Below are 57,671 nucleotides of genomic sequence, written 5' to 3'. Positions count from 1 at the left end.
CCCTCGGTAATGGCACCGTTGTTCTCCACCGTGCCCTTGTAGAAGCGGGCAGACTGGATCTGGGCCGTGCCCATGCCGTCGCCGATGAAGAGGAAAACATATTTGGGCTTGCCGCCGAAGATGCCCAGCAGGCCGTTCTCCTCCTCTGCTGCCTTGTCCACGTTGGGTGCAGCGGCATGGGCGGCTGCGGGAGCAGCAGCCAGCATACCGGCGGCAGACGCAAAAGCACCAGCCTTCAAAAAGCTGCGGCGGGACATTTTATTCTCTTTCATACCTGAAAGTCCTCTCTTTCCATGAGCCTCACAGGCTCGCTCTCTCTTTTTTGATCCTTGGGAACGGCCTTATTTTACCGCCCACGCCCCCGGCCCGAAACCATGCCGGCGCAAAATCGGTGTAAAACCCCGGCGGCGGCTGGGGGCTTTGTGTAAAAAAGAGGACTGTCCGGAGCAAAAAGCGCCCCTCCGCTTTACCGGAGAGGCGCTTTTGTATATCACAGGTCAATTATGCGTTGAACTTTTCCTCGTTCAGCAGGCCCTCGCTCTTGGCCACACAGATGCTGGCGACTGCGTCGCCCACCACGTTCAGGGAGGTGACGAGCATCTCGATGGGGCGGTTGATGGCAAGGATGAGGGAGTAGGCCAGCAGGGCGCTGTCGTTGACGAAGCCCGCGCCGGACAGGATGGTAAAGAGGATGACGGCACCTGCGCCGGGAGCGGCAGGGGTGCCCACCGAGGCCAGCAGAGCCAGCAGGGCCACCACGACCAGCTGGGCGGGCGTGACGGTGTATCCGGCGCAGCCCGCGATAAAGACGGTGGCGACCACCTGCATGATGGCAGTGCCGTCCATGTTGATGGTCATGCCCAGCGGCAGGACGAAGGAGGCGATGGACTCATCGACGCCGAAGTCCTCGGTGCAGACCTTGATGTTCAGGGGCAGGGTCGCCGCGCTGGAGGAGGTGGAGAAGCCAAAAACGGCCACATTGGCGATCTTTTTGATGAAGGTGATGGGGTTCTGCTTCGCGCCCAGCGCCACCACCAAAGGGTAGGCCACCAGCAGGAAGACCAAGAGCAGAGCCACCGTGACTACCACGTACACCAGCGCAGGCTTGAGGTAGTCGATGCCGTAGATGGCGAAGGTGCGGGTCAGCAGCACGAAGACAGCGAAGGGGGCGAAGGTCGTGACCACGAAGTTGAGGAAGACCACCACCACATCGTTCACCTCGCCCAGCAGGCGGCGGAGGGTGGCCGTGCGGCTCTCACCCAGCACATTCATGCTCAGACCCACGGCCACGGCGAGGAAGACGGAGGAGAGCACCGCGTTGTTGCTGCCGAACGCCGTGACGATGTTGGAGGGGATGACGTTCAGCACCACGTTCAGGGGGTTGGAGCCGGTGGAGCCGGCGGCCTCGGTCAGGCCCTCGATGTGGGTGTTGAACAGGCTCATGGAATAGGTGGCATAGCCCACGCAGCCGGCCAGTGCCAGCGCCATAAAGGAGCACAGCAGGAACCAGAAGAGGGTCTTGGCCGAGATGCGGCCCATGGTGCGGGTGTCGGCGATGCTGCCGATGGCCAGCGCGATGGAGGTGAACACCATCGGGATGATGACCAGCTGCAGTGCCTTGATGAAGAGCTGGCCAATGATATAGAACAGGCCCAGTGCACGTTCTGCGCCCTCGGTGGTGATGTCCTGAAAGAGCAGGTCGTTGATGGTCTGCCAGATGCCGCTGTTGCCGGAAGCAACGAGCTTCTCACGCAGCATCATAAAGGCAAAGCCTGCCGCAAGGCCGCAGACCAGAGATACTGCCATCCTTTTCGCTAGGAGCGAGCCGCTGTTTTTATTTTTTTCCATACGATTTTCCTCACTTTTTTCCGTTTCCCAGTGTGTTTCGGTCGCATTCGGCCTATCTTACCACGACACACTGTTGGATGCAAGGGAAAAATCGTCTTTTCAGGCGATTTTTTTGGAAAAGTATGACGTATGAAAAATCAGTGTAAAAATTACGTTCAGGATAAAGAAAACCTCTCCGTCACGCCTACGGCGTGACGGAGAGGTTGTTTCTTATGTAAGGTCTTCCCCCAGCTCCACGGCCTCCAGCACCCGGATGCCTTCGGCCTCGAAAGCGGCGCGCAGGGCCTCGGCAAAGCCGGGGCGGGGCACCTTGTTCTTGATGCAGAGGGTGATGACCCCGTGCAGGCTGGTGGCTTCCAGACCGATGGATGCGCCGTCCGCGGGCACCCACGTCTGGAAATCTTCGATGTACCGGGTCAACTCCGGGCTGGACGGCCTGAAGGGGTCGCCCAGATAGCTCACCCAGAAGTCGACCGGAAAGCCGCTGATGTATTCGCCCATCTGGAAGATGCGCTTCTTGATGCTGAGGCTGGCCTTCTGCTGGTAGACCCGGTAGACCCAGCCCATCTGCTCGGCGATGCGGAAGATCTTCTTCTCCGGGGCGAGGTTCGCCTTCAGGTCCGTGTCCACACCCACGGCCACCTCGGCCAGCGGGGCATCTGCTGTCAGCGGGAGTCTGCGCTGGAAGGAGGCCACACAGTTGTAGAGGGCGTTCGGCGCACCCAGCGCGTCGCGGGCGTCTGTCGAGTAGCTGTAGAGCACCTCGTCCTTGTCCAGATACGCCCGCACCGCCTTACAGAGCAGAGCCGTCAGGGCGCTGAAGGGCTTGACGCCGCAGCGGAGGGCGGCGTCCACAAGCCCCGCCTTTTCCAGCCGGACGCGGCAGCAGGTGGGCGTCTCTTCAAAGGTCTGCACCACGGGGCGCTGCATATCGTTGGCCACCTGACTCTCGGGATATTTTGCAAGGATGTCCTCGATGTCGTAGGCAGGGTCGGTCACGAGGGCACGGCCCTCAAAGGCCGTGCCGTACCGCAGGTTGCAGTAAAACTGCAGCACCATCGTCATAAAGGGTGCTATGCCCCGGCCATCGGCCATGAAGTGGAACCAGTCAAAGCAGACGACTTTCCCCTCATAGCTCAGGGCAACAGTAAAGCCGTTCTCGTCCGGAAATTCGGGTTTTGCACTGCCCTGCCGCACCGGGCAGGGGGCGTCCGACGGTTCGAGGTGGAGCAGCTTTTTCTCCCACACCGGCTTCTGGAAATAGTAGGGTGCCTTTGCTCGGGCCGCATCCAGAGCCTGCTGCAAAAGCGCACCGTCCACGGCGTCTTTCAGCGTGACCTGATAGCGGCAGTTGACCATGTTTTCGCGGTAGTAGTAGACGATGCCCTGAAAAACAGAGCGCTGTTCGGCATCCATCCCTTATTCCCCCGCGTGCGCAGCCAGATAGTCGGCCAGATCGCTGACGGTGACGAAGTTGCGCAGCTCCTTTTCGGGGATGCGCAGGCCAAAGGTCTCCTCAAGGTCAGCCACAACGGTCAGGATCTCCATCGAAGACAGGTCGAGGTCATCCATGAGGACGCTGTTCTCGTTCACATCATCGGGGGAAATCTCCGCAACATCTTCCAGAATTGCAAGGATCTGGGACACGATCTCGGTTCTTTCCATAGTTTGAATCTTCCTTTCGTAGTTCCATTAAAGGCGGCTGCGGCTCTTTTCCAGTATTCCGCAGCCTGCCCGGTTTATTCTTACTTGCGCAGCAGCTTGCCGGTGCCGGTGCGGGGCAGAGGCTCAGTGCTGAACTCCACGGCGCTCATCCGCTTGTAGAGCGGCAGGGTGCGGTTGGTCTCAGTGATGAAGTCGCGGACGGTCTGCTGGTCGGCCTCGCCGCAGTAGATGACGGCACAGATCTTCTTGCCCTTCTCCCTGACGATGCATTCCTTGACGGCCTCGCACTTGGACAGCAGATTTTCCAGTTCTTCGGGGCTGACGTTCTCACCGTTGTCGAGGATGATGATATTCTTCTTGCGTCCGGTGATGTAATAGAAGCCGTCCTCATCCACACGGGCCAGGTCTCCGGTGTGGAACCAGCCGTCGGCGTCGAGAACTTCTGCGGTGGCCTCGGGGTCCTTGTAATAACCCAGCATGACGCAGCCGCCGCGGATGCAAATTTCGCCCGTCTCGTCCAGCTTGTACTCGGCGTGGTCGTCGGGCTTGCCCACGGCGCGGATGTGCTTTTCGTCCTGCTCGTAGTTGATGATGCCGTCGCCGCAGGTCTCGGTCATGCCGTACACCTGAGTGATCATCATGCCCTGCTGTGCCAGCTCGGCCAGCATGGCGCCGTCAAACATGGCAGAGGAGCCGCAGGGGTTCCAGATGCCGTTCAGGCGGGCGCGGCGGCCCCGCTTGACGTCTTTGTAGATGGCCTCCATCAGCATGGGAGCCACAGCGATGGCATCGCTGTGCATCAGGCCGAGGTCGCGATAGAAGTCGCGGATGTCGGCGGAGAGGTTCAGCGCCCAGCCCTTGCAGGCCCAAACGAAGAGGCAGATGAACGTACCCAGATGGAACAGGGGCAGGATGGCGAAGTTGCTCAGGACGTCGTTTTTGTCCTCGGGCATATGCTCGTGCTTATAGCCCAGCATGGCGTCGCCGAATTTGACCTGGCACTCCACAGTGGTAAAAAAGTTGCGCTCCGAGAGCATGACGGCCTTGCTGCGGCCGGTGGTGCCGGAAGTGAACATCAGCACCATCAAATCATCATGGCCCACGCAGTCAACAAGCTCTGCAGGCGCGCTGTCCTTGAAGGCGTCCATCGGGCGGAGTTTATCGCCGTAGGCGGCCTCGATGTCGGGGCGGCAGCCATAGTCGATGCCGTCGTTGACGATGAGGGAAGGCTCGACAAGGCCCAGCTCATATTCCAGCTCGGGCCAGGTCTTTTTCTGGTTGATGGTCACGACGACGGCCCCGGCGAGGATCGCGCCGAAGCTGTTGACACCGTACTCATAGCAGTTGCGGCTCATGATGCCGACACGCTTGCCCTTGATGTCGGGGATATTCTCCTTAAAATAAGTAACGGCCCTGCGGATGTCCTGCACATACTGGGCGTAGGTCTTTTCCACCACAGTCTTGCCATCGGCGGCCACATAGCGGAAAGCCACCCGGTCGGGGTACTGCTTCGCCATGACGTCCGTGATGAGCTCATATACAGTATTTATCATTTTTGTCGCTCCTTGCTGTTTTTCTTTATTGCAGCGAAACGCCGGCAGCTGACATTTTCTGCCTCAACGTAATAATACCTGTTTCGGCAGAGAAATGCAACTACGCGGCGTGTCCTTTTTCGCTGTTTTATTGTTTACTTCCGCAGCAGCTTGCCCAGAGCGTTGCGGGGCAGGGGCTCAGCGGTGAATTCCACCGCGCTGATGCGCTTATAGAGCGGCAGGGTGCGGTTCACCTCGGTGACGAAGGCTTTGACCTCTTCCTGCTTATCCTCAGGGCAGAAGACGACGGCACAGATCTTCTGGCCCTTCTCCTTCACGATGCACTCGATAATGGCCGGGCAGAGGGCCAGCTTCTTTTCCAGCTCTTCGGGGCTGACGTTCTCGCCGCTGGCGAGGATGATGAGGTTCTTCTTGCGGCCGGTGATGTAGTAGTAGCCCTCCTCGTCCACCCGGGCGAGGTCGCCGGTGTGGAACCAGCCGTCGGCGTCGATGACCTCTGCCGTGGCCTCGGGGTCCTTGTAGTAGCCCAGCATCACGCAGTCGCCCTTGATGCAGATCTCGCCGGTCTCGTCCAGCTTATACTGAACGTGGTCGTCGGGCTTGCCCACGGCGCTCATGTGGTCGGCCGTCTGGGTGAAGTTCAGGATGCCGTCACCGAAGGTCTCGGTCATGCCGTAGCACTGGTTGATGACGAAGCCGTTCTGGGCCAGCTCCAGCAGCATCTTGGGGTCGAGGGCCGCAGAGGAGCAGCACAGGTCCCACAGGCCGTTGAGGCGGCTGACGCGGCCCCGCTTGAAGTCGTTGTAGACCGTCTCCACCAGCATGGGGGCCGAGGCCATGATGTCGCTGTGCATCAGGCCGAGGTCGCGGTAGAAGTCGCGGATGTCGCTGCAGAGGTTCAGTGCCCAGCCGGCGGGCGGGTAGGACATGACGCAGACGAAGCAGGCCATATGGAAGAGGGGCAGCAGCGTCATGTGGCTCAGCGGCAGCTTCTGACCCTCCGGCAGACGGGACGTGATCCAGTTCTCGGCCCGGGCACCGTAGGTGCAGAGGCTGGCGCACATATTCCGCTCCGAGAGCATGACGCCCTTGCTGCGGCCGGTGGTGCCGGAGGTGAACATCAGCATCATCAGGTCATCGTGGCCGATGCAGTTGGTCAGCTCACCGGGGGCGGTGTCCCGATAGCAGTCCATCGGACGGCACTTCGGGCCGTAGGCGGCTTCCAGCTCGGCACGGCAGCCGTAGTCGATGCCGTCGTTCAGGATGAGGGCCGGTTCCACAAGATCCAGCTCATATTCCAGCTCCTCCCACGTCTTTTTCTGGTTGAGGGTCACGAGGACGCCCCCTGCAAGGATGATGCCGAAGGATGCCACACAGTACTCGTAGCTGTTCCGGCTCAGCAGCGCAACACGCTGGCCCTTGATGCCGGGCACTTCTGCCTTGAGGTAGGCAGTCATCCGGCGGATGTCCTGCGCGTACTCGCGGTACTTCTTTTCCACGACGGTCTTGCCGTCGGCGGCCACATAGCGGATCGCCACATTGTCGGGGAATTCCTGCTCCATGCAGCGGGTCACCATATCATATACGCCTGCGGGGACTTTGATCTCTTCAGCCATTGGTCTTACTCCTTTTTTGTTCGCAAGAAAAATAAACAGCACCATTTCGTTCCAGAATCTCCGCATTTCTGGCAGACAGAGGAAAGTTCTGGTTCGATTCCTCTCGGCAACAGTATACCGCATATGCGCCGCAAACGCAAGATTTCATTGCACAAATATGCAATTTAAACTTGCGCTCAACTTGTGCAACCGGATGTAAATCCTTCCTTTTGTTGCGACGGGACAAAAGCTGTGATACACTTTTTTTCGTCAGGACGAAACTTTGCCCGGAAGCTTCGTCCCCTGCAAATTGACAGAAGACCCAAAAAGCATTATACTGTTTATATCATTTGGCAAAAAAGCTCCCCATCGGGCTTCATATTTTTATCTATCGCGCCCAAAACACGGCCTTTCAGGGCCTCCGGGACAGGCGGCGCACTACAAGGAGGATCCCCTTTATGGAAGGCACCAAGCCCCGCACCGTAAGCAGCCTTGGCATGTTCGACCTGCTGAAAGGCATCGGAATGCTGGCCATCGTCTTTGCCCACACGGCAGAGCTTTACCCCCTCGGCACCGACGACGTCACCCCCTTCGCCTTTGCACTCTTCGCCTACCGCGAAGCGCTGATGGCCGCCTTCTTCATCGCCAGCGGCTACGGCTTCCGCAAGCGCTCCATCCACAAATGCATCGAGCAGCAGGTCAAGACCCTGCTCAAGCCTTACCTTTATACGGCAGCGGCCACCACCGTGCTCCACTGCCTCATCCACCACGCGGCCTTCGGCTCGTGGCCCAACGCCATCACCCAGTCGGGCAAGGTGCTGGGCGGCTTCCTGCTGGGGCTGCCCCACACGGCCTCTTACTTCGGGCAGGAGTTCTTCTCCTGTGGGCCGATGTGGTATCTGGTGGCCCTGATGCTGGCGTGGATCCTTCTCGATGTCCTTCTCGACATCTTCCCCGAGCGGTACATAACCCCGGCCGTCATCGGCGTCACCCTGCTGGGCTGGGGCATCACGCTGGTGTGGGAGGCCCCCTTCTGCATCGCGCAGGGCATGGTATCGCTGCCCTACCTCTACATCGGCTATCTGGCCAAGAAGCGCCGCCTGTTTGAGACGCCCCTTTCCGGCCGGGCCAGAGCCGGGCTGATCGCGGCGGCGCTGGGCGTCGTGGCAGGCGTCCTGCTGACCCAGAGCACCGACTGCGTCTCGCTGGGCGAGTGGACGATGGGGCCTGTGAGCATCTTTCTGGACGGCGCAGTGGGCTACGGCATCATCCGGCTCTTCCTGAAATTGCAGCGCCGGGTGGACGGCCCCATCTCCCACGCCATCGAGTGGGTGGGGCGGCGCTCGCTCTTCATCTTCTGCATCCACACTGTGGAGCTGACGGCTATCCCGTGGTATCTGATGGCGGCGAAATACGCCGACCGTCCGGTGCAGGGGATGCTATTGCAGTTCGTGCTCTCGCTGGCGTCCATCTTCGCCATCACCGAGCTTCTGATGCGGCGGAAAGAGCTGGGCCGGAAGCTTCGGGGCGGCAAGACTGCGGACAAGCCCCGGCGGCGGGACAAGAGCCGTCATTATGCGGCAAAACACTAAAGATACAGCGCTTTGGTATCCGGCCCTTTTTCAGGGCAGACTATATTAGTTCGATGCATGGGCTTGCAGCGAGGGTTGTACGCCTTGCGATAAATTTGAGGAGGCCCCGGTAATGATGAACGATACTCCTGAAGCGGCTCTGCGCAGCCGCATTGCGGATCTGGAACAGCAGCTCAGGCTTGCGGATGAGGGTACCTCGCGGCTGGCCCAGCGCTGCCTTGAGCTGGAAAAGCAGCTGCAGACCTTCTACGCCACCCACCCCCAGAAAGAGATGCAGGCCGACTCACCTGCGCTGGTGCAGCCGCTGCTCTACTTCGATGCCGGCTTCGGCTTCTCCCAGAGGGACACCGTCAAAGCCCCGGACTACGAATACGACGAGATGAACGGGATGGTGACGGCCACCTTCGAGCTGCCCGAGGCCGCCGTCAATCTCCGCTTCGACCCGGGCGAGCTGCCCTGCTGCATCACCAATTTCGTCTTTTCGGATGACCGCATCCTCTGCCGCCCGGTGAACGGCGTACCGCTCCACGGCGACGGCATCCTTTTCCTGAACGACGACCCCAACCTCATGCTGGAAGGGATGAACCGCTTCCCCGCCGGGATGAAGCTGGGCGTGAGCTACGGCTATTTCCCGCTGGAGGCGCTGGCAGGCGACCCGCTCTTCGCCGCAGTGCTGGAGGGCGTGCAGTATTTCCAGAAGACCCGCGTCTGTGAGCAGAAGCATCTGGACCAGTTGGAAAAGACCTCTTCCGACCAGAAGCAGACCATCGACGCCTTGCAGAAGAACATCTCCGAGCTGCATCAGGCCAACGCCGAGCTGACCGCCCGGAGCCGTGCCTACGAAAACTCGCTGGAAAATGTCCTTTCGTCCAGCAGCTGGAAGCTCACGCTGCCCCTCCGCCGTCTGGTGAGCCTGTTCCATCGTGGCAGCTGAGAGGAGGACCGGGATGTACAGCCGTTATACCACCCTGCAGCGGGCACAGCTCGCCAAGCAGGAATATCTTGATACACAGGACGTCTTTCTCGCCGTCTACGCACCGGGGCGGAGGGCCTCCCTGGAAGCCTCCCTGCGCGACCAGCTCCACCGCAAGTTCCTGCTAGCGGAGGACCTTTCCAGCGGGAGTCTGGGCAGCGCCCGCGGCGTGCTGCTGGCGAAAGAAGACCTGAGCCTAATGCCCACGGCCCTGTCCTGCTTTGCGGATGCGCTGCGCAGCGGCGCAGACTACGTCACCAGTGACGCCGTCTTCGGCTATGCAGGCGCCACCGCCCTCTACCACAGCCCCAGCTTTGCGGCCTGCCCCGGCTGCGCCCTCGTCTCCCGGGAGCTGCTGCTGCGCTGTCTGGCCGAGGCCCGTGACCCCGGGAACCCCGCCGAGCTGCTGATGCTGGCGGCAAAGCTCAACCGGAACCACGTCTGTCTCCCGCTGGCGCTGGCCCACTACGAGCGGGACATCTGTGCCGAGGATGTCTGGTCGATGAAGGGGAAGCGGGTGTTCATCATGAGCCACCTGCTGGACATGACCGGCGCGCCCATCGTGCTGGTGAGCGCCGTGCCGGTGCTGCGCAGCATGGGCTACGAGGTGGTCGTCCTCGGCCCGGAGGACAGCGGCTCGATGCCGCTCTTCCTTGAGGCCGGGGCTGTCGTCATCACCCGGCGCGGCTGCGTCCAGTCTCCCCTGCTATGGGGGCTGGCCCTCTGCGCCGACTTCGTCCTCGCCAACACTGTCGTCGAGGCCCGGGCTGTCCGTGCCTTGAGCGGGGCACGGGTGCCGGTGCTCTGGTGGCTCCACGACGCCTTCGCGGGCTACCCCCATATCGCCCACCAGATCCCCAAAGAGCTGGGAGAGAACATCCGGGTCTATTCCGTCGGCAGCCACGCTGCCAACGCCATGCACTCGGTGCGGCCGGAGTTCAACATCCGGCCTCTCATCTACGGCCTGCCGGACTATGCCTCCGAGAAATTCGCCCACTATGACCTGAGCTATGCGGGCGGGCGTCCCCTTTTCGCCACCGTCGGCTCATTCGAGAACCGGAAGGGGCAGGACATCTTCTGCAAGGCCATCCGGCTGCTGCCGCCGGAGACGATGAAAAAAGCCTCCTTCCTCTTTGTGGGCAAGGCCGCCGAGCCGGAGATGATGGACGCCGTGCGCAGCCTGACGGCGGACTGCCCCGACAACGTCTTCTACGTCAAGCGGTTGACCCGGGACGAGATCAAGAGCCTGATGGCTCAGTGCACCTGCCTCGTCTGCGCCTCCCGCGACGACCCCATGCCCACCTTCGTCACCGAGGGCCTCATCTTCGGCAAGCCCGCCATCGTGTCGGAGCACACCGGCACCGCCGGACTCATCACCGAGGGGGTGGACGGCTTCGTCTACGAGGACGACGACCCCGAAAAACTGGCGGAGCGTCTGGCATGGGCCATCGACCACCCGGAAAAACTGGCCGCCATGCGGCAGGCCTGCCGCGACCTGTATGAACGCCACTACTCGAAGCAGGCCTTTGCCGACGGCCTGAAGCAGGCGGTCCGGGAGCTTACCGGCGAATCCACTTTATCACTCTGCCAAAATTGAGGCAAAAAATTTGGCATCTCTTCACAAATGCACCTCCGGACTGTGGTATACTCTTCCCAGAGTTTATCCCAGTCCGTTTTTGTTGAAAGGAGTTTCCCCCATGAGTTCGTCCGCCTCCCCCGCCCCTTCCCGCCGGAAGACCCTGCTCTCGCTGGGCGTTCTGGCCCTGCTGACCGGCATCGTGGTGTTCATTTTCCGGGAGCACTGGGCCGAGATCTCCGCTGCACTGGGCCAGCTCACCTTCTGGCAGGGGTTTCTGGCGCTGGCCGTGGGCCTGAGCTATCCGCTGCTGGAGGGCGTCGTCAGCTGGCTCATCGTCCGCAGCCGCCTGCCCCGGTTCTCTCTGCGCCACGGCATCGACAACGCATGGATGGGCACCTTCGGCAATGTAGTGGGCCTCGGCGCGGGGTCTGTCCCCTTCCAGACGTGGTATCTCCACCGCCGGGGTCTGGACGTCGGCCCGGGCGTAGGCCTCATGACCCTGCAATATGTCTTTCACAAAACGGCCGTTCTGCTTTACACCACCCTGCTGCTTCTGGCAGGCCGCCCTTGGCTGGCGGCCCACTCGGACGGCGTGCTGCGGTATCTGCCCGCAGCCTACGCCGTGGTAGCGGGGGTCATCGTGGGGCTGATCGCCCTCTGCGCCCTGCCGGTGGTGCAGCGTCTGGCCCGGTGGCTGCTGCATTTCCTGCCCGACACAGGCCGCTGGGCCGAGCGCCGGGCCGACTGGCTCCGGCAGCTGGACACCCTGAGCACCGAGAGCCGCCACCTGCTGGCGGACAAAGCCCGCTGCGCCGCCATTCTGGGCGTCCATCTGCTCAAACTCTTTCTGCTCTTCTGCCTGCCGTGGATGGGGCTTCGCTTCATGGGGCTGGACGCCGGGCTGCGCTTCTGGCAGGTGCAGCTCCTCGCCGCGCTGACCCTCTTCGTCTCCAACGCTCTGCCCAACGTGGCGGGCATGGGGTCGGTGGAGACGGCCTTTCTGCTGGTGTACGGCAGCTTCCTCCCCGATGCTGCGTCCATGAGCCTGCTGATGTTCTACCGGCTGGCCAGCTATTACGCCACCTTCGCAGCCAGCGCCGTCGGCTTCGGGCTGGCGCAGCGGAGGCTGAACCGCAGCTGACGGTGTGAAGGTTTTATTTCATTTTAGCAACAGTTATCACCTTATTGTGCATTCTGCGCATAAATTTCTTGATTTTTTCAACAAAATGAGGACGGCAGCACCCAGAGCTTCGAGACCCTGCACTACGAGACCACTCCCATCTCCCTGAAGAGCGTGGACGCAGCCGCAGGCGCTACCCCCATCGCATTCGCTGCTCCTGAGCAGTAAAGATCATCCCATAACAAAGAAAACGGCAGGTGCAACGCACCTGCCGTTTTGTTATTTTATCAAATATCAGCCCTTCAGAGGGACGAAGCCCACGAGGTCCTTCACGACCTCGCCGCCGATGATGAGGCCCGCGACCGACGGCACAAAGGCGTTGGAGCCGGGGACGGAGCGGCGGATGGTACACTTGCGCTGGGTGCCCGGAGGGCAGATGCAGTGTTGCTTGCAGCTGATGGAATCGTCCTCGATGGGGGTCATGGCAGGCTCTTTGGAGTAGACGACCTTCAGGTGCTTGATGCGCCGCTTGCGGCACTCGGTGCGCATGACCTTGGCCAGCGGACAGACGGAGGTCTTGTAGATGTCCGTGACCTCGAAGCGGGTGGGGTCCATCTTGTTGCCTGCACCCATGGAGCAGATGATGGGCACACCGGCCTCCTTGCACTTCATGACCAGCGCGAGCTTGCCGGTGACGGTGTCGATTGCGTCCACAACGTAGTCGAACTGGGTGAAGTCGAAGCTGTCCTGCGTCTCGGGGCCGAAGAAGGTCTTGTAGGTCGTGACCTTGATGTCGGGGTCGATGTCGTGGACCCGCTCTTCCGCCACATCCACTTTATATTTGCCCACAGTCTTGCGGGTGGCGATGATCTGGCGGTTCAGGTTGGTCAGACAGACCTTGTCGTCGTCGATGAGGTCGAGGGCACCCACGCCGCTGCGGGCCAGCGCCTCCACGGTATAGCCGCCCACGCCGCCCACGCCGAATACGGCCACACGGGAGTTGTGCAGCTTGGTCATTGCCTCCGCGCCCAGCAGCATCTGGGTGCGGGAATACTGGTCTTGCATATTGTTTCTCCTTACTTTTCCACTCTCATGATCGTCCCTCCGCCGAGGACGATATCCCCCTGATACAGCACAACGGCCTGCCCGGGGGTGGGGGCGCGCTGGGGCTGGTCAAATTCCAGCCGGAAGCCGTCCGGCCCCGCCGGGTAGACGGTGGCGGGCTGCTCGACCTGATGGTAGCGGGTGCGGGCCGTCACCCGCAGCGGCCCGGTCAGCTCCGGGATGGCGATCCAGTTCACCTCGTCGGCGTAGACGATGGTATCGAACAGCTCCGCCTCCGGGCCGACGGTGACGGTGTTGGCCTGCATATCCTTGGCGCAGACGTAGACCGGCGCGCCCATGGCAAGGCCCAGCCCCTTCCGCTGGCCGATGGTGTACCGCACCGCGCCGCTGTGGGTACCCACCTTTTTTCCGCTGACGTCGAGGAAATCGCCCGCCGGATAGTGTTTGCCGGTGAAGTCCTCCATGAAGCGGGCGTAGTCGCCATCGGGCACGAAGCAGATGTCCTGACTGTCATGCTTGCGGGCGTTGACGAATCCCTGCTCCTCGGCGATGGCGCGCACCTCGCTCTTGTGCAGCCCGCCCAGCGGCAGACGGACGTGAGCCAGCTGCGCCTGCGTGAGGTTGTAGAGCACATAGCTCTGGTCCTTGCCCTCGTCCAGCCCCTTTTTCAGCAGCCAGCGGCCGGTGGCCTCGTCCTGCTCCACCCGGGCGTAGTGGCCCGTGACCACATAGTCCAGCCCGTGGGCCTCGGCCCAGCGGAGCAGGTGGTCGAACTTCATATACTTGTTGCAGTCGATGCAGGGGTTGGGCGTGCCGCCGGCCTCGTAGACCCGGATGAACTTGTCGATGATCTTTTCCTGAAAATCGGCGGTGAAGTCCAGCACCTCGTAGGGGATGTCCATCGCATAGGCCACCTCGGCGGCGTCCTCGATGTCCCGCTCGGAGCAGCAGGTGTGCAGCCCCTCGGTGTCCACGGCCTCGTTGCGGGTGAGGCGCATGGTGATGCCGGTGCAGTCGAAGCCGTCCCGCTGCATGAGCCATGCTGCCACCGAGCTATCCACACCGCCGCTCATGGCGATGAGGGCACCGGGGCGGCAGGAAGTGTTCTGTGTCTCTGTCATTCTGTTCCTCTTTTTGTTATAACACACTAAAACAGTAGATATATACTACCGCAGCTTCTTTCTCTTGTCAAGACGCAGAAAATCCGGCCGCGAAGGCCAGAAGCTCCGTCTTCTCGTTGGGCAGACGGCCCGTGATGACCTCCTCCAGCAGCGCTTCCAGCACCCGCCGCAGGCCCGGCCCGGGCGCAGCGCCCGCCGCCATCAGGTCGCGGCCATTCACGGCCAGCTGGGAGATGCGGCAGCAGACCCCCTGCGCCGTCAGCGCTTCGGCCTCGGCCCGCAGGGCATCGAACGACGCTTTTTCTTCCGGCGCAAGGGCCGTCCAGAGGGCCGTCAGCTGCCGCACGGTATGGAGGTCATATCTTCCCAGCAGACGTTTGGCTTGCAGGCACAGATCACACTTATCCGGGGTGTCGGGAGTTTTCTCTCCACACTCACGCACCAGCGCCGCCGCTCCGTCTATCCTGGCGTTCGAGCACTTCAGGCGTTTGAGCGCTTTCCTCGCCCCCGTCTCACCCAGCGGCAGCAGCAGCGCCGCCCAGCGGGCAGACACCTGCTCCGTCCCCGCCGGAAGGGCATCGATCCGCCTCCGGGCTTTTGTCAGTTCCTCCGGCAGCAGCTCGGGCAGGACGAAGGCCAGCACCTCCGGCTCAAGGTATGCCCCCGGCTGTGGTGCGGCCAGAAGCTTGTTCAGCTCCTCCTCGATGCGCTCTGCCGATACACAGTCGAGGTGGGAGGCCAGCTGCTTTGCCGCCGCCTCGGTGGCTTCGTCGATGGCAAAGCCGAACCGGGCCGCAAAGCGGTAGAGCCGCAGGATGCGCAGGGCGTCCTCCCCAAAGCGGCGCAGCGGCTCACCGACCGCCCGCACCACGCCCCGGGCAAGGTCTTCCCGCCCGCCGAAGGGGTCACACAAGCCCTCCTCGGCGCTGTAGGCCATCGCGTTGATGGTGAAGTCCCGCCGGGCCAGATCCTCCCGGAGGTCGGGCACAAAGGCCACGCTGTCGGGGTGGCGGCCATCGGAATAGCGGCCCTCGGTGCGAAAGGTGGTGATCTCATACAGCTTTCCATCCCGCTTGACGGTGACGGTGCCGTGCTGCAGGCCGGTGGGGATGCACCGGTCTTCTCCGAACAGCTCCATCACCTGCCCGGGGCGGGCAGCAGTGCAGAGGTCCCAGTCGTGGGGCGCAAGGCCCAGCAGGCTGTCCCGGACACAGCCGCCCACGGCGTAGGCCCCAAAGCCTGCCCGGTGCAGCTCATCCAGAAGGGCGGCGGCACCGGGTTCCAGAACGATGTTCATTCGCCTTCCTCCTCATACTGAAGCGCAATGCTCTTGCCGTCGAAGCCGCACTCCGCCGCCGGGAAGAGGCTCTGGGCCTGCGCAAGCTCCTCTTCCGGGTCGGTGATCATGGGTGAATAGTGGACGAGCCAGAGCCGTTTTGCACCGGCCTTTGCAGCGAGGGCCGCGCTCTGGCCGAAGGTGCTGTGGCCGTACTGCTTCGCCTGTGCGGCCTGTTCGGGCAGGGCGTAGGTGGCGTCGCAGAGCAGAAGGTCCACCCCCGCTGCGGCCTGTTCCAGTGCGGCGCAGGGAGCCGTGTCCCCCGAAAAGAGGAAGCTCAGACCCTGCCGGGCCGGGCCGAGGACCGATTCCGGTGCTGCTCTGCTGCCGTCGGCCAGTACGACGCTCTGGCCCTGCTGAAGCGTCTTCCACTGCTGCACCGGCACCCCCAGCGCCCGGGCCTTCTCGGGCGAAAAGCGCCCGGCCCGGGGCAGATCGAGTCGGTAGCCCTGACTCGTGACCCGGTGGCGGGTAGGGACAGGCGTCAGCTTTGCCCCCTGCGGCCAGCCGCCGAAGCGCTCCCGGAGCGCCGCCGGGGCGTCCAGCACCTCGGGGCAGACCGGATAGGGCAGCGGCCCGGTCAGCACCCGCAGCGCGGCCCAGACCTCGCCGAGGCCTTTCGGGCCATACAGCGCCAGCGGGCGGGTACGGCCCTGACAGCCCAGCGTCTGCAGAAGCCCCGGCAGGCCGAAGATGTGGTCGCCGTGGTAGTGGGTCAGGCAGATGGCGTCCAGCTTCATCAGGTTGACCCCGGCCCGGCGGGCGGCGGTCTGGGTGCCCTCGCCGCAGTCGAGCAAAAGGCTGTGCCCCCCGCATTCGGCCACCGCCGCCGTAAGTGCGCGGTCGGGCAGGGGCATGGTGGCCGCCGTGCCCAGCAGTGTAATGGTCAGCATAAGTCTCTCCGTATCACAAAAATCTTGATGGCTATAGTGTACCACACTCTTCGTCCCGGCACAATCGCACACCGCCGCTCCAGCGGGCATAGGATGGGCCAAACGAGAAAGGGAGGGGTCTTGTATGCGGCGTCAGCGGCCCGGGCATCGTGTTCTATCGTTCCACCATCGGGGGCTTCTGCTCCTTCTGGCAGCAGCCGCGGCGGCCCTCTTTCTGCTCTACAGCTGCTCTCCCGGAGTGGTGTACAGCCCCCCGGGGCGGCTGGTGTTCATCCCCCTCGCACAGGTTTCAGGTAGTAGTACGACTTCGCTTTCCGCCTCTCAAAATTTTTTCAGAAAAGGTATTGACTTCACTTTCGTGAGGTGATAAAATCCCACCAAACCAGTGAGAAAGCATAAGTACCACCGCAAAACTCACCAGTACAGAGAGCACCGGGGCAGCTGAGACCGGGCAGTGTGGGCGCGGATGAGAATGGGCTTTTGAGGGCAAACCGAACCGCATTTTTATGCGCAGTAGGGGCGACGGAGAGCGCCTCCGTGAACAAAGCCGGTATGTGTTGGCATATCACGAGTGGGCAGGGTCATTCCTGTCAAGATTGGGTGGCACCGCAGGAGTATTTTATCCGCTCTTGTCCCAATTCACGCAATGTGTTTTGGGACAGGAGCGGTTTTTATTTTTCCCTCTTGTCCCGCAAGCAAGGGCCGGCATGTGCATCCGGCCCGGAAAGGACAAGCCTTATGAAGACCGAAGCGAACATCCCGTACAAGTTTTATCTGGAAGAATCGGAGCTGCCCACCGCATGGTACAATGTGCGGGCCGATATGAAAAACAAGCCCGCTCCCCTGCTGAACCCCGGCACCCTCAAGCCCATGACGGCCAAGGAGCTGGACGGCGTTTTCTGCGATGAGCTGGTACAGCAGGAACTGGACGACACCACGGCCTACATCCCCATCCCGGACGAGATCCGGGAATACTACCGGATGTACCGTCCGAGTCCTCTGTGCCGCGCCTACCGACTGGAAGAGGCCCTCGGCACCCCGGCGAAGATCTACTATAAATTCGAAGGCAACAACACCAGCGGCAGCCACAAGCTGAACAGCGCCATCGCGCAGGCTTACTACGCCAAGAAACAGGGCCTCAAGGGCGTGACCACCGAAACGGGCGCGGGCCAGTGGGGTACCGCCCTCTCCATGGCCTGCAGCTACTTCGGGCTGGACTGCAAGGTCTACATGGTCAAGGTGAGCTATGAGCAGAAACCCTTCCGCCGCGAGGTCATGCGCACCTACGGCGCATCGGTCACTCCCAGCCCCAGCATGACCACCAATGTGGGCCGCAAGATCCTTGCCAAGCACCCCGACACCACCGGCAGTCTCGGCTGTGCCATCAGCGAGGCCGTGGAAGTCGCCACCTCCACCCCCGGCTACCGCTATGTGCTGGGCAGTGTACTGAATCAGGTACTGCTCCACCAGAGCGTCATCGGCCTCGAGACCAAGACCGCCCTCGACAAGCTGGGCGTCAAGCCTGACATCATCATCGGCTGCGCCGGCGGCGGCAGCAACCTCGGCGGCCTCATCAGCCCCTTCATGGGCGAGAAGCTGCGGGGCGAGGCCGACTACCGCTTCATCGCCGTCGAGCCGGCCAGCTGTCCCAGCTTCACCCGCGGCAAATTTGTCTACGACTTCTGCGATACCGGCATGGTCTGCCCGCTGGCCAAGATGTACACCCTCGGCTCCGGCTTCATCCCCAGCCCCAACCACGCGGGCGGCCTGCGCTACCACGGCATGAGCAGCATCCTCAGCCAGCTCTACCACGACGGCCTGATGGAGGCCACCAGCGTGGAGCAGACCAGCGTCTTTGAGGCAGCAGAGCAGTTTGCCCGCATCGAGGGCATCCTGCCCGCCCCGGAGAGCAGCCACGCCATCCGCGTCGCCATCGACGAAGCTCTCAAGTGCAAGGAGACGGGCGAGGCAAAAACTATCGTCTTCGGCCTTACCGGCACCGGCTACTTCGACATGGTGGCCTACGAGAAGTTCCACGACGGCAAGATGACCGACTGCATCCCCACCGACGCCGACCTACAGAAGGGCTTTGACGGCATCCCCCACTTCCCCGGCAACGAATAATTCCTGAAACATCCTCTCCCCTCACACCCCCGCGCGGCGCAAGCTGTGCGGGGGTGGTTTTATATAAAACGGAATGACTGCCTGCACACTGAGCCAGACGGTCATTCCGCAAACAGCAAGCCAGCCGCCCTGCAAGACACAGGGCGGCTGGCCGCTTCTATTATGCAATTCAGGAGAATGGAGGAGAAAATAGCGTTTTCAGGGGGCTTGCTTCCGGGGGACGGAAGGAACGCCGGAGTTATTCGCCGCGGACGGCTGCGAAGCCTGCCTCGAGGTCGGCGATGATGTCGTCGATATGCTCGGTGCCGATGGACAGACGGATGGTGTTCTGGTAGATCTGCTGCTCGGCCAGCTCCGCGTCGGTCAGCTGGCTGTGGGTAGTGGAGGCCGGGTGGATGACGAGGCTCTTGACGTCCGCCACGTTTGCCAGCAGGGAGAAGATCTTCAGGTTGTCGATGAACTTGAAGGCTTCCTCACGGCCGCCCTTGATGTTGAAGGTGAAGATGGAAGCGCCGCCGTTGGGGAAATACTTCTCATACAGGGCGTGGTCGGGGTGATCCGGCAGCGAGGGGTGGTTGACCTTCTCGACCTGCGGATGGTTGGCAAGGAATTCCACGACCTTCTTGGTGTTCTCCACATGGCGCTCGATGCGCAGGCTCAGGGTCTCGGTGCCCTGCAGCAGCAGGAAGGCGTTGAAGGGAGAGATGGTAGCGCCGGTATCACGCAGCAGGATGGCGCGGATGTAGGTAACAAAGGCGGCAGGGCCGGCGGCGTCCGCAAAGGACACGCCGTGGTAGCTGGGGTTGGGGGCAGCGATGTTGCCGTACTTGCCGCTGGCCTTCCAGTCAAACTTGCCGCTGTCCACGATGATGCCGCCCAGCGTGGTGCCGTGGCCGCCGATGAACTTGGTGGCCGAGTGGACGACGATGTCCGCGCCGTGCTCGATGGGACGGATGAGGTACGGGGTGCCGAAGGTGTTATCAATGACCAGCGGCAGGCCGTGCTTGTGGGCGATGGCCGCGATGGCGTCGATGTCGGGGATGTCACTGTTGGGGTTGCCCAGAGTCTCGAGGTAGACGGCCTTGGTGTTGGGCTGGATCGCATTCTCGACCTCTTTCAGGTCATGTGCGTCCACAAAGGTGGTGGTGACGCCGAACTGGGTCAGGGTGTGCTCCAGCAGGTTGTAGCTGCCGCCGTAGATGGTCTTCTGGGCCACGATGTGGTCGCCGGCCTGCGCCAGCGCCTCGATGGTGTAGGTGATGGCCGCCGCGCCGGAAGCGGTGGCCAGAGCAGCGACGCCGCCCTCGAGCGCCGCGATGCGCTTCTCGAACACGTCCTGCGTGGAGTTGGTCAGACGGCCATAGATGTTTCCGGCGTCGGCCAGACCGAAGCGGTCAGCGGCGTGCTGGCTGTTGCGGAAGACGTAGGAGGTGGTCTGGTAGATGGGAACGGCGCGGGAATCGGTGGCGGGGTCGGCCTGCTCCTGACCAACATGGAGCTGCAGAGTCTCAAACTTATAATCAGACATAGTATTTTCCCTCTATATTTGTACTCAAAGTATTATTTTGCTCACAAAAATACCCGGCAGCGTGGGAGTTCTCACCTTTCGTCTGCCGGGCAAAGAAATCGTTCTCCACTCAGAACCTTTTGTCTGTCTTGGGCGTCACATTCGCTCGCGCATTCGCGGCATAGAGGGCACCGTACAGCTTTGGCTCAGAGTTTCTTTCTCAGCCCGGGCGCTGTACATTCGCCCACAGCGGAAGTTGGCGTACAGAAGATTTTTCCAAATCAGCGTCATTTGAGTACCCTCCTTTCTGAATCCTCACTCAACCTACAAGGCGTGTGGTTTTGTTGCTTGCATTATATCTTCCTATACCCACATTGTCAATAGGTTTTATCCGATTCCCTTTCAAAAAGTTTTAAGAAGTCATTCTTTTGCGAAAAATGCAAAAAGATTGCATTTTGGTCTTGCATTTCACCCAGAATGCGTGTATACTCTTTCCTGCGCCTAAAATGCAATCAGGTTGCAATTTAGGCAACTGAAGCAAATTTTCGGCGGAACACACCTTCCTTATACTTTATCATCAATCACGAGGTATCACGATGGAACTTTTTCTGGATGTACTGGCCGAGTCTCTGGTGGACACCGCCAAGATGCTCCCCTTCCTGTTTTTAGCCTATCTCTTTATTGAATATGTGGAGACCCGCCACGGCGAGCGCATCGAGGCCCTGCTGGCCGGCGGCGGACGCTGGGGCGCTGTCCCGGGGGCCGTTCTGGGCTGCGTGCCCCAGTGCGGCTTCTCGGCCATCGCATCCAACTTCTACGCCTCCCGCGTCATCACGCTGGGCACGCTGATGGCCGTCTATCTTGCTACCAGCGACGAGGCCATCCCCCTGCTGGTGTCCATGCCCGCCTACTGGGACAAGCTGGCTCTGCTGATGGTCATTAAGGTCGTCTACGCCATCTTTGTGGGCTTTATGCTGGACTTCGTCCTCCGCAAGGCCCTGCCCCGCAGCCTGCGGGGCGGCTACACCGGCCACGCCGATGAGGTGGACTGCCACGAGGAGCACAGCGATGAGCAGGGCCAGCCCCAGCCCATCTGGAAGGCCGCGCTCCGCCACACTCTCGAGATCTTCGTCTTTATCTTCGCGTTCAGCCTTGTGTTTGGCCTCATCGTCGAGGGCGTGGGCGAGGATGTCTTTGCCGCCGTGCTGGGCCGGATGGGCTTCTTCCAGCCGGTGATGGCCGCGCTGGTGGGTCTCGTACCCAACTGCGCCGCCAGTGTCCTTCTGACCCAGCTCTATGTCGAGGGTGCGCTCCGCTTCTCGAGCCTCGTGGCCGGTCTGTGCACCGGCGCAGGCGTGGGCCTCGCTGTGCTGTGGCGGGCGAACCCCTCGTGGAAACAGAACCTCTTCATCACCGGTCTGATGTGGGCCTGCGGCGCAGCTGTGGGCGTGGGCATCCAGATCGTGGTCGCGTTTATCGTCTGAGCTTTCTATTTTTCAGCATCCGCATTTCTTCTCTGAACGGGGGAGTGCGGATGTTTTCTTTTATCGTGAAAAAGAGCCTTTCTCTTCACAGCCTTGCCCTCTCTGTCTTTGCTTCGCATTGCCACAGCCCGGGTTGCGGCACCCAGCATCCGCTTCGTGCTCTGAAAGGCACTTGCGTCTTGCTGGCCGCGGCCCCAACAGCTCTTTCCTGTTTCCGCCACTGGCGGCGGTCAGAGCTGTTGCTCCCAAAGGGAGAGGCTTTTAACAGCATATTCTTGAGACAAATCCCCCATTTTGTGATATACTCAGCTCATACAGAAGTATAGTAAGGAGAACACCATGCAGTATAAGATCCTCGCAAGCGATTATGACAACACCCTCGTCCCCTTCGGTGAGAGCCAGCCCCGCCCGGCGGTGGTCAAGGCCGTGAAGAAGCTTCAGACCTCCGGGGGAAAGTTCGTGCTGAGCACCGGCCGGGCGTGGTCTGCCATCAACCGGAAAGGCCAGCTGGGCGGCATCCGGTTCGACTACGCCATCACCTGCAACGGTGCCTGCGTCGTGGACCGAAACGGCACCATCGTCGCCGAGCATCCCATGACCAACGAGGAGATGTACGCGCTGGTGGATTTCTGCGAGGATTACAACTACCCGCTGCAATTCAATTTCCGGGACGCATACTATGCTTACTGCGAGTATGAGACGCTCCGCAGCTGCTACACCCAGATGAACAGCGTCGGGCTGGACTGTGTGGACGGCGAAGACCAGGACCGCCACCTCATCGATATGCCCCACGCGGCGTTCTGCCTCTTCCCCGAGGGGGCGCTGGAGCGGTTCCACGAAAAGTACGGCCACCTCGGCCTTCACTTCATGCAGACGGGCGGCCAGCTGCCCGACGGCTCCCACTTCTATGACATCGTGCGGGGCGGGATCGACAAGGGCGCGGGCCTCGCAGACCTCTGCGAGAAGATGAGCCTCTCCCTCGCCGAGGCCGTGGCGGCGGGCGACTCCACCAATGACGTGGAGATGCTGAAGGCCGCCGGCCTCGGCTGCTGTATGTCCAACGGCACCGACGACGCCAAAGCCGCCGCCGACCGCATCATCGGCGACGTGCGGGAGGACGGTCTTTCTGCCCTCATCGAAGAGCTGTGGTTCGACGGCCCGAGGGCGGAGCCGTCCAGCCGCGACCTCGGCTCTGCGTGGGAGACGATGGAACGATGAGCTTCGCACCGGTCTATTCCGAGAGCAGCCGCGCCCTCATCCTCGGCACATGGCCCAGCCCCAAAAGCCGGGAGATGGCCTTCTATTACGGCCACCCACAGAACCGCTTCTGGCCCATGATGGCCGCCCTCACCGGCGAGCCTGTCCCCGCCCGGGAGGACATCGAGGCCAAAAAGGGCCTCATCCTCCGCCACGGCCTCGCCCTCTGGGACACGCTGGAAAGCTGCACCATCACCGGCGCGTCGGACGCCTCCATCCGGGACGTCGTGCCCAACGACATTGCCTCTCTCTTGGCCAAAGCGCCCATCGAGGCGGTGTTCTGCAACGGGGCCACGGCCCACCGCATCTATACAAAGTATCTGCTGCCGGCGTCCGGCATCCCGGCAGTCAAGCTGCCCAGTACCAGCCCCGCCAACGCCGCCTGCCGCCCCGAAAAGCTGCGGGAGGTCTGGGGCGCGGCCCTCAAAGATTATATAACCGTTTCGAACCTGTAAATTATTCATGAAACGCTTGCGTTTTATGGAGAAAAGGATTTATTATGGAAGAGTACAAGGGGCAGCCGGCCCCTTCGGGAAAGGAGACCCCCCATGAGCAAAGTGATCCGCACCACAAAACCCAGCGTCCTGCCGTGGTATGCGGCGGCGCTGGTGTTCGCGGTGCTGTGTGCCGTGCTGCCAGTCTATAAGCTGTGGGCACTGCTGGTGGCGCTGGGCTGCGCTGGCGCGGCCTTTGGTGCGGCCCAGAAAGTCTGCCCGCCCCGGGTGGTGGAGCACGAAGTGCCCTTCCACACCGGCAGCGGCGATGTGGACGAGATGCTGGCCGACATCCAGCAGAAGCTGGACGCACTCCACGCACTGAACGAGGCTCTGCCCGACCCGGAGCTTTCCGCCGCCATGACCCGGATGGAAAAGGCGGGCCGCTCCATCGTGGAGACGGTGGAGGCCAGCCCCGCCAAGGCCAAGCAGGTGCGCCGCTTTGCGAACTACTACCTGCCCGACGCGGTGAATATCCTCGAGCAGTACGCCAGACTCGCCCGTCAGGGCGTGCGGGGCGAAAACGCCGCCGCCATCCGGTCGGAGGTGGAGCACAACGCGGCCTCCATCGCCACCGCATTCGAGAACCAGCTGGATGCGCTGTATGCCGCCGAGAGCATGGATCTCTCGGCAGACCTGACAGTATTGCAGAATATGCTTAAAGGACAAGGGCTGAGTTGAGGCTGGCTTGCCCTCTCAGGCGCTGACGCGCCAGCTCTCCCAAAGGGAGAGCCTTTGGTGAAAACTGATAGTTTACCGGCTCCTCGGAAAGCCTCTCCCTCTGGGAGAGGTGGCAATGCGAAGCATTGACGGAGAGGGCAAGGCCGTGTATCGATTTGGAAAGGAAGGAATCCCCCATGGCTGACAACACGTTCAATTTCGATCTCGACGCACCCGCAGTCCCCACCCTGACCCTCGACCCGGTGGACGCCCCTGCGGAGGAAAAGCAGCCGGAGCCTGCCGAGGCCCCCGCGCCCGAGCAGCAGGTCAGGCTGACCCCCGAGGAACAGGCGATGGTGGACTCCTTCGCCCAGAAGATCGACATCACCAACAGCCAGCAGGTGCTCCAGTACGGCTCTGCCTGCCAGAAGAAGATCGGCGACTTCTCGGAGGCGGCCCTTTCTAAGGTGTCCACCAAAGATCTCGGCGAGGTGGGCGGCATGATCACCGACCTCATCGGCGAGCTGAAGAGCTTCGACGCCGCCGAGGAGGAAAAAGGCATCCTCGGCTTCTTCAAGAAAAAGGGCAGTCAGCTCGACAGCATGAAGACCAAGTACAACAAGGCCGAGACGAATGTCGAGACCATCCAGTCTGCCCTCGAGAAGCATCAGGTGCAGCTGCTCAAGGACATCGCCATGCTGGATAAGATGTACGATCTGAACATGGCCTACTTCAAAGAGCTGAGTATGTATATCCTCGCCGGCAAGAAAAAGCTGGCCGATTTCCGCGCAAACGAGCTGCAGCAGGCCATGGATAAAGCCAAGGCCTCCGGCCAGCCCGAGGATGCGCAGAAAGCCCGCGACCTCGCCGACCAGTGCGAGCGGTTCGAGAAAAAGCTCTATGACCTCGAGCTGACCCGCACCATCAGCTTACAAATGGGTCCCCAGATCCGGCTCCTGCAGAACAACAACTCCATGATGGCCGAAAAGATCCAGTCCACCATCGTCAACACCATCCCCCTGTGGAAGAACCAGATGGTGCTGGCGCTGGGTCTGGCACACAGCCAGCAGGCCATGCAGGCCGAGCGCGCCGTCACCGACATGACCAACGAGCTGCTGAAGAAGAACGCCGACGCCCTCAAGATGGGCACCATCGAGACGGCCAAGGAGTCCCAGCGCGGCGTGGTGGACATCGAGACCCTGCAGCAGACCAACAAGAGCCTCATCGAGACGCTGGACGAGCTGAACAAGATCCAGCGCGAGGGCCGCACAAAGCGTGCCGCCGCCGAGCAGGAGCTGACCCGCATCGAAGATGAGCTGAAACAGAAGATGATGGAGATCCGGAGCTGAAATGGCAAACGCAGATTTTTCCAGACAACCGAATACGACCGGCGGCTTTGACGCTTCCAGCTACCGTGCCGCAAAGCCCGCCGAGGAGGAAGTGCGGCTGACACCCCTCCAGCAGAAGCTGGCCGGTCTTGAAAAGGCCCTGCCCGCCGCGCTGGGCAGGCAGGCTGTGGCCGTCCTCCTGAGCATCGTGGTGATGCTGGGATGCTTTGTCGGCTTTGGCGGAGCGAAGGTCCGGTCCAAGTACGCTGCGGCCAAGGGCTGGTTCTCCACCGGCGTGGCCGCAGACAGCGGCTATACCCTGAATGAGGAATTGACCACACGGCTCAACACGGCCGCCAACATCATCACCACGGCGTCCAATACGCTGGGCGCTGACAGCGCCGAGGTGCAGACGGCTCAGGCCGCGCTGGACTCCTTTTCCGCCTGCCTCGGGGCGGTGCAGTCCGACGGCAAAACCCACGCACCGGACTCTCTGAGCGTCTATACCGGCGGCAGGATGCATATGCTCTACCAGTCGAACGAGGCGCTGGGCACAGCCATCGGCCAGCTCTACGCGAAACTGCAGGAGCAGGCCGCAGACCCCATGAAGATGGGCGCGGTGCAGGGGCAGTACAGCCAGTTCAACAGCGCCCAGACCATCCTCAGCAACCTGCATTATAATGACGCAGTCCAGAGCTATCAAAGCGACGTCGGCGGCTTCCCGGCCAATTTGCTGGGCAGGCTGTTCGGCGTACAGGAGGTGGAACTTTTCGCATGAAGACGATGAAAACGCTCTCCCGCCGGATGGCGGCCCTGTTCCTTGTTGTCGTGGTGGGCCTCACGGCGCTGGCCCCGGCAGCTTCTGCTGCCGCCATCCAGCTGCCCAGCCTGCCGAAGGACAAGTGCGTCGTGGACGACGCCGGTGTCCTGAGCGACAGCACCACCACCGAGCTTGAGACCATCAACGCACAGCTCTCGGCCAGCTGTGACGGTGCACAGATCGGCGTGCTGACCGTGGATTACACCGGCAGCGCCACCACCGAGGACTACGCCACAGCGGCCTTCAACGCTTGGGGCATCGGCAGCGCCAGCAAGAACAACGGCGTGCTCATCCTGCTGGTGATGCAGTCGGCCCAGTACGCCGACGGCGACTACTACCTGACCTATGGCGACGGCTTCCGCAGCACCATGCTGGCCGATCAGGCAAGCACCCTCGTGCAGACGATGGAGGACGACTTCGCCTCCAAGAAGTACGACGCCGCCGTCCTCACCTGCGCCACCAATGTGGCAAACACCATTGCGGAGGTCTATGGCGTCAGCCTGAACGGTGCCACCATTTCTCCCGACGGAAGTGCAGTCCCGAACCCCAGCCATCCGGCACACGCCTCTTTGGGAAACATCATCGGAGGGCTTTTTGAGCTGCTGGCTTATATCATCGTGACCATCGCCCTCTTCTTTGTCTTCATCACCCCCCTCGGCCACTCCTTTGGCTGGTACTGGGGTCCCTTCGGCTGGTTCGGCGCACGGCGGCGCAGAGGCCCCCGTCCTCCGCGCGGCCCTTACGATGGCTTCGGCCCCGGCGGCGGTTTCTACGGCGGTCCCCGCGGCCCGAGAGGCCCGCGCGGGCCTCGGCCTCCCCGTGGAGGCGGTTTCGGAGGCTTTGGCGGTATGGGCGGCGGCTCCGGTTTCGGCGGAGCTGGCCGCAGCGGCGGCAGCTTTGGCGGCATGGGCGGCGGCAGCAGCCACGGCGGCGGCGCAGGACGCGGACGCTGAACATTTTTTGACCCTAGAGCGAACCACCAGCGCGGCAGATGCGATCTCGTATCACATCTGCCGCGCTGGTGTTATTTTTTGCCTTTTCCTCCTCCGCCCTTCCATCCTCTCAAAATCATGCCCTTCAGAAACTTATGCAAGATAACTGATATATTTCAATACTTTCTTTAAAAAACTAGGACATTTTTCATCTGCTGTTGAAATTTTGTAAAATCTTTACTATACTTTAGCCATCTTACGGAGCGCACTACCTGCGAAGGGATGCGTCCTTCAACCCGCACGAAGTGTAAGGAGTATTGTATCATGAAAAAAATCACTCGCCGTCAGTTTCTCACCTCTGCCGGTGCGACCTCTGCCGCACTGCTCCTTTCCAGCCTGCCTCATGCAGCAGCCGCAGACGAGAATTGCCTGCGCAAGGTCACTCCTGCTGCTACCAACTCCAACGACCTGTCTTGGGACATGGCCGAAGAGATCCTGACCCACATTTCTGACCCCGTATTCCCTGCCTACACGGTCAATGTTCTGGACTACGGCGCCGTCCCCAACGACGGTAAACTGGACACCGCAGCCATCCAGCGCGCCATCGACGAGACCAGCGCCCACGGCGGCGGCACGGTCGTCATCCCTTCCGGTGTGTATGACGTCGGCGCCATCACCCTCAAGAGCAACGTCAACCTGCATCTGGAAAGCAAGGACACCATCCTGCGCTTCACCCGGGACATCACCCCGGCCAACTACCCGCTGGTGTTCGCCCACTACGAAGGCTCCAAGCTGTACAACTGGAGCCCGCTGATCTACGCCTATCAGCAGGAGAACATCGCTCTGACCGGCAAGGGCACCCTCGATGGTCAGGCCGACAAGAACAACTGGTGGAACTGGTCCCGTACCGTCAACCCGGACGGCACCATCACCAAGCCCGGCAACAACGACGTCAAGCTGCTGCGCAAGATGACCGACAACGGCACCCCCGCAGAGGAGCGTATCTTCGGCGAAGGCCACTATCTGCGTCCCAACTTCTACCAGCCCATCGAGTGCACCAACGTCCTGATCGAGGGCGTCACCATCGCCAACTCTCCCATGTGGGAGCTGAACCCCGTCCTCTGCACCAACTTTACCGCCCGCGGCGTCACCATCGACACCCACGGCTACAACAACGACGGCTGTGACCCCGAAAACTGCAACTACGTCCTGATCGAGAACTGCTTCTTCAACACCGGTGACGACTGCATCGCCGTCAAGGCCGGCCGCAACCGCGATGGCCGTGAGCTGGGCGAAGCCGGTCATCCCACTCAGAACCTCATCATCCGCAACAACACCTTCGCAGACGGCCACGGCGGCATCGCCTGCGGCAGCGAGATGAGCGGCGGCATCAAGAACCTGTTCGCAGACAACAACACCTTCGACAGCCCCACTCTGAACTATGCCCTGCGCTTCAAGACCAATGCAGAGCGCGGCGGCGCTGTGGAGAACATCTATCTGCGCAACTCCAAGGTCAAATCCGTCGGCAACGCCGTCGTCCACGCCACCATGCTGTACGATGTAGGCCGTGATGGTGATTATCTGCCTCAGTTCAAGAACATCACCATCGAGAACCTGACCAGCAGCGGCGGCGAGTACGGCATCTTCATGGAAGCCTTTGAGGAAGTTCCCATCACCGGTCTGGTGTTCCGCAATGTGAACATCTCCAACGTCGGCACCGACATCCGCGCTCTGAACTGGGAAGACCCCGTCATGGAGAACGTGACCATCAACGGCAAGACCTACCCCCGTCCCGTGGAGACCAAGATCCTCGGCGTTCCTGTCCCGGGCCAGCGCATTGAGGGCAGCTCCACCCTGCTGGGCGGCGAAGATACCGACCTGAGCAGCAAGTGGCTGATCTCGGACAGCGCCGACGGCGATTATCATTTCTTCCGCATCCGCCGCAGCTATGCGGTTCCCTCTTATCTGGCCGGAAAGTACATCAAGTTCGTCTCCACCGACCGGAGCGGCAATCAGGACGCCAGCATCCCCTACAAGGTGCTGCGGAGCGCCGAGATCGCCGGCACCACCAATGATGCTGAGCTGCTGCGCGCTGCCTCCAAGGGTTACATCGACGAGAACGACGCACTCGACCTGAACCGCCCCATCACCAAGCGCGAATGCGCCAAGATGCTGGGCAAGCTGTGGAATCTGACCGCCCCGTCTGCACCGGTCACGATCTCCGACGTCCCCGCAAGCGACCCGGATTACGGCGTCATCGCCGCTGTGGTCGAGGCCGGCATGATCGAGCTGAAGGACCCCACCAGCGCCATCGCACAGGGCACTCTGTACAACGCCGGTGTCACCAGCTCTGAAGGTGCAAAGCGCACCGCTTTCCTGCCCGATGCCACCATCGACCGCGACGAGATGGGCCACATCGCTCTGCTGTCCTGCGGCGTGCCTTACAACGAGACGCTGGGCACTCAGCCGAAGTTCGACGACGCCAGCCAGATCGAATCCGTGTACGAGGACAACGTGGGTGCCAGCGCCTACTTCGGCTTTGTCACCGCCAAGACCGGCAACAGCTACCTGCCCAAGGAAAAGACCACTCTGGAAGATCTGATCCGCATCGTGGAGCGCATCTCCGACTTCTCCAACAAATAATTTTTCCAGCCTCCTCCTAACTCCTCCCCGCCGGAAGCATCCCGCGTGCTCCCGGCGGGGAGTTTTGTATCCCTGCTGAAACGACGCACAAAAAGGGGCTGCTGCACAAGGATAAAACCCGGTGCAACAGCCCCTTTTTCTTGCTTTCTCAGCATAAATTGGTGTTCTAAAAATCAATATGCTTCATCCGGTTCGGTAGGTGCTGCGGTAATATCGCGGTAGAACGTGGCCCATGCAGCTTCCTCATAGGGGCGCACGAAGAAAAAGCCAATGCTCAATGGAATTGCCAGCAGAAGAACAATGGAAATTGCCATCGCTTCCGAACCGGAGAAATTGTTTAGAAATAGGAAATAGCCGGCATACAGCGGCAGCGCACAGAGCAGCTCCCAGCCAATGAAGCTGAGATCCAGACAAAACAGCCGCCATTTGTTGCCGCCCATGATCCGCCGGGATTCTGTGATTGCTTCATTTGCGGTCAGCGAAGGATGCTCGGCCATGATGTAAGGTGTCATCGCATAGCTGTATATTTTCACGATTCCCGGAATCACCAACAGCAGCGACCAGAGGACGATGTACAGTCCCTGCAGGATCTTCATGCAGAAGCCATCCCACAGACGGTCTTTCTGCGAGAACAGATCCGAGAAGGCCGCATCTTTTCCATCCACAAGGTTCAGATTAAAACGAGCATATCCCAGCTGAACTGCACCGCCCACGATCAGTTGGAGGATCGCCCACAGGCCAATGCCGGCAAGCAGAACAGCAAGCAGCCGACCGCCGTTGGGCTGGGAGAACAGTTCAAAATGGATGTCCGTTCCCTGCTTGGAATTGGATGCGATGCTGTTGGAACTGCTCGAAATGGTAGCACCGAGCGCACTGGCAGCAATGCCTGTCAGAACAGCAGTTTTCCATTTTCCACGCAGGGCATCGAGAGCGAGCATACGATAGTCGGCAGATACTTTCATAAAAGCAACCTCCTGTCTGAAAACGGCAAGGATGTGAGAAAAGGGAGATGATATGCCACTTTAATTTATCGCAAGGCAAGAAATTAGTGCAACATGAAAACAGCATATTTGCGATATGCAATTCAACGCTGTTGCTGTTGCATTAAAAAGTTGAATTGCTATAGATACGTTTGAAGCGTTAAAAAAATTGCGACAGGAATGGAAAAAGCGGATGGTTCGATAGAATCTTTCGCTGATGACACCTTCAAGCGAAAATAACTCTGGCCTTTTTTTGCTGAGCGGTCATCTTATTTGATGCAGGTAGAGCAAGGGCTGTAGCCTGCGGCCACAGCCTCGTCGTAGCTGGAGAAGAGGATCTGATTCTTCTCCGCCGGGAGATTCGGGCAGCTGGGCAGGTGGAACTTTTTGCTGTTCACGTTTCCGATGTAGGCCTGCTGGGCGGTGCTGGACGCCGCCGGGTCGGTGGGGTTCAGCTCGGCGTCGGTGGCATAGTGCTCGGTGGCCACCGTGTAGTTCTGGCCGTCGCTGGACACCGTGATGGTTCCCAGAAGGTCGGTGCGGTAGACGTCCACGCCAGCATCCCGCAGGATGCTCAGGGTCTCCTCGTGGGGGTGGCCGTATTTGTTGTTGACCCCGCAGGAAATGATGCCCATTTCGGGCAGGACGGCGTTCAGGAAAACATAGCTCGTAGAGGTGCTGGAACCGTGGTGTCCCACCTGCAAGACGTCCACCTTGAGGTTCGCGCCGCTGGCCACAAGGTCGCGCTCGGCGTCGGCCTCCATGTCGCCTGTCAGCAGAAAGCTGGTCGCGCCGTAGTCGATGCGCAGGACGATGGAGGTGTCGTTGGTTTCCTCATACTGGGCCACCGGGCCAAGCATGGTCACGGTGGCGCTGCCCAGCGCCCACTGGGTGCCCACCGTGGGCACCTCGACTTGGAGGTTCTGCTGCTGGGTGTACTTGACGAAGTCCTTGAAGCACTTGGTGGAGGCCTCAGTCACGGGGCTGTAGACGTGGTAGGCCGGGAAGTAGGCCAGCGCAGCGGCCAGACCTCCCACATGGTCCTCGTGGGCGTGGGAGCAGAAGACGTATTCCAGCTGCTCGACCCCCTGACTCTGCAAGTAGGAGACGACCAGACTGCCGTCGTCCACATTGCCGCCGTCATAGAGCATGAACTGTCCGTCGCACTCCACCAAGACGCTGAGGGCCTGCCCCACATCGATGAAGTGCATCTGGAAGGCGGCGTCCTGTCCGTCGGCCGGGACGGTCTGGGAGGCGGCAGGGTTCGGGATGAGGTCGGCGCTGCCGCCGGGGAGGGCGGAGGAGGTGTCACAGCCCACAAGACCCAGCACAAGGGCCGCTGCAAGCGCCAGCGCCGCAAGCCGGCTCATGAGCTTTCGGGCGGTCACTTTTTCTTTTTTGAAGTTTTCCACGATGCGTTCTCTTTCTGTTGATTATTTTTCGGTTTGTGCGCCGGGGCAGAGTGGGGCGCAAAGCGTGCGCCGGGGCTGGGCTGGCGGCCCGCCGGATTGCGGCCCGCCGGGCTGCTGCCCTGTGGCTTCGCGTTTTTGCTGCCCTTGCCTCTGGGCCGGACGGTATAGGTGCCGTCCCCGTGGATGGTCACGTCTGCGGCCTCCGCCCTGCGGGCCGAGCGCTGGACGGCGATGCGGCCCGCAGCGGGCACCAGCAGGGGGATCAGGTCCTCCCGGTGGGTCATCTTCAGCGCCTTGATGACCTTTTCCGCGTTGCGCGGCTCATAGTACTGGAGCAGGGCACGCTGCAGGGCCTTGCCCTCGGCGGTCTTTTCCACGAACACAGGCTTGAGGGTGTAGGGGTCGAGGCCGGTGTAGAACATACAGGTGCTCACCGTGCCGGGGGTGGGATAGAAATCCTGCACCTGCTCGGGGCGCATATGGTTCTTATAAAGGTACTCTGCCAGATAGACGGCATCCTTGAGGGTGCTGCCCGGGTGGCTGGACATGAGGTAGGGCACGAGGTACTGCTTTTTGCCCGCCTTCTTGCTCAGCTCGTAGAACTTGTCCTTGAACTTGTTGAAGGTCTCGATGGGGGGCTTGCCCATGTAGGCGAGGGTGTTGGGGGCGCAGTGCTCGGGCGCGACCTTCAGCTGGCCGGAAACGTGGTACTCCACCAGCTCCTTGAAGAAGGTGTCGTCGGGGTCGGCCATCAGGTAGTCAAAGCGGATGCCGCTGCGGATAAAGACCTTCTTGACGCCGGGCAGCTCCCGGACGCGGCGGAGGATCTTCAGATAGTCGCTGTGGTCCACGATCATGTGAGAGCAGGTGGTGGGGGCAAGACAGTGCTTGCCGCCGCTGCACATACCGCGCAGCATCTGCTCCCGGCAGGACGGGAAGCGGAAGTTGGCCGTCGGGCCGCCGATGTCATGGATGTAGCCCTTGAAATCCGGCTCGTGGGTCATCCGCTCTGCCTCGGCCACGATGCTGTCGGCGCTGCGGCTGGTGACGCGCCGCCCCTGATGCAGCTGGATGGCACAGAAGTTGCAGCCGCCGAAGCAGCCGCGGTTCTGGATGATGGAGAACTGCACCTCGCGGATGGCAGGCACGCCGCCCATGGCCTCGTAGATGGGGTGGTAGCGGCGGGTGTAGGGCAGGGCGTAGACCTTATCCAGCTCCCAGCGAACGAGGGGCTTGGCGGGGATGTTCTGGACGAGGTACTTTTCGCTCTGCTTCTGGACGATGATATTGCCGCTGACGACATCCTGATTGTCCATCTGGATGCGGCAGGCCTTGGCGTAGGCCACCTTATCGGAGGCCACCTTCTTGAAGCCGGCACACTCCACATACCGCTCGGGCAGGTGGTCGAAGTCGGTCATGTAGCAGGTACCATCCACGTCGGTGATGCTCTCCACCGGCTCTCCTGCCGCCAGACGGCGAGCGATCGCCACGGTCTGGTGCTCGCCCATGCCGAAGCTGATGATGTCCGCACCCGAGTCCTCGGCGATGCTGGGCAGGACGGTGTCCAGCCAGTAGTCGTAATGGGCGAATCGGCGCAGCGAGGCCTCGAGGCCGCCCAGAATGACGGGCAGATCGGGGTAAGCCTGCTTTGCAAGTCTGGTGTAGACGGTGGCGCTGCGGTCGGGCCGTGCGCCGCCCTTGCCGCCGGGGGAGTACTCGTCCTCGGCGCGGGGGATCTTGGCGACCGAGTAATGGCTGACCATGCTGTCTACGTTGCCGCCGCCGATGAAGAAACCGTACTTCGGCTTGCCGAACCGCTTGAAGTCCTCGCAGTCGCTGTAGCGGGGCTGGGCCAGCACGCCCACCTTGTAGCCCTCGGCTTCCAGCAGACGGCTGATGATAGCGGTGCCGAAACTGGGGTGGTCCACATAGGCGTCGCCGCCCACCACCACAAAGTCCAGCTGTTCCCACCCCCGGGCCTCCATGTCGGCCCGGCTGATGGGGAGAAATTCGGTGTAATGTTCCATAGTTATCCTTTATCTCTCTTGTTAAACAATACCTGCCCGGCGCGCCAGCGGCTTTTCTAACAGGGAAGCTGGCAAAACTGGAAGGCTTTGACTGAGCGGTCATTCATCCGGCTGATTCATCTGCATCTCCAGCCACTGCTGGCGGCTGATGAGGACAGCGCGGGGCTTCGCGCCCTCGTAAGGGCCGATGATGCCTTTTTCTTCCATTTCGTCCATGATGCGGGCGGCGCGGGCGTAGCCCAGCTTGCAGCGGCGCTGCAGAAGGCTCGTAGACGCCTGACCGGCGTCGATGACCACCTCCACAGCCTGCTTGAGCATCGGGTCGCTGCCGCCCTCCTCATCGGAGTCGGCAGAGCCGCTGCCCTTCTTGCCGTCCTGAATGGCGTGTTTTTCCATCGCCTCGATCATGGCCTCGTCGTACTGGACGGTGGCGCTCTTCTTGATGAAGTCCAGCACCCGGCTGATCTCCTCATCCCGCACAAAAGTGCCTTGGATGCGGGTGGGCTTGGGTGCGCCCACCGGCATAAAGAGCATATCACCCATACCCAGCAGCTTTTCGGCACCGGCACCGTCGAGGATGGTGCGGCTGTCCACCTGACTGGACACGGCGAAAGCGATGCGGCTGGGGATATTGGCTTTGATGAGGCCGGTGATGACGTCCACGCTGGGGCGCTGGGTGGCTACGATGAGGTGCATACCGGCCGCTCGGGCCTTCTGGGCGATGCGGCAGATGGAGTCCTCCACATCCTTGCCGACCACCATCATCAGGTCGGCCAGCTCGTCGATGATGATGGCGATGTAGGGCATCTTCTCGAGGTTCGGGTCGTTGGCTGCCAGCTTGTTGAAGGATTTGATGTCGCGGACATTGTTCTCGGCAAAGAGGTGGTAGCGGCGCTCCATCTCCTGCACCGCGCCGCCCAGTGCGCCTGCCGCCTTGCGCGGCTCGGTGACGACGGGCATCAGCAGGTGGGGGATGCCGTTATACTCCGCCAGCTCGACCACCTTGGGGTCGATGAGCAGGAGCTTGACGTCCTCGGGGCTGGAACGGAAGAGCAGGCTCATGATGATGCTGTTGACACAGACCGATTTGCCGCTGCCAGTGCTGCCCGCGATGAGCAGATGGGGCATCTTGCACAGGTCGGCCACCTGCGCCACACCGGCGATGTCCTTGCCCAGCGCGATGCCCAGCGGCGAGGTCATCCGCAGGAAGCTCTGGCTCTCGAAGACGCTGCGGATGTAGACCGGCGTTTTCTTGTGGTTGGGCACCTCGATGCCCACGGCGGGCTTGCCGGGGATGGGGGCCTCCATACGGACATCGGCCACCGCGAGGTTCAGGGCGATGTCGTCCGCCAGCGAGGTGATGCGGCTGATCTTGACGCCCGCCATCGGCTGCACCTCATACCGTGTGACCGACGGGCCGCGGGAAATGTCCAGCACACGGGTGCGGACGCCGAAGCTCTCCAGCGTGTCCACCAGCTTCTGGGCGTTGGCCTTCAGCTCATCCTCCGCGCCGGGGTCGCCCTCGTCGGGAGCACGCTCGAACAGCTCGATGGAGGGGTACTGATACTGGAAGCTCTCTTCCGTCTCGGCCTCCTCTGCGGGGGCCTTCGCGGCCTGCTCCTCCGAGACGGCGGGCTTTTCCATGGCCGCCGCCACCAGCGTGTTGAGGTCTTTTTCCTCCACCGGTTCGCTGGTGATGCTGATCCAGCCGTCCTCATCCGGCTCCGAGCGGAAGGCCGCAGCATTCTCGGCACTGACCGGCTGCGGGGCAGCCTCCGGCGCAGGCGTCGGCTCATAGAGCGGGATGCCGAAGGAGAGCGGCGGCTCCGGAGTTTCGTCCTCCTCCACCGGGGCAGCGGGCGTCACGGTCGGCGCGGCAGGCGGTTCCGGTTGGGCCGCAAAGAAATCTTCGGCGGCGGTGTCCACCGCATCCGGCACGATGGGGGTCACGGTGGCGCGGATGGGTGCACGACGGAGCGGGTCCATCCCAAAGGTCCCGCCGGGGCCGAGGATGATCGGCTCGATGGGTTCGCTGCCGCCCTCGGTGACGGTCGTATGGTCCGGGCCGAGGTCGATGTCAAAGGGGGCGCGGGGCCGGGGCTTTTCCACCTGCACCGGGACAGGCTCGGGCTGAGGCGGGGCGGGCTCGGCCGGCGCAGGTGCGGCCGGCCCGCCGCCCTGCATCATCTGATGGCCCCAGTGGAAGACGCCAGCCAGCCAGCCGGGAGGCTGGATGTGGAACGCCGGAGCCTCCGGCTCTTCTTCGCTGTAGTCTTCCTCGTCCTCGGGGAAGTCATCGTCATACCCATCGTACTCCTCCGCTTCGGCCTCTTCTGCCGCGCGGGCCGCAAGGCGCTCGGCACGGCGGGCGGCGTTCTGCTCGTGGACCGCGAGGCCCTTTTCGTGGACGCTGCCGCCCACATTGCAGAGCCACTGCCAGCACTCGGCGGGGGTGATGTCAAAGATGTACAGGCTGGCGCAAGCCGCCAGCGCCGCCATGACCAAGTTAGCGGCAGGCCTGCCGCAGAGCAGCAGGAGCGTCCCGCCCAGCACAGCACCCAGTGCGCCGCCCGAGAGCCATGCACTCATCCCATTCTGATAGCAGGCGGCGGTCATCTGCGCGGCGGTCTGGTCGGCGGGGATGTCCGAAAAGACGATGACCGTGCCGCTGGCGAAGATGAGGCCCAGCATAAGCTTGGCGATGTGGGGCAGGAGGTCTTCGCCCCGGGTGTAGAGGATGGCCAGATAGCACAGCGCCGCCCCCACCACAAAGCTTCCACAGCCGAACAGGCCGAACAGAACGTCGTGCATCGTGCGCCATGCCGAGCTGCCCGGCACGAAGGCCAGCGCCATGAGCACCAGCCCTGCAAACAGGGTGACAAGCCCCGCTGGCATCCGGTCCTGCGACCGTTTTTTGCGGCGCGAGGCGCTGCCCCGCGCGGAAGTTCTGCGTTTTCTTTTTGCCATGATCCCTAAAAACCGTTCCTTATCTTATATATAGAAGCAGGGCGCGCCCGAGGCGGCTCTGTCGGTGACGATGGAAGAATCCCGATACGATTCGATTCTTTCATTGTACCACGGGAAAAGTCAAATGGCAATTTATTTCCCCTCGATTTCTCGGTAGAGCCACGCCAGCGCATCCGACAGCCCGCCCAGCTCGTCGATGAGCTTTTCCCGCACGGCTTTCCGGCCGTCCAGCACGGTACCCACATCCATGACCAGCTCGCCGGTGCGCATCATCAGCTCGGTGTACCGCTTTTCCGAGATGCCGCTGTGGGCCGCGACAAAGCCGGTGATCCGCTCCTGCATCTGCTCGAACCAGCGCATGGTCTGGGGCACGCCCAAGATCATCCCCGAGTGGCGGACGGGGTGGACCGTCATGGTGGCGGTGGGCACGATGAAACTCCGCTGGGCGCTGACGGCCAGCGGGATGCCGATGGAGTGGCCTCCGCCCAGCACCACCGCCGCACTGGGCTTCGAGATGCTGGCGATGAGTTCGGCCAGCGCAAGCCCTGCCTCCACATCTCCGCCCACGGTGTTGAGCAGCACCAGCAGCCCCTCGATGGCAGGGTCTTCCTGCACAGCCACCAGCTGGGGGATGACGTGCTCATACTTGGTGGTCTTCTGGCCCTGCGGGGCTTCCACATGGCCCTCCACCTGCCCGATGACAGTCAGACAGTGGATGGCGTGAGCGCCCCGGGTGCGGTAGATGCTGCCCATGTCCTCGATCTGCTCTTTTTCCAATCGCTGCTGCTCCACGGGGATATTTTTCTCTTCCTGTGCCATTCTCTGCGCCCTCCTTTTTGCTTCATTTCAGCTTGTCCGGCATTCCTGTCGGTTATGCTTCGGCAAAGATTTCTTTGCTTTTGCAAAAAATTGCGCCAAAGGATTTGACATTCTCGCTTCACGATGTATACTTTATACTAGAGATAAGATTGTCAAATAAGTATCATTATTGTACGGAAAAGTACACATCTATTCCTTGCCGGAGCGCCCTGCCGCTGCGCACCTCTCCCCCGGCGATCCTGCGGACAAAAAGAAAGGAGAACTCCCTATGAATACTCCCGGCAAAGCTTCCCTGCCCGTCATCAAGCGTCTGCCCAAATATTATCGCTACCTGCGCACCCTGAAAAACGACGGCATCACCAGCATCTCGTCCCGCGAGCTGGCCGCCCAGATGGGCACCACCGCCTCGCAGGTGCGGCAGGACTTCAACTGCATCGGCGATGTGAATGGCCGTCAAGGCATCGGCTATTCGGTAGAGAACCTGCTGAACATCCTTGAGGACCTGCTCTTCGGCAACGGTGACCGTCTGCCCACCATCCTCATCGGCTGCGGCCGTCTGGGCAAGGCCGTGAGCCGCTTTATCACCACCGACACCAACGGCTATAAGCTCATCGCCGCCTTCGACAACGCCCCCGACGAGGTTGGCAAGGAGATCAACGGCATCCAGATCCTCCACATCGATGAGCTGGAGACGTTCTGCGCCGAGCATCACCCCGAGGTGGCCGTCCTCTGTCTGCCCCGCAGCGGCGCAGAGGAGATCAGTGGCCGTCTGGTGGCGCTGGGGATCCAGGGCTTCTGGAACTTCTCCCACTACGACCTGTCGGTGTCCTACCCCGATGTCGTCGTGGAGAACGTCCATCTCGGCGACAGCCTGATGAGCCTCGGCTACCGGCTGCGCAATCAGGACTGAGCCATCTTACTGCAAAATGCCGACCCTCTCCGTCAGGCTCTGGCTGGGAGGGTCCTTTCATGAGGAGAATTTTTCGACATGGCAAAGCTTTATTTCCGTTACGGCGCAATGAACAGCGGCAAGAGCACCGCGCTGATGCAGGTGGCCCACAACTATGAGGAGCAGGGGATGCGGGTGTTCATCCTCAAACCGAAGGTGGACACCAAGGGCAGCGGCGACCTCGTGAGCCGTCTGGGCGTCCGCCGCCCCGCCGACCTGCTGGTGCCGCCGGATATGGACCTCGTGGAGGCCGTCCGGGCCGCCAGCAGCGAGGGCAAGCCTCTGGCCTGCGTGCTCTGCGACGAGAGCCAGTTCTTTACCGCCGCACAGGCCGAGCAGCTGTTCATGGTGACGGTGGATCTGAACATCCCGGTCATCTGCTACGGCCTGCGCTCCGACTTCTCCCTCAAGGGCTTCCCCGGCTCCACCCGTCTGCTGGAGCTGGCCCATACCATCGAGGAGATGAAGACCATCTGCGCCTGCGGCCGCAAGGCCACCTGCAACTGCCGCAAGGTCAACGGCCGCTTCGTCTTTGAGGGCGAGCAGGTGGCCATCGACCTTCAGAACGACGTCCAGTACGTCAGCATGTGCCCCCAGTGCTATTTCCGGGAGCGCCGCGCTTTCTATGCCGCCCGCCGATGATCGTTTTCCCTGATTTCATGCCGTCCGCACGCCGGGCGGCATTTTTTGTATCTTTTCTTCATCCGTGATATATCAGCCAAGGCCCGATTCGCACGTTTTTTGCGCTATTGATATATCAGTTCATGGCCGGAAGTTTTTGTCATCGTCGCTTTTGATGTATACAACGTCCATTCGGCAAAATATGACTTGGTTACAAAATTCTTGCAAATCCGGCCATTCTTTCCCTGTTGCATCCCAGTTTTCTATGCAAATCGTTGAAGTATACAAGTTGCACAGTTTTTGGCCTCAAGTTTATTCATTATGGCAATGACGTCAAAACCGTGCAAAAAATAAGCGCAATATTTGTTCGTTTTCCGCCGCTATCCCTACAATTTGCATCTTTCTTTTTCTTCTTGCCTTTGGTATCATATTTGTATACAACGGATGCTTTGCAGAGGCGTCCGTGCAAGCAGTTGTTTTTTACATTAGGAGGAGAACGAAAATGAGCAAGGCAATTTCTCGTCGTGACTTTCTGAAGGTCTCCGGCGCTGTGGGCGCTGCCGGCCTTCTGGCCGCATGCGGCGGCTCTGGCAACGCTGGCTCTACCGCCACTTCCACTGCTGCTTCCGCAGCATCCGTGGCCGGCCTGTCTTCTGACCCCGTCACCCTGACCATGAGCTGGTGGGGCGGCGAGTCTCGTCACAACGCCTATCAGGAGGCCATCAAGGCTTTCATGGCCAAGAACAGCACCATCACCATCAACCCCACCTTCGCTGCATGGTCCGGCTGGGAGGATACCATGTCCACCAAGTTCGCAGGCGGCGTCGCTGAGGATGTCTGCCAGATCAACTGGAACTGGCTGTACAACTATTCTAAGAGCGGCCAGACCTTCATCGACCTGAACAGCGTCACGGATTACCTCGACCTGACCCAGTGGGATGAGGCCAAGCTGGCTGCCTGCAATGTGGCAAATGCTCAGCAGTGCGTGCCCGTCTCCATGACTGGCCGTATCTTCTACTGGAACAAGACCACCTTCGACAAGGCCGGCATCTCCTACCCCACTACTCTGGACGAGCTGATGGCTGCCGGCAAGACCTTCCAGGAGAAGCTGGGCGATGACTACTATCCCCTGCATCTGGGCGCATACGACCGTATGATCCTGATGGTCTTCTACCTCGAGTCCAAGTACGGCAAGGACTGGGCAGATCCCACCACCTCCACCCTGAACTACGACGCTGACCAGATCGCCGAGGGCATCGACTTCATCAAGAGCCTCGTCGAGGGCCACGTCATCATGAGCCTGCCCACCTACTACGGCTCCAACGGCGATAACGCTGCTCACCAGTCCAACGAGTGGATTACCGGCAAGCTGGCTGGCTGCTTCGAGTGGGACTCCTCCGCTACCAAGTACGCTGACGCTCTGGACGAAGAGAACAAGGCTGGCTTCACCGTCGGCGACGAGATCAAGTTCGGCGATTACAACGGCGGCTTCTCCAAGGTCTCCATGGGTCTGGCCATCACCAAGACCTGCGCACACCCCGCAGAAGCAGCTACCCTCATCAACTTCCTGCTGAACGAGGAAGAGGGCGCTTCCATCATGGGTTCTGAGTGCGGCATCCCCGCTTCCAAGGCTGGTCTGGCTGCTGCTCAGGCTGCCGGCGCTGTCAAGGAGCTGGTCGCTGAGGCAAACGGCAAGGTCATGGCCTTCGTTTCCAACCAGCTCGACCCCCTGTTCGAGTCCAACGACCTGAAGGCTACCGGCACCGGCGTCTATCAGGAGGTCTTCGACTCTCTGGATTACGACAACGTCTCCGGCGCTGATCTGGTCGATACCCTGCTGGACGGCATGGACGCAGTCGGCTATACCGTCTAATTTCCGCCTCACAGACCTCTCGCGGCCCGCGCACGCGCGGTGTTCGTACGGGCCGCACCGCATAAAAGGGTCTTGCAAGGGGGCATCCTTTCCACCTACGGACGGATGCCCCTTTTTCGCAAGACAGCGATGACATTTTTTTGACAAAAGTATGTCCAAATGATTGCGGTGCACGAGAGATTATCCTTATAAAAGGAGGATTCCCGGATGAAAGAAAGCAAAGCGCCCTCTATCGGGCGTACCCCGGCCCAGAAGTTCATTGACAAATGGCAGGGCCTGTTCTATCTGATCCCTTGGATCATCGGCTTCGTCGTCTTCAAAGCCATCCCGTTCGGCCAGTCTCTGTACTACAGCTTTACGGATATGGACTTCTTCAACGGCATCCATCAGTACGGCATCATGAACTATGTGGACGCCTTCTCCACCCCCAAGATCACCAAGGCGCTCATCACCACCTTCAAGTACAGCTTCATCACGGTGCCCCTGAAGCTGGTGTTCGCACTGTTCATCGCCTACATCCTGAACTTCAAGATCGCCTGCGTGAACCTGTTCCGCACCGTCTACTACATCCCTTCCATCCTCGGCGGCTCTGTTGCCATCGCCGTGCTGTGGAAGGCTGTCTTCCGCGATGACGGTCTGGTCAACACTCTGATCCGTATCCTGACCTTCGGTCATTTTCAGGGTCCCTCTTGGCTGAGTGACCCCAGCTACGCACTGTGGATCATCTGCTTCCTGCGTATCTGGCAGTTCGGCTCCGCCATGGTGCTGTTCCTCGCCGCCCTGAAGGGCGTGCCCGCCGACCTGTACGAGGCTGCCACCATCGACGGCGCAGGCAAGTGGCGTCAGTTCTTCTCCATCACCGTTCCGATGATCACTCCCATTATCTTCTACAATCTGGTCACTCAGATCTGCCAGGCTTTCCAGGAGTTCAATGGCCCGTTCATCATCACCAACGGCGGTCCCCGCGGTTCCACCACCCTCATCTCCATTCTGGTCTACAACTACGCATTCAAGTCCAACCAGATGGGCATGGCTTCCGCACTGGCATGGATCATGTTCGTTATCGTCTGCATCCTGACGATCATCGCCTTCACCAGCCAGAAGAAGTGGGTCTACTACTCGGATGAAAGGTAAGGTGTGACAGTATGGGAATGAAAGCTTCTAACGCCATTGCGACGTTTTTCAAGTACTTTGTCCTGATCCTGGTGGGCCTCATCATGATCTATCCCCTGCTGTGGATGATCAGCGCCACCTTTAAGGACAACAGCGAGATCTTTGCAGGCATCGGCCTGTGGATCAAGAACCCCACTCTGGAGGGCTACAAGAACGCGCTGAACAACTTCGGCGGTTCCATCAACATCCTGCAGGCCATGCTGAACACTTACAGCTACGTCCTGCCCAAGGTCGTCTGCACCGTGGTCTCTGCCTGCATCGCAGCCTACGGCTTCGGTCGTTTCGATTTCCCGGGCCGGAAGATCCTGTTCAGCATCATGCTGGCCACCCTGTTCCTGCCTCAGGTCGTCCTGAACGTGCCTCAGTTCCTGCTGTACACCAAGTTCGGCTGGGTCAACAGCCCGTTCTATCTGGCCATCTGGGTCCACTGCGCATTCGCAACGGAGACCTACTTCGTCTACCAGCTGGTGCAGTTCATGCGCAACGTCCCCCGCGATCTGGACGAGGCTGCCGCCATCGACGGCTGCTCCTCCTTCCAGACCCTGTACAAGGTCATCGTCCCGATGCTGATGCCCGCTCTGGTGTCCTGCGCACTGTTCCAGTTCATGTGGAGCTGCAACGACTTCATGGGTCCCCTGCTTTACGTCCAGACTCCTGCAAAGTACCCCATGTCCCTGTTCGTCAAGCTGTCCATGGACGGTGATACGGGCTTTGCTTGGAACCGTATTCTGGCCCTGTCCCTGATCTCCATCCTGCCGCAGCTCATCGTGTTCTTCTGCGCACAGGATCAGTTCGTCGAAGGTATTTCCGCTGGCGCGGTCAAAGGCTAAGCTGACGCCCCCGCTGCTCGGATAACTCCAGACAAACACGAATGCCCCCTGTGCCTCTTCCCGTAGAGAGGATGCAGGGGGCATTTCTAATGTCAAAGGCTCTCCCCTTGGGAGAGCTGGCGCGTGAGCGCCTGAGAGGGCAAGGACGCTGACAAATATATGCAGCGCTGCGATAAGCAGAGCCTTTGTTAAAGCGAGCCTATCGCTATGCTGATACTTCCGGTTAACGCCCTTGCCCTCTCCGTCACCTTCGGTGACACCTCTCCCAAAGGGAGAGGCTTTTGAGGCTCGCTATTTCCTGCTCTTCCGATATTGCAGCGGCCCGACTCCCATCGTCTCCCGGAAGACGCGGCGGAAGTGGGCCGCAGAGGCAAAGCCGGTCTGCTCCGCCACGCTGCCGATGCTCAGCTCTGTCGTTTCCAGAAGCTTCTGGGCCGCCTCGATGCGGCGGGCGTTGATATAGTCCACGATGGACTGCCCCGTCACCCGCCGGAACAGCCGGCTCAGGTAGTAGGGCGAGATGTAGAACCGCGCCGCCACCTCGGTGAGGGAGAACTTCTGCTGGTAGTTGGCCGCGAGATAAGCGCAGATCTGCTCCACCGTCTCGTTGCGGGGGCGGGCGTCGGCGGCGCTCTGTGCCCGGTGCTCCTGCTCCACATAGTGGAGCGTCAGCGCCAGATACAGCCCGCCCGGATACTCCGGCTCCCCCATCGCGCTCCGCATCATCTCCAGCAGCGTCCGCAGGCGGCTGGCCCACTGGATGCTGCCGTAAAGGGCCATCTGGCTGCCCGGCGCAAAGAGGCGGAGAAAATCTTCGCCGGTGGCGTTCTTCATCTCGTGGAGCGCCGTCAGCGGGAACCCGCATCCCAGCATCTCGGGCAGGGCATGACCGGCCTGCGACACCACCCATGCCTCCGGCCCCAGCAGCAGCACACAGCCGGGGCTGACCAGCAGGGCCGTGTCCCCGCACCGGACAGTACAGCTGCCGCCCGAAAACAGGATGATATGGCACGACTCCGCAGGCAGTTCGAGCTGCCCGCTGGTCATTCGGAGTGACCCCGCCGTGATCTTTGCATTGAGTTTTTCCCGTTCGGCCCGCATCGTCCTTCTCCCTTCTGCTTTGCCTGCCCGCTCCGGGCAGTTCTTCTATCCCCAGTGTACCATGCCCGCCCTCTGCGGGCAAGCCGCAAATCGACGCAAATAACTCAGGAGGCTGTAAAAATGAACCTGTCTCTCATCCGTTCCATGACCCGCAGCGCTGTCTTCGAGCTGGAAAACGGCAAGTGCTTCCGTCCGGAGCACCCCTTCACCGTGGCTCTGAACGGCAAGACCATTTATGAAAGCTGCAACACCAACGTCTTTTCCCTCTTCTCCCTGACCCCCTCCACCTCCTACACCGTGGAGGTGGACGCCGAGGGCGAACACCTGAAGCTGGACTTCACCACCGAGGCCGAGAGTTTCTTTGTGGATGCGTCCCGCTACGGCCTCGTCGCCGACGGCGAGACCGACAATACCGTCCGGCTGCAGGCCGCCCTCTCCACCTGCCCCAAGGGCGGCACGGTGTACGTCCCGGCTGGCCGCTACCGCACGTCCAGCCTCTTCATGAAGAGCTGCACCACCCTCTACCTTGAAAAGGGCGCTGTGCTGCTGGGCGACAACGACCGCACCCACTACCCCATCCTGCCCGGCGTCCTCCCCAGCGAGAACGAGGTGGACGAATACTACCTCACCGGCTGGGAGGGCAACCCCCTGAACAGCTTCGCGGGCCTGCTGAACATCACGCAGGTGCATGACGTCGTCGTCACCGGCGAAGGCACGCTGGACTGCGACGCCCAGAACGGCGACTGGTGGGTGAATCCCAAGGTCAAGCGCATCGCATGGCGTCCCCGCGCTGTGGCAATGGTGGACAGCGAGAACGTCTGCCTCCACGGCATCACGGTGCAGAACAGCTACTCGTGGACCATCCACCCCATCTTCGTCAAGCATCTTGACCTGCTGAACTTCAACATCAACAACCCCTACAACGCCCCCAACACCGACGGCATCGACCCCGAGAGCTGCGAGTACATCCGCATCATCGGCGTCAACATCCACGTCGGCGACGACTGCATCGCCATGAAGGCCAGCAAGGTCTTCCTCGGCATGAAGCTCAAGAAGAGCTGCGAGCACACCGTCATCCGCAACTGTCTGCTGGACAAGGGCCACGGCGGCATCGTCATCGGCAGCGAGATGAGCGGCGGCGTCAAGGACATGGTCGTCACCCAGTGCCTCATGGATCACACCGACCGCGGTCTGCGGGTCAAGACCCGCCGGGGCCGCGGCAACACCGCCGTCATTGACGGTCTGGTGTTCCGCAATGTGGAGATGCGGGGCGTCAAGGCCCCCTTCGTCATCAATATGTTCTACTTCTGCGACCCGGACGGCCATGGCCCCTACGTCCAGTGCCGCGAGGCCCTGCCGGTGGACGAGTATACCCCCAAGCTGGGCACCCTGACGATGGAGGACATCGTCGCCACCGACGCGCAGTTCGCGGGCTGCTACTTCGACGGCCTGCCCGAGCAGCCCATCGAGGGCGTCTCCATGAAGAATGTCACCATCACCTTCGACCCCGACGCCAAGGAAGGTCAGGCCGCCATGGCTGACAACCGCCCCTATGTGAAGAAGCTGGCCATCTACGCCGAGAACGTGAAGAGCATCCAGCTGCACAACGTCAAAATCGAGGGCTACGAGGGCGAGCGTCTGCGCTTCGCCAACGTCGGCCATTTTGAGGAGGACTAACATCATGACACACGAAGAGATCCTGTCCATGCTGGGCGATTATGTGGACTATCTTATCGCCAATTCCAGCGCTGAGGCCCCCATGTGGAACATCGAGAAGGTGCGCAGCGGCAAGCCCAACAAGTGGAACTACATCGACGGCTGCATGATCACCGCCTGCCTGAGCCTCTACAAGACCACCGGCGACGAGAAGTATCTGAAGTTTTCCAAGGACTTCATCGACTTCTTCGTGCAGGAGGACGGCTCCATCAAGACCTATGACCCGAAGGAATACAACCTCGACAACGTGAATCAGGGCAAGAACCTGTTCACCCTCTACGACATCTTCGGGGACGAAAAATACCGCAAGGCCATCGACACCATCCGCAGCCAGCTGCTGACCCAGCCCCGCACCAAGGAGGGCAACTTCTGGCACAAGGACATCTACCCGTGGCAGGTCTGGCTGGACGGCACCTATATGGCCCAGCCCTTCTACATGGAATATGAGACCCGCTACAACAAGATGCAGGGCTGCATCGACAGCTACAAGCAGTTCATGAACATCCAAAAACATATGCGGGATGAGAAGACCGGCCTGTACTACCACGGCTACGACGAGAGCCGCACGATGTACTGGGCCGACCCCGTCACCGGATGCAGCCCCAACTTCTGGCTGCGGGCCATGGGCTGGTTCATGGTGGCGATGGTGGATGTGCTGGAGCGGATGGACGAGCAGCTCTACAACGAGTACCGCGGCATCATGGCCATGCTGAAGCAGACCATCGAGAACGTCCACAAGTTTCAGGACGAGGAGACCGGTATGTTCTGGCAGGTGATGGACCATCCCGGCGTCGAGGGCAACTACCTCGAGACCAGCGGCACAGCTCTCTTCGCTTATGCCGTGCTCAAGGGCGTGCGTCTGGGCTACCTGCCCAAGCGGATGGCTGCATGGGCCGAGAAGGCCTTCTACGGCACCTGCGACAAGTACCTTTCCAAGAACCCGGACGGCAGTTTGCAGCTGGGCGGCATCTGCCTCGTGGCAGGCCTCGGCGGCAAAGACCACCGCGACGGCTCGCTGGCCTACTATTTCAGTGAGCCTGTGGTCTGCAACGATGCCAAGGGCGTCGGCCCGCTGGTGCTGGCCTACACCGAGATGATTGCACGGAAGTAAGAAAGACCGTATCACGCAAAAAAACGCCCCGGCTCCCTCACCGCACGAGGGAGCCGGGGCGATTTTTGATGCAGAAAAGAGAAGCACCAAGGGGGCCTTTATCTCTTTCCGATATGATTCACCAGATATTTCAGCATTTTCCGGACTTCCGGGTCTCCGAAATGAAAGACCCCAAACAAGGCGACGGATACGGCCTCACAGAGGATGCCAGAACAAACAAATTTAAGATAGCCATTGGCGATCGGCAGCCTGCTGTTCAGATAAGCGCAGAAGACGATCGAAACCGTCAATGCGACCCCGTCAACGATATTTTTGAGCCAATACTTCAGATAGTCCTCTTTGTCCGCCTGCAAGCACAATTTGAACACGACGTAGCTTCTCCCGAACCAGAACCACATCTGGCTCACGACCGTTCCCAGCAATACGCCTGCCAGTCCTATGGTCTTGGCGCCCAGTATCGATAATGTAATGTTCAATACGGCTGCAATGATCTCGTTGTCTCTGTCTTCTCTGAACAGTCCCGCCGCATTGATAAAATCAACATTTACGCTGTGCACAAAATGAATGTACAGGTCCATTACAAGCAGCACCACTACCGAAGCGGGAAGGATATACTCCGCGCCGACCCACATGGCAATAAAGTCGTTGATCAGAACACAAAAAGGAACAACGATCATCATTGCGATCAGGACACGCATGACTGCATACAGTTTGAATGCGCCCTCTTTGCTTTCCCCCTCGGAGTCGGTCGCCAGAACATTTCCGATCATGGGCGTGATCGGATTCAGAAGACCCGAGATCAAGGTTTTGAGCTGCTGTGAGATCGTTGTATAATTCACCAGATACCCGACTTGGACCGTACTGATGAATGCCGAGATCACAAGGCTGTCGGTCGAGCTATACACATAGGTGGCAATTTTCCCTGCAAAGACATTTTTCACATTGGAAAAAAGCGATCTCAATAACGTGAATTTTATTTTTTCCCTCTTTAAAAATGGATACAGCCTTGCGCAGACCCAATGGACCCAGATGTTTGATACGATCACCTGCATGAGCTTCAGCACAAGATACAGCAGATAATCCTTGAAATACACCATCGCTATGATCTGTAAGATGTTTGCGATAACATTTACGATCATATCAATGATCTTGGAGATGTAGTCTTTCTGATCTGCATAAAGCAGCGATCTCTTATAGGCCAAAAAATAGGTGCACGCTGAGGAAAACGCCTGGATCAGAAAATAGAGATAGATCGCATTCGTCACGGTTATCCCTGTGAGGATATACTTTAAGAACGGCAGAAGGGCCAAGGAAGCCAGAATAAAAAAGGCACCGATGCAGTCATAAACAAACCGGAAAACATTGACAATGTCATTGATCTGCTGCTCGTCTCGCTGCGCCAGTGGCTTATAGAGGCTGAAAACGATAGCCGTTTGAAATCCCAGTTCTGCAAGGGACAGCGTACTCAGGACAGAGGTAAAGGTGCTGTATACGCCCAAAAGTTCAATGCCGATGTACCGGATGAACAGGCTTCGTGTCAAAAACTGGAAGATCAATGTCATCACTTGACTGACCAATCCGGTCGAGCAGTTTTTCAAGAGCAGTACTTTGCTTTTATTCATCGAAGCCCCTGCTTTCCCCTTGCATTTTCGATCCGGATCCAGTTTTGAGGATAGTCCGCCCGGTACATCTTTCCGTTATCCGATAAAGAGTATTGCGGGCATACAGTTACGCTGTTTTCCGATTCGTTCAGATATGCCGGCCAAAAACTGAAGGTGCTGTTCGGAATAATATGATGACGGCATTTTTCCATCATCAGCAGATCCGCTTCCACTTCGTCTGCACCATTTGAAACGATCACAGAATTTTCCACATTTCCGAAATGCGCTTTTACATACTCCGCATCATCGGAAAAGAAGTAGAATCTGCAATCCTCCACTCGTTCTTTTATTTTTTGGATTGCTTCATGATAGTATTCATCGCCGCACAGATCAAATCCCGAGCCTGTGTAGTCTCCCTTTCTGACATGTACGCTCACCGAGTTGCAGGACAACATCTCTGCCACGAGTTCTTTTTTCCTCTCATCAAGATCCAGCGAAAAATCAAAAGCCTTCTTAACTTCCTCTTTGTTCCAGTCGAAATACTGAAGATTCTGCCAGTATCCACTCAAGTACCAATCTCTTTTGGGGTCCAAGTTGAAAACTTCCGGATTGAAAATATTAAACTTGTAGTCTTGGATCATGTGAGATCCATTGCCTGAGCTTGCCAGATTTCCGATTTTAGAATAGACCCTCCGATAGAGCATCCGGAGCGGCTGAAAGCTCAGGCCCTCTCTTCCAAATCCTTTATAATATCTGCATCCCGAATATACTTTCCTGCATTCCTCTTCCGACGCCACACATTCCTTTATTCCGAAAAGTTTATCCAGAATATATCCGGTATGGGATTTGTCCTTTTCATAATGATTTGTATCGATCTTAATGTCGATGTCCTTATATATTTTTTTGAGCGAGAGCAGCAGCGCATACTGGTACATCTGGTTTCCCAGTCCGTGCGATATTCTGACAACGATCATTTGGTTCTCCTTTACCCCTTGTTCAAGTGATCCGCATTTTTCATGCACAAGCCGCATCCGCAAGCTGCATATTGCATGATTTTTTGCTTTTCGACAAGTATAACATTTCATCCCGAGAAATACAACTGTTCACCGATGCAGAGCCTTGAGGATCTCAGACAGCGGAGCCGGATGGTCGTGCTCGGGCTTGTAGCCGAAGCGGCGGGCGCTCCAAGTGACGGCCAGCATCAGCAGCACGCACATCAGGATGCCGGGGACCCAGCCAGCCATGAACAGACGGCCAATGGAGACCTCGCCGACGGTGCCATAGATGATCAGGCCCATGCTCGGCGGAATGGTGGCGACGATCAGGCCGGACAGGCCGTTGATGGCGGCAGACCAGCCGCGGTCGTAGCCCAGACGGTTCATCTCAGGTCCGAGGATGCGGCACTCCATCGAGGCGTCCGCAACAGCAGAGCCGGAAACGCCGCCCATCAGGGTGGACATCAGGCAGGAGACCTGACCGATGTTGCCGTACATATGGCCGGTGCAGGCGTTACTGCCAAACCGGAACAACGCTCTTTTTGCTCTGCACAAAATCCTGCATCGTTTGGCGTAAAATTGGCGTATAGTGTAGTTTTCGCTGGAAATTCACCAAAAGAAAAAGCCTGAAACTTCTCGGTACATAAAGAAGTTTCAGGCTTTGTTTTGCTTAAATTGGAAATTTACTGTTCAATCGGCTTCATCGTGGGGACAGGTCAAGGAAGGCTCACAAATGGCTTTATTTCCCTTTATAAGCCTATCCATGCGGCTTCCTTTTTCCCTCTCCCGTACGTCACCCTACGCAACTCTCCACAACTTACCGGCAATTTGGTGTAAAAGTGGTGTAGTAGTTGGTGTAGTGGATTTCAGACCGAAATGCCCAGTTTACCGTTCAGATTTGCAAAGGAATGAGCTTTGGCTTCCTTGGTGGCTTCCGCGTAAATCTCCATCGTGGTGCTGATGTCCTTGTGTCCCATGATGTCCTGAATGATCTTCAGGTTGGTCTCATTTTCGCACAGCCGGGTGCAGAACGTGTGCCGGAGATTATGGCAGGAGAAGGACGGCAACAGCTGCGGTTCCCGTTTTTCCTTTTCGGCCTTTTCCAGTTCGGCTTCGTTGTATGCCACGCTGATGCGCTTGATGGCGCGGTTGACCGTCTGCGGATTCTGCGGCTGGCCGAAACGGTTCAGGAATACGAAGTCCGAGATTCCGTCGATCTCGTATTCGCACACCAATTCCAGTTCCTGCTGGTTGGCGCGCTCCTGTTCCAGTGCCTTCCGCACTTCGGGCAAGATCGGAATTGCCCGCTTACCGGCGGCAGTCTTGGGGGTGGACATGGTGAAATAGCAGCCGCCCACCTCGTGGTCATGGTACACCAGATTGTGCTGGATGGTGATAAACCCACTCTCGAAGTCGATGTCGCCCCAGCACAGGCCAACCGTTTCCGAGATGCGGCATCCGGTACCCAGCATGAAGGTGAACATCGGGAGCCAGTGCTGGAACTTCGGCGTTTTCTTGATGAAATTCAGAAACGCCTGCTGCTGGGGCAGGGTCAGAGCGTGGCGTTTGGGCGTTTCGTACTGGTGGGCGGCTTTAATGGCCGTCAGGACACCATCCGTGGGATTCACACGGATGTACTCATCGTCCACCGCCACCGCAAAGACCTGATGAAGAACATTCTGGATGGTTTCCAGCGTGTTCAACGCCATCTTGCCGTTGCGGACGATGCCATTGTAGTAGCTACGGATATCCGACTTGCGAATGTCCTTGAGCTTCATCATGCCGATCTCATCCCGAACAAACCGATTGTACATATAAACGTAATTGGCGAAGGTATGCTCTTTCAAGCCCACCTTGTTCTTACGCCACAGTTCAAACAGATCGTTCAAGGTCAGACTGCACTCCGGAATGCGGATGCCTTCTGCCAAGTCGTGCTGGATTTTCTCTTCCTTTTCGCGCAGCCCCTCCAAGGTTGCATCATAGATGGTATGGCGTTTTCCGTTTTTCGCAGTCCAACGGTACATATACAGCCCGTCGCTCTTGCGGTAGACCTCGCCATCCTTCAAAACACGGCCTTTATTATCTTTACGTCTTTGCATATAAACTCTCCTTTTCATGCACAGAATGTTGAAAAGGAGCCTTACGCCATGAGTATACCATGACGCAAGACTCCCTGCAACATCAAACGGTCAATTTTTGAACCGCATCAAATCGAGAATGCCTTGTCCAGATATTCGTCCAGCTTACGGCGTTTGATCAGCCGTTTGGTTCCGTTCCAAAGGACGAACTTGCATTCATCGCTATCGGTCATTGACCGCAGTTTATTGATACCGATCCCAGAGTAAGCCGCCGCTTCCTCCAAGGTCAGATTACTCTTTTGCCAAATCGGAACTTCTTTCACTTGCACCTCCATATCCTTGTAACCGGGTGCCGGGGCAGAAAGCTGGCACTTTCTGCCCCAAACGCTCCCGATGAGGTTCAGATTTCCGAGTGCCCCTCCTGTGTGTGGGGTTGTGCCGTTGGTTTGTTCGTCTGTTCTGCCTGCAAGCGGTTCAGCAGTTGCAGAACGGAATCCCGTGCTTTCTCCTTGACCTGCTCTTTGCCCTTCTGCCGGACTTCCGGTTTCAGCAGCTTCTCTTGCAGACGTGCAGCAGTGGTCTGCATGGTCTTGAGGAACTTGTCCAGCACGGTGTCCAAACGGTGAGCGGCATACTCTCTCGTGGCCTGCGGAGCCTTTCTCTCCGGGGACAGCACCCACTTCTTCGTGTCCTCGATCATCCGCATATCTTCCTTGCGGGTCTCGGTGCGTACCACGTCCGTCACGACCTCCACCGCCTTGTCATAGGCCGCAGCCGAAACATCTTCCAGCAGGGTCTCCATATCCGAAACTTTCAGGGTCAGCTCGTCCAGCTTGCTCTGCTGGGCGGCAAGCTGCTCTTTCTGCTTGGCAAGAATGAAGTCCTGCTTTTCCAAATACCTGCGGTTGCCATACTCCGCTTCTTCCTCCAGTTCCAGCCCGTGCCGCTTTGCAATCTCAAACAGCATTTTCCGACAGGCAGCATCAAAGGTGATTTTGCGGTTGTTGCGGCGGCTGAGAGGCTTGCCCGGGTCAGGCAGGTCGAAACCCAGTGCTTCCAATGCCTTTTCCTGCTGGGGTGCTACCTCGCCATACTTGTTCTCGCAGTCGAACACATGACGTTCGTGGATATGGGGTGTGCTTTCGTCCAGATGCAGTGCCCAGTCCAGCACATGGACGTGTTCGCCAAATTTGCCCTTGAACTCCTCAATGAACTCGGTGACGATGTTCAGCAAGTCCTCTGGCGAAGCGTGTTCATCCAGCGTTCCAAGCTGGTAGATAGTTTCTTCCGGGCAGGTCTTGCGGCTGGACAGCAGGTCGGGAATGGAGCGGTTGCGTTCCGTGTGCCGAATCTTGGCGTTGCGCTCATTCTGGCTTTCCACAAAAGCCGTGTAGTGGGTTTCGTAGAATTGACGTTCCACATCTGAGAAGGTTGTCGCCAGATCATCCGGGTCTTGTGGGTCAAGAGCCGAACGGAAACCGTGGAAGCAGTCCCAGTAGATGTTGCCCTTGGCTCGTTCCGGGTCGATGTGCTCACTGTTGGCAAGGTTGAAACTGCGGTCATTGTGCTTGGGGTTGTAAGTGCCGTGTGCTCCGGCTCGTCCGTTGTGTCGTGTCAGCTTCAGATAGACATCCCTCCGTTTCAACAGCTTGGCGTAGGAGAACGCAGCAGCGGAGCTGCTGGATCTGCCGCGTTTTTGCGCCAGATAATACCCAGTAGGATATGACGCACAGCATCATATCACTGGGCAAGGCGTTCCCCCTTGACTCCCTTCAACGGGCCATTTTGGCCTGTTGATTTTGGCAAGCTGGAGGTCAAAGATTTGCGAATTCCTGCCCACCAACTTGTCCGGCTTTTTCAGTTGGCCAAAATGACCAACTGATTTTGCCTGTTCCCAAAATGGTAACAGGCAGATAGACGGTCTAATAACGGCCATCTCGCCCTGATTCCCATTTTGGGGATTTGGGCAGAAACTGGTAAATGTCGCCCTCCGGCACTTACCACTCTTGGCAAACTGTCAAGCTGACACTTTGCCAACACCCCCCTATAAAGGAGAACTTGGGCGTTTTGCTGCGTACGTGCGTACGCAGCAGACGGCTTTCTCTGTACGCACGTACGCAGCGAAAGACCGAAAACGCACCATATAGGGGTCATGCCCGCCAGCCATTGGGGGTGAGGTCGGGCTGCACAAGGGCTTCGATGCCCACAAAGCCCCGGACACGCCGCCCGGACGAATTGACGATGTTGTTGGTGGATTCCAGATTATACCTGCGCTGGTTGGCGATCAGCGCATCGCTGAACCCTCTGGCCTTGATCGCATTCAGGCTGTTCTCCTCGCACCACATCTTGTAGACCTCATACAGCTCTTTCGAGCTGGTGCAGGCATCCGCCTTCAGGCGGATGTAGCCCTCGGATTCGAGGAAATCAAACACATTGTTGTTGTCCCGCTTCACCAGTTCCCGGTTGCGCTTGGCACGGTCACTCTCGGTGAACTGGAAGCCATTCTTCACCAGCCGCTGCAAGCCCTCAAATGCCCACAGCAGGATGCCCTCGACCTCTGCCGCCATCTTCTCGGCAATGTCCGGGTCATCCACACGAGACAGGGGCTTATCCTTGGTGGTCAAGATGAGCTGACGACGATAGAAACCGTCCGAGCGGTCATACAATGCCTGCAAATCGCCATTGCTGAACGCCAGCAGACGGGCGTACATCCAACCCTGATAGCTCTGCTTGCCCTTGCGCTCCAAGTCCATCTGCCCCTGTGCGGTCACGATGGACTTGACATAGTTGGTCTGGCGCAGGGCTTCCATCCGCATATCGTCGTCCACACAGAGCAGGGTGTGCTCCAGGTCAGCACGGGCAAAGCGGTTCTCCGAGATCTTGCCGATGCTGCCATCCTTCATGTTGCAGCCGAACAGCCGGGACAGCACCACACCGATCTGCGACTTGCCCTCGCCGCCGCTGCCTTTAATGACCATCATGCGCTGTCCCTTGTTGCTGGGGATCAGGCAGTAGCCGATGAACTCCTGCACCGTGGGAATGTCCTCCGGGTAGAGCAGGTCGGACAGAAACCGCAGCCAATGGGTGGGCTGCGGGGCTTTCGGGTCATACTTGACCGGGAGGCGGTTGCGCACGATCGCCGGCTTGCCCTCTTGAAAGGTACCGTCCAGATACAGGGTGCCGTTTGCCAGCGCAATGCGGTCGGTGACGGGCGGGAAGTCCTCCACCTGTGCCGCCAGTTTCAGCACGTCCACCACATTGCTGACTCGTTTGGCGATATTTGCGCCGATATGGTCTCGCAGCATATCGAAAATTTCACAGCGCAGGTTCATGGTGTCCGTGACCCTGCCTTCCGGGGTGAAAAATGCGCCATTCGAGTAAAGCAGCTGGTGGATACTCAGAAAATCATCACAAAACAGGGATTCGTTGAAGAAGCCTTTCTTGATCCATGCAGGGGTAAAATTACTCATAGGCATTCCATCCTTTCATTGGCGTTACGGAAAAACGATGTGCTCATTTTGAGTACATCGTTTTTCTCCGCAACTGGGAAATCAACGTCCCGCCGTTCTCCCCGCATGGCTTTCCTGCCCCCTTCCGGCGGCGTTTTCCGGCTCTCCCACTTGGGGGTCATCGCCGGGTATCCCATGCAGACGGTCATGCGGTTTTCAAGGTGCAACGGGCAAAACGGCAACAAAAAAGCCGTCACAAAACAGACCAGCTCTGCCTTCGCTTTTTCTGGAAGGTCATGCTAGTCGGTTATGTAACGGCTGAAAGCCAAAATGTTCATCCCCGCAGGGACTGAACGAATATGTAAAAATATGTTATATTCAATTGTTGGGATAGATTACCACAAAAATCGAGCCGTGTCAACAAAAAGTTTTGAGAAAACGTCATTTTCGGCAGCTTGCAAGAAAACGCGATGGAAACTTTGGCAAAAAGAGAGAGGGTTGGACGGTGCCAGCCCTCTTGACAAGGTTTTGGGAATCAGAATCAGGTTATCGCACCATGGTTTCAAACCGCTTCTGCAGCCGTTCAAACGTTTCGTCATCCACGGGAAGGAGCACATGAAACTCCATCTTGCCTTTGTCGTTGATCTCCGAGTGGACGTCCAGCGGACCGGGCATCCCCTCGTCATACAACATTCGCAAACACATACCCAGCTGACGGTCGGATTTTGCTAAAAGTTCGTGCATTACTTTTACCTCCTACTTTATGCAACAGTTCTGATTCGCTGGTGCGGATCGACTAACGTTTCATTGATTGCCAACTGGATACCAAGGCGATCTGCTTCTTCCGCCTTCGCAGCCGAGTGGTGCCAATTATCGGGCAGCTTTCTGATAAAAAGGGGAATCTGCTGGGTAACAGTATGCGTTTCAGAATCGTACACTTCCAACACAGGCTGTGTCACATCGCTTAGATTGATGCTCACACTTCCGGCCACATCCTCGTCCGAGGCATCTTTCACAGCCCTCTTTAACAAGGAAAGAATGTGGTCAATTTCATCCTTGTTCCGTGCACAGAGAACCAAAGCAACCAGCACCGTAACAGAGATGCCAGCAACAGCTAAAAGTCCTTTGTGCTCCTTGACCCATTGCCTGAAATCTTTCATTCGCTGCTTCATGAAAAAGAGCCTCCTCAAAATAATTTGACATTCCGCCTATGAGAGAAAATTGCCGTGGCTACAGCGGGGATAACAACGACTGCCGCCTGAACTGCAAGGCTTCCCCAATTGACAGATTCATACCACCGTTTGGCAGATGCTTCCTGTGCAGTCGGCTCCTTGTGGTCTGTTTCAACAGGTGTTTCCTTCTGCGTTTTGGAGTGTTCAACATCTTCCGGGCGATCTTCGCCAAGGGATTCAGAGTTTGCCGCAAGTTCCTCGATACGCGCCATCAGGATCGCATAGTCCTCAATGATTTCATCGCAGTTTACTGGGCAAAGGGTGCGTTGCTCTTTATGGTGAGCACAAATTGTTTCCGCAATAGCTGCAACTTGTTCGGCAGTCATAGCGTTTTCGAGTGATTCAAAAGATCGGATTTCATAGGAGAGTGCGCCGCCACAGCATACAAAGATCTTCTGATAGTCGTCCTGGACATGAGCTTTCTCGGTTGGAAGCAGAAGCATCGTGTGAAAGCTTGCCGGAAACTGATCTTGCAGGTGTTCCCGCAGGAGAGCTTCCTTAATGCTCATTTTGTCAGCAAGACTATAAGTGATCCTGCCTTCATCTTTTGTCAGCAATCCGCTCGGAGTGATCATTATATCGCCGTCCCAATTTTTGACCTCGACAACAAACAGTCCATATGGCGCAACAACGATGGCATCATACTCGGCCTGAACATCCTCGTCCTCCAACTGGACGTTATAAAGGATTCGGATGCTCTTATCCAGAGAAAGTAGCTTCAGGGATTTCCGCGCCATTCGTTCACCGCACATTCCTTTGATGTAGGTGCCGATGGTGTAGCTGAGCTCCCGCATATTGGTTTCAAAGCGGCAATATGTATCGGTCTGCGAAAACTCATACTCTTCAGCCAGCGTTTTGAAGTGCAGCATGATGTCCTTATCCCGGAGATTTTCGGCGTGGGTCTTTTCAAAAGCACCCCTTGCCATTGCGGCTTGGAGCTCTTTCAGGCGGTCAATCACTTCTTGATTGGTGTAGAGTCGGTAAGGACTTGTGCCAAGGCCCTTTAGCTGTTTTTTTATTTGACTGACCCGGCTATCATAAATGTTGTCGCCTTCCATACACACTCTCCTTATATCATTTCCCAAGTGGTTTCTCTTGACAGCTACAATTATATCTGCTATTCTTGGGGCAGTCAATAGTATATATCC

The 57,671-nt window shown here is 59.2% G+C and carries 47 protein-coding genes (1 of these 47 running past the window's edge); 20 read left to right on the top strand and 27 right to left on the bottom strand.

Annotated elements, in window-relative coordinates:
- The 6 genes from ACT8X9_RS00235 to ACT8X9_RS00210 all read right to left on the bottom strand — a co-directional run.
- Positions 1-272: the beginning of an alkaline phosphatase gene (locus ACT8X9_RS00235; RefSeq protein WP_444267726.1), read on the bottom strand. It extends 1,279 nt beyond the left edge of the window; the window shows 272 of its 1,551 coding nt (coding positions 1-272); the start codon lies at positions 270-272; its stop codon lies off the left edge, out of view.
- A gap of 229 nt (positions 273-501) precedes the next feature.
- On the bottom strand, positions 502-1,848 hold the full coding sequence (locus tag ACT8X9_RS00230; RefSeq protein ID WP_444267725.1) for a dicarboxylate/amino acid:cation symporter: 1,347 nt from the start codon (positions 1,846-1,848) through the stop codon (positions 502-504).
- Positions 1,849-2,058: 210 nt separating this feature from the next.
- Positions 2,059-3,264, bottom strand: coding sequence for a hypothetical protein (locus tag ACT8X9_RS00225; protein ID WP_444267724.1), 1,206 nt, complete (start codon positions 3,262-3,264; stop codon positions 2,059-2,061).
- Positions 3,265-3,267: 3 nt separating this feature from the next.
- The gene (locus ACT8X9_RS00220) at positions 3,268-3,513 is read right to left on the bottom strand and encodes an acyl carrier protein (RefSeq protein ID WP_158402670.1); all 246 of its coding nucleotides are present in this window, start codon (positions 3,511-3,513) and stop codon (positions 3,268-3,270) included.
- Positions 3,514-3,593: 80 nt separating this feature from the next.
- Positions 3,594-5,066: a class I adenylate-forming enzyme family protein gene (locus ACT8X9_RS00215; protein ID WP_444267723.1), complete on the bottom strand. Its 1,473-nt coding sequence runs from the start codon at positions 5,064-5,066 to the stop codon at positions 3,594-3,596.
- 134 nt (positions 5,067-5,200) lie between these two features.
- Positions 5,201-6,682 carry a class I adenylate-forming enzyme family protein gene (locus tag ACT8X9_RS00210; RefSeq protein WP_444267722.1) on the bottom strand — a complete coding sequence of 494 codons (1,482 nt, stop codon included), beginning with the start codon at positions 6,680-6,682 and terminating at the stop codon, positions 5,201-5,203.
- A 437-nt stretch (positions 6,683-7,119) separates the two neighbouring features.
- On the opposite strand from ACT8X9_RS00210, the gene ACT8X9_RS00205 reads away from it, so the two are divergent.
- From ACT8X9_RS00205 to ACT8X9_RS00190, 4 genes are all read left to right on the top strand, one after another.
- On the top strand, positions 7,120-8,253 hold the full coding sequence (locus tag ACT8X9_RS00205) for an acyltransferase family protein (RefSeq protein WP_444267721.1): 1,134 nt from the start codon (positions 7,120-7,122) through the stop codon (positions 8,251-8,253).
- A gap of 112 nt (positions 8,254-8,365) precedes the next feature.
- On the top strand, positions 8,366-9,187 hold the full coding sequence (locus ACT8X9_RS00200) for a hypothetical protein (RefSeq protein ID WP_249234137.1): 822 nt from the start codon (positions 8,366-8,368) through the stop codon (positions 9,185-9,187).
- A gap of 13 nt (positions 9,188-9,200) precedes the next feature.
- The gene (locus ACT8X9_RS00195) at positions 9,201-10,823 is read left to right on the top strand and encodes a glycosyltransferase (RefSeq protein ID WP_444267720.1); all 1,623 of its coding nucleotides are present in this window, start codon (positions 9,201-9,203) and stop codon (positions 10,821-10,823) included.
- A gap of 100 nt (positions 10,824-10,923) precedes the next feature.
- Positions 10,924-11,946 (top strand): lysylphosphatidylglycerol synthase domain-containing protein, encoded by a 1,023-nt coding sequence (locus ACT8X9_RS00190; RefSeq protein WP_444267719.1) that lies wholly within the window; start codon positions 10,924-10,926, stop codon positions 11,944-11,946.
- A 273-nt stretch (positions 11,947-12,219) separates the two neighbouring features.
- Here ACT8X9_RS00190 and ACT8X9_RS00185 read toward each other — a convergent pair whose 3' ends face one another.
- The 4 genes from ACT8X9_RS00185 to ACT8X9_RS00170 form a co-directional block, all read right to left on the bottom strand.
- Positions 12,220-12,990 (bottom strand): tRNA threonylcarbamoyladenosine dehydratase, encoded by a 771-nt coding sequence (locus ACT8X9_RS00185; protein ID WP_227620929.1) that lies wholly within the window; start codon positions 12,988-12,990, stop codon positions 12,220-12,222.
- Positions 12,991-13,001: 11 nt separating this feature from the next.
- On the bottom strand, positions 13,002-14,111 hold the full coding sequence (gene mnmA / locus ACT8X9_RS00180) for a tRNA 2-thiouridine(34) synthase MnmA (protein ID WP_444267718.1): 1,110 nt from the start codon (positions 14,109-14,111) through the stop codon (positions 13,002-13,004).
- Between the two features lie 67 nt (positions 14,112-14,178).
- Positions 14,179-15,408: a CCA tRNA nucleotidyltransferase gene (locus ACT8X9_RS00175; RefSeq protein WP_444267717.1), complete on the bottom strand. Its 1,230-nt coding sequence runs from the start codon at positions 15,406-15,408 to the stop codon at positions 14,179-14,181.
- Positions 15,405-16,340: a ribonuclease Z gene (locus tag ACT8X9_RS00170; RefSeq protein WP_444267716.1), complete on the bottom strand. Its 936-nt coding sequence runs from the start codon at positions 16,338-16,340 to the stop codon at positions 15,405-15,407. Before ACT8X9_RS00170 ends, ACT8X9_RS00175 begins: the two co-directional genes overlap by 4 nt.
- A gap of 738 nt (positions 16,341-17,078) precedes the next feature.
- On the opposite strand from ACT8X9_RS00170, the gene ACT8X9_RS00165 reads away from it, so the two are divergent.
- Positions 17,079-18,464: a TrpB-like pyridoxal phosphate-dependent enzyme gene (locus tag ACT8X9_RS00165; protein WP_444267715.1), complete on the top strand. Its 1,386-nt coding sequence runs from the start codon at positions 17,079-17,081 to the stop codon at positions 18,462-18,464.
- Positions 18,465-18,702: 238 nt separating this feature from the next.
- Here the strand turns inward: ACT8X9_RS00165 and ACT8X9_RS00160 are convergent, their stop codons facing one another.
- Positions 18,703-19,992, bottom strand: a complete 1,290-nt coding sequence (locus tag ACT8X9_RS00160; protein ID WP_444267714.1) for an O-acetylhomoserine aminocarboxypropyltransferase/cysteine synthase family protein — start codon at positions 19,990-19,992, stop codon at positions 18,703-18,705.
- 575 nt (positions 19,993-20,567) lie between these two features.
- Here ACT8X9_RS00160 and ACT8X9_RS00155 point away from each other — a divergent pair.
- The 8 genes from ACT8X9_RS00155 to ACT8X9_RS00120 all read left to right on the top strand — a co-directional run bounded on the left by ACT8X9_RS00155 (position 20,568) and on the right by ACT8X9_RS00120 (position 29,589).
- The gene (locus ACT8X9_RS00155; protein WP_444267713.1) at positions 20,568-21,455 is read left to right on the top strand and encodes a putative manganese transporter; all 888 of its coding nucleotides are present in this window, start codon (positions 20,568-20,570) and stop codon (positions 21,453-21,455) included.
- 339 nt (positions 21,456-21,794) lie between these two features.
- Positions 21,795-22,673 carry an HAD family hydrolase gene (locus ACT8X9_RS00150; RefSeq protein WP_444267712.1) on the top strand — a complete coding sequence of 293 codons (879 nt, stop codon included), beginning with the start codon at positions 21,795-21,797 and terminating at the stop codon, positions 22,671-22,673.
- Positions 22,670-23,167 (top strand): DNA-deoxyinosine glycosylase, encoded by a 498-nt coding sequence (locus ACT8X9_RS00145; protein WP_444267711.1) that lies wholly within the window; start codon positions 22,670-22,672, stop codon positions 23,165-23,167. The genes ACT8X9_RS00150 and ACT8X9_RS00145 overlap by 4 nt, the downstream gene beginning before the upstream one ends.
- Before the next feature lie 93 nt (positions 23,168-23,260).
- A complete protein-coding gene (locus tag ACT8X9_RS00140) occupies positions 23,261-23,887 on the top strand; it encodes a 5-bromo-4-chloroindolyl phosphate hydrolysis family protein (protein ID WP_444267710.1) in 627 nt (208 codons plus the stop codon).
- A gap of 176 nt (positions 23,888-24,063) precedes the next feature.
- The gene (locus ACT8X9_RS00135) at positions 24,064-25,215 is read left to right on the top strand and encodes a toxic anion resistance protein (RefSeq protein ID WP_444267709.1); all 1,152 of its coding nucleotides are present in this window, start codon (positions 24,064-24,066) and stop codon (positions 25,213-25,215) included.
- Position 25,216: 1 nt separating this feature from the next.
- Positions 25,217-25,972 (top strand): LemA, encoded by a 756-nt coding sequence (locus ACT8X9_RS00130; RefSeq protein WP_444267708.1) that lies wholly within the window; start codon positions 25,217-25,219, stop codon positions 25,970-25,972.
- The gene (locus tag ACT8X9_RS00125) at positions 25,969-26,967 is read left to right on the top strand and encodes a TPM domain-containing protein (protein WP_444267707.1); all 999 of its coding nucleotides are present in this window, start codon (positions 25,969-25,971) and stop codon (positions 26,965-26,967) included. Before ACT8X9_RS00130 ends, ACT8X9_RS00125 begins: the two co-directional genes overlap by 4 nt.
- A gap of 303 nt (positions 26,968-27,270) precedes the next feature.
- Positions 27,271-29,589 carry a glycosyl hydrolase family 28 protein gene (locus ACT8X9_RS00120; RefSeq protein WP_444267706.1) on the top strand — a complete coding sequence of 773 codons (2,319 nt, stop codon included), beginning with the start codon at positions 27,271-27,273 and terminating at the stop codon, positions 29,587-29,589.
- Between the two features lie 173 nt (positions 29,590-29,762).
- Here the strand turns inward: ACT8X9_RS00120 and ACT8X9_RS00115 are convergent, their stop codons facing one another.
- The 5 genes from ACT8X9_RS00115 to ACT8X9_RS00095 form a co-directional block, all read right to left on the bottom strand.
- The gene (locus tag ACT8X9_RS00115; RefSeq protein WP_227620915.1) at positions 29,763-30,551 is read right to left on the bottom strand and encodes a DUF975 family protein; all 789 of its coding nucleotides are present in this window, start codon (positions 30,549-30,551) and stop codon (positions 29,763-29,765) included.
- Between the two features lie 287 nt (positions 30,552-30,838).
- Positions 30,839-31,981 (bottom strand): MBL fold metallo-hydrolase, encoded by a 1,143-nt coding sequence (locus ACT8X9_RS00110; RefSeq protein WP_444267705.1) that lies wholly within the window; start codon positions 31,979-31,981, stop codon positions 30,839-30,841.
- Complete coding sequence (locus ACT8X9_RS00105; protein WP_444267704.1) at positions 31,954-34,008, bottom strand: YgiQ family radical SAM protein; 2,055 nt, start codon at positions 34,006-34,008, stop codon at positions 31,954-31,956. The genes ACT8X9_RS00110 and ACT8X9_RS00105 overlap by 28 nt, the downstream gene beginning before the upstream one ends.
- A 99-nt stretch (positions 34,009-34,107) precedes the next feature.
- A complete protein-coding gene (locus tag ACT8X9_RS00100) occupies positions 34,108-36,975 on the bottom strand; it encodes a DNA translocase FtsK (RefSeq protein ID WP_444267703.1) in 2,868 nt (955 codons plus the stop codon).
- A 132-nt stretch (positions 36,976-37,107) separates the two neighbouring features.
- Positions 37,108-37,794: a ClpP family protease gene (locus ACT8X9_RS00095; protein ID WP_227620911.1), complete on the bottom strand. Its 687-nt coding sequence runs from the start codon at positions 37,792-37,794 to the stop codon at positions 37,108-37,110.
- Positions 37,795-38,062: 268 nt separating this feature from the next.
- Here ACT8X9_RS00095 and ACT8X9_RS00090 point away from each other — a divergent pair, with 268 nt between their 5' ends.
- The 5 genes from ACT8X9_RS00090 to ACT8X9_RS00070 all read left to right on the top strand — a co-directional run bounded on the left by ACT8X9_RS00090 (position 38,063) and on the right by ACT8X9_RS00070 (position 43,240).
- Positions 38,063-38,704, top strand: a complete 642-nt coding sequence (locus ACT8X9_RS00090; RefSeq protein WP_249234117.1) for a redox-sensing transcriptional repressor Rex — start codon at positions 38,063-38,065, stop codon at positions 38,702-38,704.
- Positions 38,705-38,782: 78 nt separating this feature from the next.
- Entirely contained in the window at positions 38,783-39,385 is a 603-nt protein-coding gene (locus ACT8X9_RS00085) for a thymidine kinase (protein ID WP_227620909.1), read from the top strand.
- 481 nt (positions 39,386-39,866) lie between these two features.
- Positions 39,867-41,237, top strand: coding sequence for an ABC transporter substrate-binding protein (locus ACT8X9_RS00080; RefSeq protein ID WP_249234115.1), 1,371 nt, complete (start codon positions 39,867-39,869; stop codon positions 41,235-41,237).
- A gap of 207 nt (positions 41,238-41,444) precedes the next feature.
- On the top strand, positions 41,445-42,371 hold the full coding sequence (locus ACT8X9_RS00075) for a carbohydrate ABC transporter permease (RefSeq protein ID WP_227620907.1): 927 nt from the start codon (positions 41,445-41,447) through the stop codon (positions 42,369-42,371).
- 11 nt (positions 42,372-42,382) lie between these two features.
- Positions 42,383-43,240 carry a carbohydrate ABC transporter permease gene (locus ACT8X9_RS00070; protein ID WP_412589058.1) on the top strand — a complete coding sequence of 286 codons (858 nt, stop codon included), beginning with the start codon at positions 42,383-42,385 and terminating at the stop codon, positions 43,238-43,240.
- A 291-nt stretch (positions 43,241-43,531) separates the two neighbouring features.
- On the opposite strand, the gene ACT8X9_RS00065 is transcribed toward ACT8X9_RS00070, so the two are convergent.
- Positions 43,532-44,341, bottom strand: coding sequence for an AraC family transcriptional regulator (locus ACT8X9_RS00065; protein WP_444267702.1), 810 nt, complete (start codon positions 44,339-44,341; stop codon positions 43,532-43,534).
- 120 nt (positions 44,342-44,461) lie between these two features.
- Between ACT8X9_RS00065 and ACT8X9_RS00060 the strand changes: the two genes are divergently transcribed.
- Together ACT8X9_RS00060 and ACT8X9_RS00055 are read left to right on the top strand one after the other, a co-directional pair.
- Positions 44,462-46,018: a glycoside hydrolase family 28 protein gene (locus tag ACT8X9_RS00060; protein WP_444267701.1), complete on the top strand. Its 1,557-nt coding sequence runs from the start codon at positions 44,462-44,464 to the stop codon at positions 46,016-46,018.
- A gap of 4 nt (positions 46,019-46,022) precedes the next feature.
- Entirely contained in the window at positions 46,023-47,168 is a 1,146-nt protein-coding gene (locus tag ACT8X9_RS00055; RefSeq protein WP_444267700.1) for a glycoside hydrolase family 88/105 protein, read from the top strand.
- Positions 47,169-47,266: 98 nt separating this feature from the next.
- Here ACT8X9_RS00055 and ACT8X9_RS00050 read toward each other — a convergent pair whose 3' ends face one another.
- From ACT8X9_RS00050 to ACT8X9_RS00005, 10 genes are all read right to left on the bottom strand, one after another.
- Positions 47,267-48,790: a lipopolysaccharide biosynthesis protein gene (locus ACT8X9_RS00050; protein ID WP_444267699.1), complete on the bottom strand. Its 1,524-nt coding sequence runs from the start codon at positions 48,788-48,790 to the stop codon at positions 47,267-47,269.
- The gene (locus ACT8X9_RS00045) at positions 48,787-49,743 is read right to left on the bottom strand and encodes an alpha-1,2-fucosyltransferase (RefSeq protein ID WP_444267698.1); all 957 of its coding nucleotides are present in this window, start codon (positions 49,741-49,743) and stop codon (positions 48,787-48,789) included. The genes ACT8X9_RS00050 and ACT8X9_RS00045 overlap by 4 nt, the downstream gene beginning before the upstream one ends.
- A 129-nt stretch (positions 49,744-49,872) precedes the next feature.
- Positions 49,873-50,298: a TRAP transporter large permease subunit gene (locus ACT8X9_RS00040; RefSeq protein WP_444267697.1), complete on the bottom strand. Its 426-nt coding sequence runs from the start codon at positions 50,296-50,298 to the stop codon at positions 49,873-49,875.
- A 332-nt stretch (positions 50,299-50,630) separates the two neighbouring features.
- Positions 50,631-51,863, bottom strand: a complete 1,233-nt coding sequence (locus ACT8X9_RS00035; protein ID WP_444267696.1) for a tyrosine-type recombinase/integrase — start codon at positions 51,861-51,863, stop codon at positions 50,631-50,633.
- A 107-nt stretch (positions 51,864-51,970) separates the two neighbouring features.
- A complete protein-coding gene (locus tag ACT8X9_RS00030) occupies positions 51,971-52,165 on the bottom strand; it encodes an excisionase (RefSeq protein ID WP_156059779.1) in 195 nt (64 codons plus the stop codon).
- Positions 52,166-52,242: 77 nt separating this feature from the next.
- Positions 52,243-53,487, bottom strand: a complete 1,245-nt coding sequence (locus ACT8X9_RS00025; RefSeq protein WP_444267695.1) for a hypothetical protein — start codon at positions 53,485-53,487, stop codon at positions 52,243-52,245.
- A gap of 505 nt (positions 53,488-53,992) precedes the next feature.
- Positions 53,993-55,312 carry a DNA primase family protein gene (locus ACT8X9_RS00020; protein ID WP_444267694.1) on the bottom strand — a complete coding sequence of 440 codons (1,320 nt, stop codon included), beginning with the start codon at positions 55,310-55,312 and terminating at the stop codon, positions 53,993-53,995.
- 525 nt (positions 55,313-55,837) lie between these two features.
- Positions 55,838-56,035: a hypothetical protein gene (locus ACT8X9_RS00015; protein ID WP_158399630.1), complete on the bottom strand. Its 198-nt coding sequence runs from the start codon at positions 56,033-56,035 to the stop codon at positions 55,838-55,840.
- A gap of 17 nt (positions 56,036-56,052) precedes the next feature.
- A complete protein-coding gene (locus ACT8X9_RS00010; RefSeq protein WP_158399631.1) occupies positions 56,053-56,463 on the bottom strand; it encodes a hypothetical protein in 411 nt (136 codons plus the stop codon).
- A gap of 14 nt (positions 56,464-56,477) precedes the next feature.
- A complete protein-coding gene (locus tag ACT8X9_RS00005; RefSeq protein ID WP_444267693.1) occupies positions 56,478-57,581 on the bottom strand; it encodes a nuclease-related domain-containing protein in 1,104 nt (367 codons plus the stop codon).
- Positions 57,582-57,671: the final 90 nt, after the last annotated feature.

Source organism: Faecalibacterium sp., from assembly GCF_052358865.1.
Taxonomy (GTDB): domain Bacteria; phylum Bacillota; class Clostridia; order Oscillospirales; family Ruminococcaceae; genus Faecalibacterium; species Faecalibacterium butyricigenerans.
The sequence above is the reverse complement of the archived record's forward strand: the minus strand, read 5'-3'. Positions and strand labels throughout refer to the sequence as shown.

Excerpts from the sequence above, each read along its gene's own strand:
- ACT8X9_RS00055 (WP_444267700.1), top strand. The coding sequence starts at position 46,023 with ATGACACACGAAGAGATCCTGTCCATGCTGGGCGATTATGTGGACTAT.
- ACT8X9_RS00155 (WP_444267713.1), top strand. The coding sequence starts at position 20,568 with ATGGAACTTTTTCTGGATGTACTGGCCGAGTCTCTGGTGGACACCGCC.
- ACT8X9_RS00050 (WP_444267699.1), bottom strand. The coding sequence starts at position 48,790 with ATGAATAAAAGCAAAGTACTGCTCTTGAAAAACTGCTCGACCGGATTG.
- ACT8X9_RS00215 (WP_444267723.1), bottom strand. The coding sequence starts at position 5,066 with ATGATAAATACTGTATATGAGCTCATCACGGACGTCATGGCGAAGCAG.
- ACT8X9_RS00045 (WP_444267698.1), bottom strand. The coding sequence starts at position 49,743 with ATGATCGTTGTCAGAATATCGCACGGACTGGGAAACCAGATGTACCAG.
- ACT8X9_RS00075 (WP_227620907.1), top strand. The coding sequence starts at position 41,445 with ATGAAAGAAAGCAAAGCGCCCTCTATCGGGCGTACCCCGGCCCAGAAG.
- ACT8X9_RS00210 (WP_444267722.1), bottom strand. The coding sequence starts at position 6,682 with ATGGCTGAAGAGATCAAAGTCCCCGCAGGCGTATATGATATGGTGACC.
- ACT8X9_RS00175 (WP_444267717.1), bottom strand. The coding sequence starts at position 15,408 with ATGAACATCGTTCTGGAACCCGGTGCCGCCGCCCTTCTGGATGAGCTG.
- ACT8X9_RS00130 (WP_444267708.1), top strand. The coding sequence starts at position 25,217 with ATGGCAAACGCAGATTTTTCCAGACAACCGAATACGACCGGCGGCTTT.
- ACT8X9_RS00200 (WP_249234137.1), top strand. The coding sequence starts at position 8,366 with ATGATGAACGATACTCCTGAAGCGGCTCTGCGCAGCCGCATTGCGGAT.
- ACT8X9_RS00230 (WP_444267725.1), bottom strand. The coding sequence starts at position 1,848 with ATGGAAAAAAATAAAAACAGCGGCTCGCTCCTAGCGAAAAGGATGGCA.
- ACT8X9_RS00165 (WP_444267715.1), top strand. The coding sequence starts at position 17,079 with ATGAAGACCGAAGCGAACATCCCGTACAAGTTTTATCTGGAAGAATCG.
- ACT8X9_RS00225 (WP_444267724.1), bottom strand. The coding sequence starts at position 3,264 with ATGGATGCCGAACAGCGCTCTGTTTTTCAGGGCATCGTCTACTACTAC.
- ACT8X9_RS00065 (WP_444267702.1), bottom strand. The coding sequence starts at position 44,341 with ATGCGGGCCGAACGGGAAAAACTCAATGCAAAGATCACGGCGGGGTCA.
- ACT8X9_RS00205 (WP_444267721.1), top strand. The coding sequence starts at position 7,120 with ATGGAAGGCACCAAGCCCCGCACCGTAAGCAGCCTTGGCATGTTCGAC.
- ACT8X9_RS00005 (WP_444267693.1), bottom strand. The coding sequence starts at position 57,581 with ATGGAAGGCGACAACATTTATGATAGCCGGGTCAGTCAAATAAAAAAA.
- ACT8X9_RS00160 (WP_444267714.1), bottom strand. The coding sequence starts at position 19,992 with ATGTCTGATTATAAGTTTGAGACTCTGCAGCTCCATGTTGGTCAGGAG.
- ACT8X9_RS00085 (WP_227620909.1), top strand. The coding sequence starts at position 38,783 with ATGGCAAAGCTTTATTTCCGTTACGGCGCAATGAACAGCGGCAAGAGC.
- ACT8X9_RS00220 (WP_158402670.1), bottom strand. The coding sequence starts at position 3,513 with ATGGAAAGAACCGAGATCGTGTCCCAGATCCTTGCAATTCTGGAAGAT.
- ACT8X9_RS00080 (WP_249234115.1), top strand. The coding sequence starts at position 39,867 with ATGAGCAAGGCAATTTCTCGTCGTGACTTTCTGAAGGTCTCCGGCGCT.
- ACT8X9_RS00185 (WP_227620929.1), bottom strand. The coding sequence starts at position 12,990 with ATGCAAGACCAGTATTCCCGCACCCAGATGCTGCTGGGCGCGGAGGCA.
- ACT8X9_RS00150 (WP_444267712.1), top strand. The coding sequence starts at position 21,795 with ATGCAGTATAAGATCCTCGCAAGCGATTATGACAACACCCTCGTCCCC.
- ACT8X9_RS00125 (WP_444267707.1), top strand. The coding sequence starts at position 25,969 with ATGAAGACGATGAAAACGCTCTCCCGCCGGATGGCGGCCCTGTTCCTT.
- ACT8X9_RS00020 (WP_444267694.1), bottom strand. The coding sequence starts at position 55,312 with ATGAGTAATTTTACCCCTGCATGGATCAAGAAAGGCTTCTTCAACGAA.
- ACT8X9_RS00015 (WP_158399630.1), bottom strand. The coding sequence starts at position 56,035 with ATGCACGAACTTTTAGCAAAATCCGACCGTCAGCTGGGTATGTGTTTG.
- ACT8X9_RS00145 (WP_444267711.1), top strand. The coding sequence starts at position 22,670 with ATGAGCTTCGCACCGGTCTATTCCGAGAGCAGCCGCGCCCTCATCCTC.
- ACT8X9_RS00105 (WP_444267704.1), bottom strand. The coding sequence starts at position 34,008 with ATGGAACATTACACCGAATTTCTCCCCATCAGCCGGGCCGACATGGAG.
- ACT8X9_RS00095 (WP_227620911.1), bottom strand. The coding sequence starts at position 37,794 with ATGGCACAGGAAGAGAAAAATATCCCCGTGGAGCAGCAGCGATTGGAA.
- ACT8X9_RS00135 (WP_444267709.1), top strand. The coding sequence starts at position 24,064 with ATGGCTGACAACACGTTCAATTTCGATCTCGACGCACCCGCAGTCCCC.
- ACT8X9_RS00195 (WP_444267720.1), top strand. The coding sequence starts at position 9,201 with ATGTACAGCCGTTATACCACCCTGCAGCGGGCACAGCTCGCCAAGCAG.
- ACT8X9_RS00170 (WP_444267716.1), bottom strand. The coding sequence starts at position 16,340 with ATGCTGACCATTACACTGCTGGGCACGGCGGCCACCATGCCCCTGCCC.
- mnmA (WP_444267718.1), bottom strand. The coding sequence starts at position 14,111 with ATGACAGAGACACAGAACACTTCCTGCCGCCCCGGTGCCCTCATCGCC.
- ACT8X9_RS00115 (WP_227620915.1), bottom strand. The coding sequence starts at position 30,551 with ATGAAAGTATCTGCCGACTATCGTATGCTCGCTCTCGATGCCCTGCGT.
- ACT8X9_RS00120 (WP_444267706.1), top strand. The coding sequence starts at position 27,271 with ATGAAAAAAATCACTCGCCGTCAGTTTCTCACCTCTGCCGGTGCGACC.
- ACT8X9_RS00035 (WP_444267696.1), bottom strand. The coding sequence starts at position 51,863 with ATGCAAAGACGTAAAGATAATAAAGGCCGTGTTTTGAAGGATGGCGAG.
- ACT8X9_RS00190 (WP_444267719.1), top strand. The coding sequence starts at position 10,924 with ATGAGTTCGTCCGCCTCCCCCGCCCCTTCCCGCCGGAAGACCCTGCTC.
- ACT8X9_RS00010 (WP_158399631.1), bottom strand. The coding sequence starts at position 56,463 with ATGAAGCAGCGAATGAAAGATTTCAGGCAATGGGTCAAGGAGCACAAA.
- ACT8X9_RS00100 (WP_444267703.1), bottom strand. The coding sequence starts at position 36,975 with ATGGCAAAAAGAAAACGCAGAACTTCCGCGCGGGGCAGCGCCTCGCGC.
- ACT8X9_RS00140 (WP_444267710.1), top strand. The coding sequence starts at position 23,261 with ATGAGCAAAGTGATCCGCACCACAAAACCCAGCGTCCTGCCGTGGTAT.
- ACT8X9_RS00090 (WP_249234117.1), top strand. The coding sequence starts at position 38,063 with ATGAATACTCCCGGCAAAGCTTCCCTGCCCGTCATCAAGCGTCTGCCC.
- ACT8X9_RS00070 (WP_412589058.1), top strand. The coding sequence starts at position 42,383 with ATGGGAATGAAAGCTTCTAACGCCATTGCGACGTTTTTCAAGTACTTT.
- ACT8X9_RS00060 (WP_444267701.1), top strand. The coding sequence starts at position 44,462 with ATGAACCTGTCTCTCATCCGTTCCATGACCCGCAGCGCTGTCTTCGAG.